The following is a 56807-nucleotide window of genomic DNA, read 5'->3' on the forward strand; positions in this document are numbered from 1 at the left end:
TGTTGATCTCGGTGCTGTGGCGTCGTAGGCGAAGTCGGCGTACATGCGCTCGGTGAGGTCCATCGCCACGTCGAAGGCGGGGCGGCCGGGCACGAAGCTGGCGCGCGCGTAGGCCACGAAGTCGTCGTGGCGCGGCACGTAGGGCGAGGGAAAGACGAACTCGGAGGCCGCGTCGAAGGTGGCGTCCTTGCGGAAGCGGAAGCGCTCGCGCACGGCCTCCCAGGGCAGCTCGCGCGCCACGGCGGGCGAGAGCACGGGCTGCGAGGTCTCGACCACGCTCTCGGCCGTGACCACCAGCCGGTCGTGCGTGGCCTCGAGCGCGAAGAAGGCGCGCGTGTTGCCGTACAGGTCGGCCTGCTCGCTGCGCTGCGCGGGAGACGGCTCGATGGAGAGCTTGTGGCTCACGAGCTTCTGCGAGGCGGTGGCCAGCGGCTTCAGGTGCGCGAGATGCTGCGCCGTCTCGACCGGCGGCGAGTACTCGTAGCGCGTTTCGTGGGTGACGTGGAGCAGCATGATGGCCGGCGCCGGTCGTGTGGATTGCCTGAGAAAGAACCTGCTTACTTCGACTCGGAGCCGAAGTACGAGGCGTAGATCTTCGCGTAGGTGCCGTCGGCGCGGATCGCCTCGAGGCCCTGGTTGATCCTGGCGAGCAGCTCGGCGTTGCCCTTCTTCACCGCGATGCCGTACTTCTCGACCGGGAAGCTGGTGTCGCTCACCGTCTTGAAGCCGCCGGCGGTGTTGTTTGCGAGGTAGTGCACCACCACGCCGTTGTCGGCCACCACGGCCTGCACGCCGCCGGCCTCCAGTTCCTTGAGTGCCAGCGGCGTCGACTCGAAGCGCTTGATGGCGGTGTTCGACTTGCCCAGCAGCTTGCCCACCACCTCGTCGCCGGTGGTGCCGTTCTGCACGCCGACCTTCAGCGTCTTGATGTCCTCGAACTTCGCGATGGGCGCGTCGTTGCGCACGGCGATGAGCTGGCGCGCATCGAAGTAGGGCTGCGAGAAGTCCATGGTCTGGCGGCGCTCGTCGGTGATGGTGATGGCCGACACCAGCAGGTCGCGGTCGCCCTGGTCCAGCGAGTTGAAGATGCCTTCCCACGGCGTGTTGACGAACTTCACCTCGAAGCCGGCCTTCTGCGCGACCGCCTTCACCACCTCGATGTCGAAGCCCACGATCTCGCCCCGGTCGTTCTGCGACTCGAAGGGCGTGTAGGCGGCGTCGGTGCCCACCACCAGCACGCGCGCTGGGGCTGGTGCCGCCGGTGCGCCGGCGGCGGACGGCGCGGATGCCGGCTCCTGCTTGCCACAGCCGGCAATGGCGAGCGCCGCGAAGACGCTCGCGGCGGTGAGTGCGAAGCGGCGGTTGATGGTGATGTGGCGGGGCATGGCGGTGGTTCTCCTTGAACTTGTTGTGGAACGCCGCGGAACCGGGCTTTGCCGGGCCGCAGGCGTTGCCCCCGGCGATGGGGGGTGCGTAGCGACACGAAGTGCGCGAAGCATGGGGGAGTACCTGTTCAGGCGCCCACTGAACGCAGCGACTCGGAGGTCAGCGTGAAGTAGCGCGTGCCGATGGCGTCGGACACATGGTAGGCCGCCGTCTCGCAGCTGGCGAGCAGCTTCATGAGCTCCGGATAGTCGGCGTCGGGCCCTGTAGCGCAAAGGTGTTCGAGCGTCCAGCTGGCCGGATCGGGCAGCTCGTACGACAGGGCGGTCAGCTTGCCCGGCGCGCTGCCGGCGAGCCGTGCGATGCGCCCGCGCAGGGTCTGCGTGACCCAGGCCAGCGAGCGCGGGTTCTCGGTGTCGAGCACCAGCAGGTCGACCATGGTGGCGACGTCCCGGCGCTGCTGGTAGCGTGCGTGGAAGGTGATGGTGCTGTCGAATAGGGCCACCATGGCCTCGAAGCCGCTCACCTCGTGCACCGCGCCGTTGTCGAAACCAACTTCCAGCGCATTGGCCAGGAAGCCCAGCCGCTCGATGTGGCGGCCGATGGACAGGAGCCGCCATGCGTCGTCGCGCGTCATGCGGTCGGTCTGCGCGCCGGTCATGGCGGCGAGCGCGGTGCTGGCGGACTCGAGGGCGCGCAGCGCGGCGCTGGCAGCGAAGCTGCCTTCGTCGGCCTGTTCAGCCGCGCGGCGCAGGAAGTCGGCCTCGGCGCGCACGATCTGGTTCCAGTTGTCCTGCGAGAGGCGCTCGCGCACAGCGGCCGCGGACTGCCGGATGCAGCGCAGGCTGAAGCCCACGCTGCCCCCGCGTGCCACGTCGCCCAGCTCGGCGATGAGCGCGCGCTCGAACACGCGGCGCGACTGCGGCGCGCTCGGCACTTCGGCCGGTACCAGCGCGTTGCGCAGCGCCATGCGGTGCAGCCATTCGAGCAGCGGGCGCGAGGACTGGTCTTCGCCGCCCAGCAGGCTGAGCGTAAGCCGCGCGAGGCGCACGGCGTTCTCGGCGCGTTCGGTGTAGCGGCCCAGCCAGAACATGTTCTCGGCCGCGCGGCTGGTGACTGGCGCACGGTGCCGAGCGAGCGAGGCCGGCGTGCTGTGTGGCTGCAGCAGCGTGGTGCGGTCGACCTCGCCGTGCGTCTGCACCCACACGTCGGCGCTGCTGCCGCCGCGCTGCATCGAGGCGAACTGCGCGTCGGGCTCGGTGAGCCGGGCCAGCCCGCCGGGCAGCACGCGCCACGACTGCGCGCCGTCGCTCACCGCGAACACGCGCAGCATCACGGCGCGCGGTGCGATGTGGCCCGGGCCCATGTCGTTGGCCCAGGTGGGCATCTGCGACAGCGGCATGTAGCCCTGCACGGTGTGGACGTCGCCCTCGCGCACGATGCGGCCGGCCCATTCGTCGAGCTCGCGCCGCCCGAGCTGGCTGCCGAGTACGGCCTCGAAGCTCGTGCGGCCGTCGAAACCGGGATACGTGGGCTTGATGGCGCTGTCGCCCAGCTGCGGCAGCACCGATTCGAGTGCCGCGCGCTCGCCGCACCACCAGGTGGGCAGGGCGGGCAGCATGAGCTTCTCGTCGATCAGCCGGCGCGCCAGCCCCGGCAGAAAGCCGAGCAGCGCGGGCGATTCGAGAAATGCCGAGCCCGGCATGTTGGCCACCAGCACGTTGCCGGCGCGGATCGCCTGCAGCAGGCCGGGCACGCCGAGCGTGGAGTCGGGGCGCAGCTCCAGCGGGTCGAGGAACTGGTCGTCCAGCCGTTTGATGAGCCCGTGCACCGGGCGCAGGCCCTGCAGCGTCTTCAGGTAGAGCCGCTGGTCGCGCACCGTGAGGTCGCTGCCTTCGACCAGGGTGATGCCGAGGTAGCGCGCGAGATATGCGTGCTCGAAGTAGGTTTCGTTGTACGGGCCCGGCGTGAGCAGCGCGATGTGCGGCGGCACGCCCGCCGGGCACATGCGCTGCAGGCCTTCCATCATGGCGCTGTAGGTGGCCGCCAGGCGCTGCACGTGCAGCGCCTCGAAGGCCTGCGGAAACTGCCGCGTGATGGCGAGGCGGTTTTCGAGCAGGTAGCCCAGGCCCGAGGGCGCCTGGGTACGCTGCGAGACCACCCACCAGTTGCCGTCGGGGCCGCGCGCGAGGTCGAAGGCGGCGATGTGCAGCCAGGTGTCGCCCGGCGGCTTCACGCCGTGCAGCGCGCGCAGGTAGCCGGGGTGGCCGCGCACCAGCGCCGGGGGAATGAGGCCCTCGGCCAGCAACTGCTGCGGACCGTAGGCGTCGGCCATCACGCGGTCGAGCACGCGCACGCGCTGCAGCACGCCTGCCTCGATCTGGCTCCAGCTCTCGGGCGAGACGATCAGCGGGAACAGGTCGAGCGACCACGGCCGCTGCGGGCCGTTGGCGTCGGCGTACACGTTGTAGGTGACGCCGTTGTCGCGGATCTGCCGCTCCAGGCTGGCCGCGCGCCGGGGCAGGTCGTTGAAGCCGCCCGGGCCGAGCTGCTCGAAGAAGGCGTTCCAGGCGGGGGTGAGCGGGGGCTGTTCGCTGGCCGGGGCCTGCTGCGTCTGCGTCTGCGTCTGGGATTGCGACTGGGACTGTGTTTGAGACTGCGACTGGCCGGGCGCTGCCGGCCGTTCGGCGGCGGTGTCGTAGAGCTGCGGGGCGGCCGCCGGGGGCGGGGCAGCCCCGGGAGCCGGCCGGACGGGCGCCACCGGCGTGGCCAGCCCGCGCAGTTCGTCGAAGTGGCCGGGCAGGGCCGGCGGGGCGAGCGCCGACGCCAGGGCCGCCGGAAACTCCAGTGCCTGGGCGTCGAACAGGGATTCGTTCAAAGGTTCCACAGGGGGTGGATTGTCACACTGCCGTCACGGGGTGGCCGTTCGGGCAGTGTGAGGAATGTCCCGTCAACGCCGCAGATCGAGCGTGAACGGGAATTCGCGGCTGCCCGGCAGCTCGATCGTCGCGGGGGGCGTGCGCAGCAGGCCGGGGGTGTGGCCGGTGCGCGTGAAGCGCGAATGGCGGCGGCTTTCGGCCTCGTAGGCGTTGACAGGGAAGGTGTCGTAGTTGCGCCCGCCGGGGTGGGCCACGAAGTACTGGCAGCCGCCCAGCGAGCGCTTCATCCAGGTGTCGACCAGGTCGAAGGTCAGCGGCGCATGGGCCTTGATGCTGGGGTGCAGCGACGAAGGCGGGTTCCAGGCCTTGTAGCGCACGCCAGCCACGAACTCGCCGGCAACGCCGGTGGGCTGCAGCGGCAGCACCTTGCCGTTGACGGTGATGACGTGGCGGCTTTCGTTCAGGCCGGTCACGCGCACCTCGATGCGCTCCAGCGAGGAATCGACATAGCGCACCGTGCCGCCGGCCGATCCCTCCTCGCCCATCACGTGCCACGGCTCGAGCGCGTTGCGCAGCGAGAGCTCGACGCCCATCGCCTGCATCTGGCCCACCAGCGGGAAGCGGAACTCGAAGTGCGGCGCGAACCAGTCGGCATCGAAGGCGAAGCCGGCCTGGCGCATCTCGCTGATGACGTCGTCGAAATCCATCTTCACGAAAGTCGGCAGCAGGAAGCGGTCGTGCAGCTCGGTGCCCCAGCGGGTGACGGGCGCCTTGTAGGGCTCGTCCCAGAAGCGGGCCACCAGCGCGCGAATTAGCAGCTGCTGCGCGATGCTCATTCGCGCGTGCGGCGGCATCTCGAAGGCGCGCAGCTCCAGCAGGCCGAGGCGGCCGGTGTTCGAGTCGGGCGAGTAGAGCTTGTCGATGCAGAACTCGCTGCGGTGCGTGTTGCCGGTGACGTCGACCAGGATGTTGCGCAGCGTGCGGTCGACCAGCCACGCGGGCATGTTCTGGCCGTAGATCTCGCGGTTCTTCGCGATTTCCTTCAGTGCGATTTCCAGCTCGTAGACCTGGTCGTTGCGGGCCTCGTCCACGCGCGGCGCCTGGCTCGTCGGGCCGATGAACATGCCCGAGAACAGGTAGCTCAGCGACGGATGGTTGTGCCAGTACAGCAGCAGGCTGGCCAGCAGCTCGGGCCGGCGCAGGAAGGGGCTGTCGGCCGGCGTGGCGCCGCCCATCACGAAGTGGTTGCCGCCGCCGGTGCCGGTGTGGCGGCCGTCGGTCATGAACTTCTCGGCCGACAGGCGGGTTTCGAAGGCTGCGTTGTAGAGGAACTCGGTGTGGTCGACCAGTTCCTTCCAGTTGTGCGCGGGATGGATGTTGACTTCGATCACGCCGGGGTCGGGCGTGACCTGCAGCATCTTCAGGCGCGGATCGCGCGGCGGCGGATAGCCTTCCATCACGATGCGCACGCCCAGGTCGCGCGCGGTGGCCTCGACGGCGGCCACGAGGTCGAGATAGTCCTCCAGCCGGGCCAGCGGCGGCATGAACACATAGAGCACGCCCGAGGCGCTGCCTTTTTTCTCGGCGGCGGGGCCGTTGGCGCGGCGCGGGTCGCGCACTTCGACGCACAGCGCGGTGCGGGTGATCCAGTGGGCCGATTCGCCGCGCAGGGGCTGGCGGGTGGTGGCGTCGGTGGCGTCATTGTCAGCCTCGCCCTCGCCTTCACCGTCGTTCGCGGCGCCCGGCGTCTGCATGCGCAGCGACGAGGGCACCAGGGGCGGCGTGCCGAAGGCGTAGGGCACGGTGCCGAGGTCCGCGCCTGCGCTGCCGATTTCGCCGGGTCCGCTGGCCGCCGTGGCGTAGCGGGCGCGGTAGTCGGCCGAACTCGGCAGTGCGCCGCGCGGCGCGGTGGGGTCGCGTTCGATCAGGTACGGGTAGTCGCCCTTGCTGGCCCATGGCTGCGAGTCGAGCGGCAGGCGGTAGCCCATGGGCGAATCGCCCGGGATGAGATAGAGCCGGTCGTCGCGCAGGAACCAGGGGCCGGTCTTCCAGGCCGGGCCTGCCAGCGCAGGGGCGTCGCCGTTCGCATTGCCGGGCTCGATGGGCAGCATGTAGCCGATCACCGCGTCGAGCTTCTGGGTGAACACGCGGCGCAGGCGCACGCGCTCCAGTTCGTCGTCGAGCTTCGAGTCGAAGGGATCGACGTTGACGGGCAGGCGGCGTTCACGCCAGAGGTAGTAGTAGATGTCCTCGTAGCCCGGCTGGATGTAGCGCTCGGTGATGCCCAGCTTGTGCGCGAGCAGGTTGGTGAAGCGGCGCGCGTCCTCGCTGGTGTAGTGCGTCGGAAAGCGCTCGTCGGCGAAGAGCGCGGGGTCGTGCCACAGCGGCTGGCCGTCGGCGCGCCAGAAGATCGACAGCGCCCAGCGCGGCAGCTGCTCGCCCGGATACCACTTGCCCTGGCCGAAGTGCAGGAAGCCGCCCTGGCCGTACTCGGCGCGCAGCCTGTGCACGAGCTCGGTGGCGTAGCCGCGCTTGGTGGGGCCGAGCGCGTCGGTGTTCCACTCGGGCGCGTCGCGGTCGGTGGTGGCCACGTAGGTCGGCTCGCCACCCATGGTCAGGCGCACGTCGCCGGCCTTCAGGCGCGCGTCGACGGCGTCGCCCAGGGCCAGCACGTCGGCCCATTGGTCTTCGGTGTAGGGCTTGGTGACGCGCGGCGATTCGTAGATGCGCGTGACCTTCATGTCGTGGCCGAACTCGACCTCGGATTCGTCAACGCCGCCCTCGATGGGCGCGGCGCTCGAAGGCGTGGGCGTGCAGGCCAGCGGAATGTGGCCTTCGCCGGCCAGCAGGCCCGAGGTGGCGTCGAGGCCGATCCAGCCCGCGCCGGGCAGGAACACTTCGCACCAGGCATGCAGGTCGGTGAAGTCGACCGTGGTGCCGCTCGGGCCGTCGAGCGCCTTCACGTCGGGCGTGAGCTGGATCAGGTAGCCCGAGACGAAGCGCGCCGCCAGGCCGCAGTGGCGCAGCAGCTGCACCAGCAGCCAGCCCGAGTCGCGGCAGGAGCCGCTGCCGTTGGTGAGCGTTTCTTCCGGCGTCTGCACGCCGGGCTCCATGCGGATCAGGTAGTTGACGTCTTTCTGGACCTGCTGGTTGATGCCGACCAGGAAGTCGATGGTGCGCTGCTCCTTGCGGTCGATCTTGTCGAGATAGGCCTGCAGCAGCGGCGTGGGCGTTTCGGTGACGAGGTAGGGAGCCAGTTCTTCGGCCTGCGACGCCGTGTACTTGAAAGGGAAGTTCTCGGCCTGCGGTTCGAGGAAGAAGTCGAAGGGGTTGTAGACCGCCATCTCGACCACGAGGTCGACCGTGACCTTGAACTCGCGCGTCTTCTCGGGAAACACGAGCCGCGCCTGGTAGTTGGCGAACGGGTCCTGCATCCAGTTGACGAAGTGCTCGGCCGGCTCGACCCGCAGCGAGTACGAGATGACGTTGCTGCGGCAATGCGGCGCGGGCCGCAAGCGCACGACCTGGGGGCCCAGCTGCACCAGCCGGTCGTACTTGTAGTGGGTGACGTGGTGGAGAGCGGCGTGAATGGACATGCGTTTTTGTGTGCAGTGCTGGCAGATTGCATCGGGAGATGATGTCTCTGGTGAGACGCATACTAGCCGAGATACCAAAGCAATTAACGCGCCACTGAGCGTGATTTGGGGAGGGTTTGCATCATGGATTCGGGAGTTGTCCGATGACGCGGTTTCGTGCGTCAGGCCGGGCTGCGGGGGGCTTCGGCGCATTCGCGGCACTGGGCGGTTCGCTGCTGGGATCGGCCTTGCAGCTGCAGCAACCGGTGCTGTGGCCGGCATGGGGTTATGCCGGTTTGCTATGTGTCGGCGTGGCCGGAATGTGGTGGCGGCGACTGCCGGGCAGAGGGCTCTTGTTGATCGCCGTGGCGTGCGCAGCGATGGCCGGCTCGGGGCTCGCAGGATTGCGCGCCGTCGCCTACGCGAAAGGCGCGCTCGGCCCGGCGCTCGAAGGGCGCGACCTGCGCGTCGCAGGCGTCGTATCGGAGATGCCCCAGCGCAACGAGGCTGGTACGCGATTCGTCTTGGATGTCGAAGCCGCGCAGTGGGCGGACCCCTCCATGACAGGCCTGCCAGCCGTGCCCGACCGCATCGCGCTCGGCTGGTATGCGGAAGGCTCCAGCCTCTGGAGCCGTGCCTCGCCAGCCAGCACCGCCGTCGCTTCCCCGCATGCCGGCGAACGCTGGAGCCTGACGGTGCGCCTGAAAGCCCCGCACGGCAACCGCAACCCCCACGGCTTCGACGGCGAACTCTGGATGTGGGCGCAGGGCCTGCACGCCAGCGGCCATGTGCGAGCCGGCGCGCGCGACGCGGCGCCGGTGCTGGTCGGCTCCACCTGGCGGCACCCCATCGAACGCGCCCGTGAAGCGGTGCGCGACGCCATCTTCGAGCGCGTGCCCGACCGCGCGCGGGCCGGCGTGATCGCGGCTCTCGTCACCGGCGACCAGAACGCCATCGACCGCGCCGGCTGGGATGTGTTCCGTGCCACGGGCGTGGCGCACCTGATGTCGATCTCGGGCCTGCACGTCACGATGTTCGCGTGGCTCGCCGCGCACGCCGTTGGCCTGCTCTGGCGGCGCAGCACGTGGCTGATGCTGAGGCTGCCCGCGCAGCAGGCCGCGTTGATCGGCGGCGTGCTGCTGGCCACGCTCTACGCGCTCTTCAGCGGCTGGGGCGTGCCGTCGCAGCGCACGGTCTGGATGCTGGCGACGGTCGCGCTGCTGCGCCTGACCGGGCGGCGCTGGCCCTGGCCGAACGTGTGGCTGCTGACTGCCGCGGTGGTGGTCGCGCTCGACCCGTGGGCATTGATGCAGGCGGGCTTCTGGCTGAGCTTCGTGGCGGTGGGCGTGCTCTTCGCGACGGACGCCGGAGTGCGGGGCGAGCAGCAGGCCGGCGCGGCCGCCCGACTGCTGCGCTTCTTTCGCGAGCAATGGACCATCACGCTGGCGATCACGCCGCTGAGCCTGCTGCTGTTCCAGCAGGTGTCGCTGATCGGACTGCTGGCCAACGCGGTGGCGATTCCGTGGGTCACGCTCGTGATCACGCCGCTGGCGATGCTCGGCGTGGCGGTGCCGCCGCTGTGGGACCTTGCGGCCATGGCCGTGCAGGCGCTGGCGCTGCTGCTGCAATGGCTGGCGGAGTTGCCGCACGCCACGCTGTCGATGGCCGCGCCGCCCTTGTGGCTGGCCGCCTGCGGCGTCGGTGGCGGTGCGCTGCTGGCCATGCGGCTGCCATGGTCGCTGCGCGGCCTCGGCATTCCGCTGCTCCTGCCGGTGCTGCTGTGGCAGGCGCCCAGGCCGGCCGCTGGCGAGTTCGAGCTGCTCGCCGCCGACATCGGCCAGGGCAACGCGGTGCTCGTGCGCACCGCCACGCACAGCCTGCTCTACGACGCCGGCCCGCGCTACAGCCTCGAAAGCGATGCCGGCCATCGCGTACTGGTGCCGCTGCTGCGCGCGTACGGCGAGCGGCTGGACACGCTGGTGGTGAGCCATCGTGACGCCGACCACATCGGCGGCGCGCCCGCCGTGCTCGCGATGCAGCCCGAGGCGGCGCTACTGAGCTCCATCGAGGCCACGCACCCGCTGCAAGCGATGCGCGCGGCAAGGCGCTGCGAGGCGGGGCAGTCGTGGAGCTGGGACGGCGTGCGCTTCGAGGTGCTGCATCCCTTCGAGAGCGACTACCGCAGCTTCGGCAAGCCGAATGCCGTGTCGTGCGTGCTGCGCATCGACAACGGCCGCGCGGTGGCGCTGCTGGCGGGCGACATCGAGCGGCTGCAGGAAACGGCGCTGGTCGTGCGCACGCCGCAACTGCTGCGTGCCGACGTGCTGCTGGCGCCGCATCACGGGAGCAAGACTTCGTCGGGGGCGGCGTTTCTCGATGCGGTGCAGCCGCGCATCGCGCTCGTCCAGGCGGGGTACCGCAATCGTTTCGGTCATCCGGCGCAGGAAGTGGTGGCGCGCTACCGTGAACGCGGCGTGCGGCTGGTCGAGAACACCCGCTGCGGCGCCGCGCACTGGAGCAGCGCGAGGCCCGCCGAGGTGGGCTGCGAGCGCGAACGCCGGGCGCGCTACTGGCAGCACCGGCAGCCGGAGGAGGCTGGCCGTCCGGAGCCTTGAAATCGTGAACTAATTGTCAAAAGTAGCCCGAAAGACCTCGTGTAAAGGAATCCACGGCAGCGTTCCATGCGTTGTATCGTTTGGCTACAACTCAGAACAAGGGGGCAGCATGGACAAGCACAACCGTCGGATTTCTCGCTGGGGCCCGTCTTCCGGGCGCGCCTCATGACGACCGGCGTTCCGGCCATCACCAGCGCGAGCCTCGCCGGCGGCTCCGGCGCGCGGCTCAAGATGCACCGCGAGGGCCCGGTGCTGATCCTGACGCTGAGCAATCCCGAGGCGCGCAACGCAATCAATCCCTCGGTCTACCGAACAGCCGCCAAGGCGATACGCGCCACCGCGGGTTTTCGCACGGTGCGCGCCATCGTGCTGCGGGGGGAGGGCGATCACTTCAGCGGCGGCGGCGACCTGCGGCGCCTGGCCCGGCAACGCAAGCTGCCGGCCGCCGAGCAGCATGGCCACATCGACGCGCTGCACGAATGGCTCATGGCGATCGAGGAGGCGCCCCAGCCCGTGATCGCCGCGGTCGAGGGCGCCGCGATGGGCGGCGGCTTTTCGCTGTGCCTGGCCTGCGACCTGATCGTGGCCGCCGAAGACGCGAAGTTCGCGATGTCGTACATCAACGTCGGCCTGTCGCCCGACGGAGGCGGCACCGATTCGCTGGCCCGCTCGCTTCCGCCGCAGGCAGCGCTCGAAATGCTGCTCGACGGCACGCCCTGCACCGCGAAGCGGCTGCACGAATTGGGCGTGGTCAACAAGGTGGTGCCGCACGGGGAAGCCGAAGCCACCGCGCTCGCCTGGGCGCAGCAACTCGCGCGCGGCCCGTTCGAGGTTCAGGCGCGCATCAAGCAGCTGGTGTATGCGGCGCGCGGACGCAGCCGGCGCGAGCAGCTGGAGGCCGAGCGCGAGTCTTTCCTGGCCAGCCTCTACAGCGACGAGAGCGGGGAGCGCATCAAGGGATTTCTCTCGCCCCGCAAGAAGCCGGAAACGAGCGAGGAGGGCCCCGAGCCCTGAGCGCGGAAAGATCATCCGACCCGCCTTGAGCCTTGGCATCAGGGGTTCTACTGGCCCTGAACTTGCTAAGCTATGTGCTCAAGGAGATTGGTCGTTCCATGCACAAATTTGACGAGATGTACGAGCAGCTTCCCTACGCTGGAGCTGCGATTCGACAGCACTACAAGCGCTACGACCAATGGCTCGCGAAGCAACCCGGTGAGGTGATGCGTTCGCGACGCGAAGAGGCGGAAATGATCTTCCGCCGGGTCGGCATCACCTTCGCGGTGTACGGCGCCAAGGACGAGGACGGCTCCGGCACCGAGCGGCTCATACCGTTCGACCTGCTGCCCCGCATCATTCCCGCCCACGAGTGGGAAAGCATGGAAAAAGGGCTGGTGCAGCGCGTGACGGCGCTCAACCGCTTCCTGCATGACGTCTACCACGACCAGGAAATCATCAAGGCCGGCATCATCCCGGCCGAGCAGATCCTGAACAACGCGCAGTTCCGCCCCGAGATGATGGGCGTCAACGTGCCGCACAACGTCTACTCGAACATCTCGGGCATCGACATCGTCCGCGCCCCCGACGCCGAGGGCAACGGCGAGTACTACGTGCTCGAAGACAACCTGCGCGTGCCCAGCGGCGTGAGCTACATGCTCGAGAACCGCAAGATGATGATGCGGCTCTTCCCCGAGCTCTTCAACCAGAACCGCATCGCGCCGGTCGCGCACTACCCCGACCTGCTGCTGGAAACGCTTCGCGCCAGCGCGCCGCCGGCCACGGCCGAGCCCACGGTGGTGGTGCTCACGCCCGGCATGTACAACAGCGCCTACTTCGAGCACGCCTTCCTCGCGCAGCAGATGGGCGTGGAGCTGGTCGAGGGGCAGGACCTGTTCGTCAAGGACAACTTCGTCTACATGCGCACCACGCGCGGGCCGAGGCGCGTGGACGTCATCTACCGCCGCGTGGACGACGACTTCCTCGACCCCGAGGTGTTCCGCCCCACGTCGACGCTGGGCTGCGCCGGCCTGATGCGCGCCTACCGCGAAGGCAACGTCGTCATCTGCAATGCGGTGGGCACCGGCGTGGCCGACGACAAGTCGATCTACCCCTACGTGCCGAAGATGGTCGAGTTCTACCTCGGCGAGAAGCCGATTTTGAAGAACGTGCCCACCTACATGTGCCGCAACAAGGACGAGCTGCAGTACACGCTCGACAACATGAAGGACCTGGTCGTCAAGGAAGTGCACGGCGCCGGCGGCTACGGCATGCTGATCGGCCCCGCCGCCACGCAGGCCGAGATCGAGGACTTCAAGAAGGCCGTGATCGCCAAGCCCGACGGCTACATCGCCCAGCCCACGCTGAGCCTGTCGACCTCGCCCACCTTCGTAGACGCCGGCATCGCGCCGCGCCACATCGACCTGCGCCCCTTCGTGCTCTCGGGCAGCGAAGTGCAGATGGTGCCCGGCGGCCTCACGCGCGTGGCGCTCAAGGAAGGCTCGCTGGTGGTGAACTCGTCGCAGGGCGGCGGCACCAAGGACACCTGGATTCTCGAAGCCGACCGTGTGCCCAAGGCCAAGGCTCCCGCACAGTCGCAAAGCCAATCGCAGTAGGAGCACGAACGATGCTGTCCCGCACCGCAGACCACCTCTATTGGATGTCCCGCTACACCGAGCGCGCCGAGAACACGGCGCGCATGCTGGACGTCAACTACCAGACCTCGCTCCTGCCCCAGTCCGCCGAAGTCGCCAAGTACGGCTGGCAGGGCGTGCTCTCCATCAGCGAGCTCTTGCCCTGGTACAACCAGAAGTACGACCAGATCGCGCCCAAGGAGGTGATGGAGTTCATGGTCAAGGACGAGAGCAATGCCTCGTCCATCGTCTCCTGCCTCAAGGCCGCACGCGAGAACGCGCGCGCCGTGCGCGGCGCCCTCACCACCGAAGCCTGGGAAACGCAGAACACCACCTGGCTCGAAGTCAACCGCATGCTGCGCTCGGGCGACTTCGAGCGCGACCCCGGCCAGTTCTTCGAATGGGTCAAGTTCCGCTCGCACCTGTCGCGCGGCGTCACGCTGGGCACCATGCTGCAGGACGAGGCCTTCTACTTCTCGCGCCTGGGCACCTTCCTCGAACGCGCCGACAACACCGCGCGCCTGGTCGACGTGAAGTTCCACGCGCTCAACAGCGAGTTCTTCGGCGCCGCCACCGAGGAAGATCAGGAATACGACTTCTATCACTGGAGCGCCATCCTGCGCAGCGTCTCGGCCTTCGAGGTCTACCGCAAGGTGTACCGCGACGTGATCAAGCCCGAGCGCGTGGCCGAACTGCTCATTCTTCGCGCCGACATGCCGCGCTCGCTGCATGCGAGCCTGGTCGAGGTGGTCAACAACCTGGCGAAAGTTCAGAACGAGCAGAGCGCCGAAACCCAGCGCCGTGCCGGGAAGCTCCTGGCCGATCTGCAATATGCGCGCGTCGACGAAATCCTGGCGACGGGGCTGCATGCGTATCTCACGCAATTCCTCGATCGGGTGAATGAGCTGGGGGTTCGAATCAGCCAGGATTTTCTGGTTCCGGCGCATTGATCTTCTAGCGAAATGAGGAAGCATCGCCCTCTTGGCAAAGGCGATGCGTCGCCTGTTTCGCATCAATTTTTGACAATTGTTGACGTTGTGAAATATCAACAATATTTAATCCAAAAGAATTAATATTTCTGATTAGGCTCACCTAAGTCGTTGAAAAGCATGTATTAATTCCTTGAACGCAAGCGCCGCTCTTTCATAATCGCGCCCCGTAGCTTTCATTTCGTCACAGATTTGAATGTGACGTGACAACTATCAGGGAGCGTCAGAACAATGAATCGGCACTTGCACCGCGTGGTCTTCAACGCGGCCAGAGGGATGCGCATGGTGGTCCAGGAAACGGCCGCCAGCACTGGAAAGGGCGCTAGCAGGGCAACGACCGCCGCAGGTGCTACCGCCCTCGCGGGTGTGCTGATCGCAGGGGCCGCACAGGGCCAGATCGTCGGTGCTCCCTACGTCCCTGGCAATCTTCGCCCGACTGTGCTGACAGCCCCCAATGGCGTGCCGCTGGTCAACATTCAGACGCCTTCCGCCGCGGGCGTCTCGCGCAACGTCTACAACCAGTTCAGCGTCGGTTCGAGCGGCGCCATCCTGAACAACAGCCGGGTGAACGTGCAGACCCAACTGGGTGGGTTCGTTCAGGGCAACCCCAATCTGGCCACGGGCCCGGCGCGCATCATCCTCAACGAGGTCAACGGCGGAACGCCCAGCCAGCTTCGCGGCTACATCGAAGTGGGCGGCCAGCGCGCGGAAGTGATCATCGCCAACCCCGCAGGCATCAGCGTCGATGGCGGCGGCTTCATCAATGCCAGCCGCGCCACGCTCACCACCGGCACGCCGCAGTTCAACGCCGTCGGCGGTCTCGACAGTTTCCTGGTTCGTGGCGGAACCATCACCATCGACGGCGCGGGCCTCGATGCCAGCAAGACCGACTACGCGGCCATTCTTGCGCGTGCTGTGCAGGCCAATGCGAGCATCTGGGCCAGCGAGCTCAAGGTGGTGACCGGTGCGAATCAGGTCAGTGCCGACCATACGCAGATCACCCCCACGACAGGAACGGGCGCAGCACCGACCTTCACTCTCGATGTGGCGGCCCTCGGCGGCATGTATGCAGGAAAAATCACGCTTGTGGGCAATGAGGCCGGGCTGGGCGTACGCAATGCCGGCAACATCGGCGCGAGCAACGGCAATCTCATCGTCACAGCAGCGGGGCGTCTTGAAAATACTGGCACCCTCGAAGGCACACGCGTCGAGATCTCCAGTGTCAGCGACATCGACAACCGGGGCGGTACGATCCGCCAGACCAGCAGCGTAGGCCTCGGCATCACTGCACCGGTTCTCTCGAACACCAACAGCGGAGTCATCGGTATCGAGCCGGCACCAACGCCGACCACTGGCACGGGAGGTAGCACGAGCACCGGGGGCGGTACCGGCACAGGTGGCAGCACCAGCCCAGGCGTTTCCACCACGGGAACCAGCTCCGGAACGGGTTCAGGCTCCAGTGATGCCGCCTCGCCGGCACCGGCACCGTTTGTCCCCACATCGCCTGGCACCATCACCGCGGCGGGAACGATTCTGAACGACGGTGGCCGCATCTACGCTGGTGGTCCGATCGCGCTGCAAACACCACAGATCAACAACGCGGGTGGCACGTTGTCAGCCGCCAGCATGGCGGTCGTCGGCCCCAACTTTTCGAATGCTGGTGGCACTCTGAACGTCAGCCAGAGCTTCGGCGCAAACGTCGGCTCGTTCGACAACACGGGTGGCAAGCTCAATGCGGGCAGTCTGAACATTGCCACCAGCGGCGACCTGATCAACACCGACGGCGTGCTGACAAGCGCTTCTGATGCCGACCTTATGGTGGGGGGGAAGGCGGAGAACACTCGCGGCACGCTCTCGGCCACGGGTGTACTGACCGCGAACGTTGTTGGCGCCACCACCAACAACAGCGGCACGCTGGCTTCAAATCAGACGCTGAGACTGAACACCGGCTCGCTGGAGAATACTGGCGGGAGCGTTCAGTCTGCACAAGCCGGTGTACAGCTCGGCGTAGCCAACGCACTGACCAACGGCGGTGGTGGCAATATCAGCGCGACCACCGATCTCGGTATCCAGGCCGGTTCGCTCACCAACGGTGGCAGCCTGCGCGGGAGCAACGATGCCAACATTGCGGTTGGTGGCGCATTGACCAACGACGGCAGTGTCACGGCGGGCCGCAGCACCACGATCGCTGCCGGCAGCATGCGCAGCGGTACGTCCAGTGTGCTCGGGGCTGGTGCTCAGGGCGACGGCAAGCTTGGCAGTGTGGGTGACCTGCGTGTGACCTCCACGGGCGCCCTGGTCGCCAACGGCACCAACATCGCGGCGGGCAATGCCATGCTGCAAGGGGCGAGCATCGATCTGTCGACCGGCCAGACCAGTGCGACCAACATCGCGGTCACGGCCACTCAGGGCAATGTGACCACCAGCAATGCCACGGTCGTCACGCCAGGCACTTTGAGCATCACGGCCAATAGCAACGCGACGCAGACCCTCGTGAATGACGCTGGCACGCTCAATGCCGGTCAGTTGCAAATCAACGCCTCGAACCTCGCCAATACGAACGCGGGCGAGATCGTGCAGACCGGCACGGGCGCGACGACCATTGTGACCAGCGGCACCTTGAACAACGACGGTGGTCGCATCGCCAGCAATGGGCAAGACCTCACGCTGCAGGGCACGGCCATCACCAGCAACGTGGGCAAGATCGAGCACGCGGGTCCCGGAACTCTGATCGTCACAGGGGGCAGCTTCAACGGTGCCGACGGTCAGATCACAGCGAACAACGCTTTGGTGGTCGCCGTGTCGGGGGCATTCAACCAGGACGGCGGTAAGGCGACAACCAGCGCCAAGCAAATCTCCATCGACGCAGGCTCGCTGAGCAATCGTGGTGGTCAGATTGTGCAGACTGGCTCTGACGCCACCCGTATCACTGTCGTGGGAGCGATCGACAATACATCCGGCACCATTGCGAGCAACGGCAACACGACCATCGCAGCCGGCAGCCTGACCAACCAAGGCGGCTCCGTTCGTGCCGCAGAAACTTCCAGCCTCGGTCTGACCGTTGGCGGCCTGCTCGACAACAGCAACAAGGGATCGATTGGCGCGGGTGGCAACACCACCGCCACGGCGGGCAGTCTCAACAACGATGCCGGCAGTGTGACGGCAGTGGGCGACTTGAGCGCCACCATCGGTGGAGCTGCAACGAACGTCGGCGGGACATTGGCTGCCAATGGCAGCACGACCCTTCTTGTAGACGGAACGCTGGACAACAGCGGTGGGACTGCCGCTGCGGTCAAGGGGAGTTTGAGCGTCACCACATCCGGAGCGACTACCAACACCGGAGGAATGCTGCAAGCAGGCGCCAACGTGGCCTTGACGAACGGGGGCTTGATCAACAGGGGCGGCACCGTCTTTGGCGAAAGCCTGAGCGTGGATACCCGCAAGAATGCTCTGGACAACAGCAAGCAGGGAACATTGGCGGCGGCTACCACCGTCGACATCAAGTCGGGCGCCCTCAACAACGACACCGGCCTGATTCAGTCCAATGGCGGTGCAATGACCATTGATACCGATGGCCAGAAACTCACCAATTCCAACGCCGCGAGCTACTCCACCAAACAGGGCGGCATCACCAGCGCTGATACGTTGACCCTCAAGAATGTCGGCGACGTGGACAATGCGGCGGGCTTCATCGGCGCGAAGAATGCGCTCAACGCCGACACCCAGTTGTTCACGAACACAGGCAATGGCCAAGTGATCGGGCAGTCTGCGGTTGTAATCAACACCAACGGTGCGCGCTACGACAACGGCGGCGGTCAGACGCTGGCTGTGGGCAACTTGGATATCAATGCCGGCAGCATCGCCAATACGAGCGGTTTGGTCCGCTCGGCAGCGACAACAACGCTCAACGCCGGCAGCATTGTCAACAAAGACACGCTCGGCACCAACCAAGGCATTGAAGGAAAGTCCGTTGCCATCGGCACTGGCGAGCTGGACAACACCTCTGGTGCCATCCGTGCCGATGTCGATACGACCATCACCAGCAGTGGCACCGTCAGCAACACCAATGGCCTGCTTTCGGCCGGCAACGAGCTGAGCATTCGCGACCCCAATCGCGCGAATCCCGGTGCCAAGACGCTGAACCTGGTCAATACCAACGGCACGCAGGTAGCAGACAAGAGCCTCAAGATCGACGCAGCGACGTTCAGCGGTGACGGCAAGGCTGTTTCGGGGCAGGACCTGAGCCTCGCGCTCACACAGAACGTCACCAACAACGGCGAGGTGGCCGCCAACGGGAACCTGAGTTACACCACCACTGGCAACTTCACGAATAACGGCAAGCTGCTGGCGGGCCAGACGCTCACGGTCGGTGGCAACAACGTTGAAAACTCGGCCAATGCGGAGATGTCGGGCACGAACACTACGATCAACACCAGCGGCACGTTGACCAACCGTGGCCTGATCGACAGCAAGAACGACACGCGGATCAATGCAGGAACAGGGCCTCTGAAAAATATCGGCACGGGTCGCATCTACGGCAATGCGATCTCCATTGCCACCGGTACGCTCGAGAATGACGCGGAGACTGTCGCCGGCGTGACCAAGGCAGGGACCATTGCCGCGCGCAGCACCCTCAACATTGGTGCGACCACCATCACCAACCGCGAGCATGCATTGATCTTCAGCGGCGGAATGGGCGCGGATGCGATGAGCATTGGCGGCTCGCTTGACGCCAACCGCAAGGCCATAGGGCAGGGCTCTGTGCTCAACAACCTAAGCGCAGACATCGAGTCGCTGGGTGACATGTCCATTTCGATGGCGAACGTCAACAACCGCGACGTGCACATTCAGAGAGGGCCCCAAACGGTCACATCCGGCCTTCAGGTTGGTATTGCGCCCAACACTCCCCTAGGAAGCGGGATCGGCAGGACCACTACCTACCGCTTGGACGAAGTCACCCTCGACGCCGCCAATGGCCTGGTCTTCCTCCAGAAGACTGGTGAACTCGTCGGCATGGGAGGCTACGGCGTCTGGAACAACCTCATCACGACCACGGAAGATACTGCAATCAACATCGATCCTGCCCATCTTGTTGCGGGCGGAAGCATGAGCGTCAACGGTCGGCTGTACAACGAGAACAGCCAGGTGCTGGCAGGCGGGACTATCACTTCCACTGAGTATGTGTCCTCCCAGTTGTCGGGTACGCGAACGGTCACAGGGTCGGCAACAGTGGTCAATAACGAAGGGCAGTCGCAGACACCCATTCCGATACCGATCATCACTGCGCCGGAGACGATCACACTGGGCGCCTACAAGTATCAGGAGAACATCAACGCCACCAATGGCTACGATGCAGGATCTGCACCGGTCGGTAGCGCGGCGGGGAGCGCGGGCGCTGCCGGTGGGACGAATGGCGGTAACCGCCCGGACACCATCGTGCAAGTAGCGGCCAATGTCGGTGCCGTCATCAAAACTTCGGGAAGTGCCGCAGGTTCAGCCGATGCTGCCGCTGGCGCCGGAGACACCGATGCGAGCCAGACTGTACCGATGGTCGTGCGTACCAGTGGCCCGAATACGCGCATCCCCACCGCCAGCCTGTTCAGCATCCGTGCGGGCGGCGGTTACCTGATCGAGACCGATCCGCGCTTTGCCAACTACCGCAACTGGCTCAGCAGCGACTACCTGCTGAACAGCCTCGGCCTGGACCCCAACAACATCCTCAAGCGTCTGGGCGACGGCTTCTACGAGCAGAAGCTCATTCGTGAGCAGGTCGCTCAGCTCACGGGATATCGCTATCTGGATGGGTACAACAACGACGACGATCAGTACGCCGCGCTGATGGATGCGGGGGTGACCTTCGCGAAGCAGTACGGCTTGCGCCCCGGCGTGGCCCTGACGGCAGCGCAGATGGCCCAACTGACCAGTGACATCGTCTGGTTGGTCGAGCGGACGGTCACCTTGCCGGATGGCTCCACTCAGAAGGTACTCGTTCCGCAGGTGTATGTGCGCGTTCGTCCGGGTGACATCGATGGCTCTGGGGCACTTCTGAGTGCCGATGCCACGGTCATCAAGAGCTCGGGGGATGTGGTCAATACCGGCACCATTGCTGGCCGCTCCCTGGTGTCGATCACAGCCGAAAACGTCAATAACCTTGACGGCGGGCGGATTGCGGGTGGCAACGTCAGGATCGATGCGCGCAACAACATCAACAACATCGGTGCGAGCATCACGGCCAGGGATGCCGCTGTTCTGACGGCCGGCGGGGATATCAACATAGAAACCACCACCCGATCCCGTGGCACGAGCACTGCCATCGACCGCGTGGCGGGGATTTACGTCACCAATCCGGGCGGCGTGTTGATCGCGTCCGCGGGCCATGACGTGAATCTGATCGGCGCGGCTTTGGTCAGCGCAGGCTCAGTGGGGGTCGGTGCCGGACATGATGTCAAGCTGGGCACGGTGACCGAGGGCTACACCATCTCGTTCGCCAACAAGAACGCGGCGGGCATCTCATCCAAGAGTCAGGAGGTTGGCTCCGTCATCCAGGGACAGGGCAATGTGCGGCTTGCGGCAGGCAATGACCTGAATATCCGTGCGGGTGCGATCGCCAGCATGGACGGTGCGTTGGTAGCCACGGCCAAGAACGACATCAACATCACGGCGGGTCAAGCCACAAGCAGCGTGGCTGCGGCCACGCAGAGTTCCTCCAAGAGTTTGTTCAGGAAGAGCAGTTCCAGCACCTTGGACAGCTCCAGCACCGTGGACGTGGTCTCCAGCAGTCTGAGCGGCAAGACCATGGCCCTGGTCGCGGGCAACGACCTCAATGCCCAGGCCGCGCAACTGAGTTCGCAGGATGCCATGAGCCTGTCGGCCGGGCGCGACATCAACCTCACCACCGCCAACCGGACCGCCCAGGAACTGCACGTGAGCCAGCAGCGCAGCAGCTCCACGGCATTGTCGAGAGCTTGGGCCGTCGCCTCCGATGCCGGCGGGCCGGTGGGCGGCTACGGCAACCGCAACAGTTCGGGCAGCGGCACCAGCGCCGACATCCAGACCCAGGCCGTGGGCACCACCATCTCTGCGGGCAGCCTGCAAACGGTGAGCGGCCGTGACACGATCTTGCAAGCCGCTACTGTGATGGCCGACAAGGACATCACCATGGTGGCAGGGCACAACCTCACCCTCGAGAGCGCCCAGAACACCCGGATCAGCAGCAGTTCGGCGGCCAACAGCAAGAGCGGGTTCATCGGTTCCTGGTCCGCACCTGGGCTGGGGCACGTCAAGAACTTTGAAGCGCAGGCCAGTATCGGCACCACCCAGCAATCCAGTCAGGTCGCTAGCCTGGGGGGCAATGTGACCCTCGTGGCAGGCAACGAATACCGGCAAACCGCCAGCAGCGTTCTGGCCGCCGGGCAGGCGGGTTCGTTGGCAGGCGGGGACGTGAGCATCCTGGCGAAGAACGTCACCATCAACGAGGCGTACAACACCGAACAGACCACGAGCTTGCAGCGCAGTTCCAGCTCCCAGTTGGGCGGCAGCGCCAGCGTAGGGGCCTTCGGCGTAAGCGTGAGCACCACTGACCTGCACAGAGGTGGAGGCGGGACCCTGGGCCAGCTTCGCAATTCCGTCTCGGCCATGAGCGAGACCAACAGCACTCGCGCTCAGGCCCTGGGCGCACTGAATGTCGCGATGACGGGCAAGCAGGTCTATGACAGTGTCAGCAACTTCGCGGGCGGCGCCAGCTCCCCGCTGACCTACGGCGTGAGCGTGAGCCTGAGCCGTAACACCAGCCAGGGCATCAGCACCACGACCACCAGCACGGCCGTGGGCTCCAGTGTCATGGGAGCCAACAACGTCAACATCGTCGCCACGGGTGCAGGGGCTGCCTCCAACATCAATGTCTTGGGCTCCACCATCGCGGCGGGCAACACCGCCAACCTAGCGGCGGACAACGACATCACCCTGGCGGCCAGCAAGAACACCAGCGTGACGGTGGGCCAGAACTCCAGCCACGGCGCCAGTGTCGGGGTGACCCTCGGCGCGGGGGCCCAGACCGGTCTCAGCTTCCAGATCGGCGTGCAAAACGGCAAGGGCAGCGACAACCAGAACGCGACCACCTACAATGCCACCCAGGTCTCAGGCGGCAAGGCGGTGAACGTCTCCAGTGGACGCAACCTGACGCTCAACGGGGCGACCATCGAAGCCAATCGGGTGGCGGCGGACGTGGGAGGCGACCTGAACATCACGACCTTGCAGGATGTGAGCATCGGCCAGAGTCGTCAGTCCAACAGCGGATTCGGCTTGAGCATCTGTGTTCCACCGATCTGCGGCGGGGCCATCGTGCTGCCCTCGGCCAGCGTAGGTGGCGGTTCGGCCAACGGCTACTACATCAGTCCGAACACCCAGTCCGGCATCATGGCTGGTGCTGGCGGCTTCAACGTCAATGTGCAAGGCAACACGACCCTCACAGGCGCTGTGATCGAGAGCACCCAGGCGGCCATCGACAACAACCGCAACAGCTTCCACACGGGCGGAACGCTGACGATGACGGACCTGAACAACGTCAATCGCTCCGACGGGCAGGCGTATGCGGTCGGTGCCAGTGCCCCCCTTGGCTACGGCACCAGGCCGACGGACGCGACTGAGAACACGCCCGAGCAGTCATCCAGTTGGTCCTGGACTCCGCCCAAGGATGCGAATGGCAATAGCGTCGCAAGCACTCGCCCGGCTGGTGGCGCCGGCGTGGGCAGCTACGGTAGCAGCCAAACCAGCGTGACAACGAGCGGCATCTCTGGCATCGCGGGCAATACGAATGTCAGGACCGGCGACCCTAGCAGCGCCGGGACGTTGGTCAAAGACTGGAACACACAGGCCATCCTCAAGGACGTTCAGGCACAAGCCCAGATCACGCAGCAGTTCGGGCAAAACGCGACAAGAGCCTGGGCCGACGTCGCGAATCAGCGACTGCAAGAGGCAAAGGACAAAGGAGACCAGGAGGGCATCAGTTGCTGGTCTGCAGATGGCAGTTGTCGCGCTGCGGGACATGCGGTCATCGGCGGGTTGACGGCAGGCGCCGCAGGAGCCACAGGTGCGGTGCTCAGCACCCAGGTTGCGCCCGTGATTGAGCGGGTAGTTGGCGGCCTGGGTGTGGACGAGGCGACCCGAAACATTCTGGTGGCCAGTCTGACCACCGCCGTGGGCGCGGCGGTGGGCGGTACGCCGGGTGCTGTGGGGGCCTTCAACGAGGTAACCAACAATTTCCTCACCGGCAAGCAGGTCGCCCGGAAGGAAAAGGAGCTGGCCGACTGCCAGAAGGTCGGCAACTGCAAGGCAGTGATCGACAAATGGGACCGGATCGACCTGGAACAGCAGGATCTGCTGGACAAGCTTCATCGGGCAGAGCTGGCTGTGCTGAAAGAGCCTTCGGAGGAGAACAGCAAAGGGCTGGCCGATGCGAAGAAAGCCTGGGCCGATCTCTACGAGCAGTTCAGATCGGAGGGCGATACGGGGGGCATGAAGTTCGTCAAGGATGTCTACTTCACCGCCAACCTGAACTACCAGTTGGCGTGCGCGAACACCTCCTCGTGCGTGATTCCCACGAGGAGCGAGATTATGACCTCGCTGGCCATGAACATCGACATCGCGATGGCGACGGAAGGAGCCTTGGCAGGAGTAGCTCGGAACGTGACACGGAATCTGAGCGGAGCGATGGAGGACGTAGCAGTGGCTAGGCAGGCCGCCATCGAAAAGAATGCGTCGCGCGTTGACAACAATGCAAATCGGGATGCGGCGTCAGTCAATCCGCTGCCGCCCCAAGGGCGAATCAATGAACTAGTGGCGGAGCACTCCAAGCGCAATGATCTACCGCTTAGCCAAGCAGGCGCGGAGTCGATTTTCGCGCAAGTCTACAAGCCCGGAACTACTCCGAAGGTGGCCGGAGACAATGTAGAGGGGCCGGATGTTTTGCTCCTCAACAACAAGACAGGAATGACTGACACAACAGTGCAAGTGAAGGCGGTTGCGGGAGCGAATGGGTTTGAGAAACAAGTGAGGAGAGATCTTGATATGGAGCTTGGAAAGGGAGGAAGCGACATCATTGCGGTTCAGGTACCTTACAACTCCAACAAAGCACAACTCGCGGGAAAAATTGCAAACTTCAGCGACTCGAAGATTGTCGGACGCAGCATCGTTGTGGTCGATCAGTTCGGCACCGTGCTTATTCCTCTACAGCCGATGAGCAACTTCAGGAGATAACCGTGAGCAATAGCTATCTTTACTGTGGTCACGACACGCTCACTGACATCTGGGTGGGTGAGGGGCGTAGCGCTTGGGCATGCTGGGGGCTGTCGGATCATATAGGCCCCTTCTTTCGCCTTGACTATTTGGGTTACCCCACAAGCCGTCATGCGTACTTGCCTCCGGATTTGCTTGAGTTGTTATACGAGCGTTTCCGGCAAGCCAACCCAAGCGGTGTAACGTTAAGCGCGAACGATCTGTTCGAGGTTTGGTTGAGGGGCCAAGGCCGATATACCGAACGAGAGATGGACGATATGTACGACCGGCGCGAGGCTCTGTTTAGCATCAATGTGGAGAAGGCGGAGGAGGGCTACCCCTACGTCCGTCCGTATCTGCCCGAATTGTTCGAGCCAGCGACGGTCCAGCGCTTGGCCTCGGATCCCTGGCTTGATATGTCTTTGCTGCGCCGAGCCGAACTTCTAGGGCCTGATCGTGATGGCATTCCGCACGACCTGTGGATTAACCGCAGCGCCCGGTGGTCGCCCGAATGGCGAGTGTTTTGCGACGAGCTTACTTCGCTCGATTGGTCCCCGATGAACAGCTGGGAAGAATCGGCGTTGCATCCTGAGTCAAAGTTCTATCAATATAGAAATGAGAGAACACCCTATTGGGCAATGTCTTGAGAAGGCCGTTTCCTTCCTCATCGTGCTGTACGTTGATCAAGAACGCATACGTCACAGAGGTGGGCTCTGAGAATCAAGAAAAAATCATTCCTGAGAAAAGAAAATGAAGCTGTCACACCCCCTTGCGCATGTTGCGACTTTCTTTGCAGCAACCGCCTGCGTGATCTTGACAGGTTGCGCCACCAAGCTTGCTCCGCCCATTACCGGCTACACCTGCTGCAACCTGCGCCCCGACTACGGTTGGGTCTCCAGCGCCAACATGCTGGGCGGCGCCATCGTGCCGGCCGGCGAGTCTGCCGTGATCGACACCGTGAAGCGTGACAAGTACGCATACGGAATGATTGGCGGCGATTACGTCTCTCTGCGCGACGACACGGCCCACAGCAAGGAGGACATGCAGCGCTGGATGCGCCAAATCGTCGTTCCGACAGACCCAAAGCTGACGCTCGCCACTTGGAGCCCCGACGTGCAGAAGGCCGTGTACTCAGCAAAGGTCGTCCTCGGCATGACGCGGCCTCAGGTGCTGATGTCGCTCAGCTATCCATCGCGCAACGACACCAAGGACCTGAGCGGCAACACATGGCGATACTGGACGACTCAGGAGGATGAGCCGGTGGACATCCTCTTTGGCGCCGATGGCACCGTGAGCGGCTTTTCAGGTAAACCATCAGCGGTCCGTGCGGTCGAGTTCAGGCGCTGATCATGGTTTGTTCCGTTGGCGTGCATCGGCGCACGCGCATGGCCGTGGCCACAGTCCTTGCCGCTTCACCACTGGGGGCCTGGGCCCAGCAGTCCTCTACCACGCCACAACCCTTTGTCGAGCAGCAGCGTCAGCAAGAGCGCGAACGTGCCCTGCGTGAGCAGAACGAGCGCACGGTCGAACAGCGCCCGCAGGCCGCTCCACCACCGCCGACTCAGCGCATTCCCGAGTCTGAGTCCCCATGCTTTCGCATCGACCGAGTTCTGCTGGCCGGCGAGCAGTCGGCCTCCTTCCAATGGGCCGTCGCCGATCTGTCGGGGCCTGATGGCACTGATTCACCCACCGGCCGGTGCCTCGGCACGGCTGGCGTCAACGTGGTCCTCGCACGAGCGCAGCAAACCGTCATCGCGCGCGGCTTTGTCACCACCCGAGTCCTCGCCGCGCCACAGGACTTGTCGACTGGCACGCTGACACTCTCGCTGGTGCCTGGCCGCATCGCAGCCATTCGGACAACGCCCGATTCTTCCTCCAAGCTGCTCGGCAGCTCCACCTTGCTGGCCACGGCCATTCCCGCGCGTGCCGGCGACCTTCTGAATCTGCGCGACATCGAGCAAAGCCTGGAAAACCTCAAGCGCACCCCGACAGCCGAAGCCGACATCCAGATCGAGCCCTCCACCGCCCCCGACGCCAAGCCCGGCGACAGCGACCTCGTCGTCAAGTACGTCCAATCCAAGAAATGGCGCGTCACCCTGAGCCTGGACGACAGCGGCACCGAAGCCACTGGCCGATACCAGGCCGGTGCGACCTTGTCCCTCGACAACCCCTTCGGCCTGAACGACCTGTTCTACGTCAGCGCCAACCACAACATCAACAACCACGTCTTCGGCGACCCGGCCAAGGGCACCGAAGGCCAGACCGTCCACTACTCGCTGCCATATGGCTACTGGCTGCTGGGCCTCACGGCCTCCAACAGCCAGTACCACCAGAGCGTGGCCGGCCTGAACCAGGACTACGTCTACGCCGGCAAGTCCAACAACGCCGAGGTCAAGCTCTCGCGCCTCGTCTACCGCGATCAGAGCCGCAAGACGACGGTGGCGATCAAGGGCTGGCGACGCGAGTCGCGCAACTTCGTCGATGACACTGAGGTCGAGGTGCAGCACCGTGTGGTCGGCGGCTGGGAGCTCAGCCTCAATCACAAGGAGTACATCGGCGAGGCGACGCTCGAAGGCACGCTGGCCTACAAGCGTGGCACCGGCGGCCTCGGTTCGCGCACCGCGCCGGAAGATGAGTTCGGCGAAGGCACGTCGCGGCTGAAGCTCTATACAGCCGACATCAGTCTCAACGCACCGTTCAAGCTCGGCGAACAAAAGCTGCGCTACTCCGGCCTGATCCGCGCCCAGTGGAACCGTACGCCGCTGACGCCGCAGGACCGCTTCGCCATCGGCGGTCGTTACACGGTGCGCGGCTTCGATGGAGAGACGAGCCTGATGGGCGAGCGCGGTTGGCTCATCCGCAACGACATCGGATGGGCCGTGGGGCAGAGCGGGGCTGAGCTGTACGTCGGTGCCGACTATGGCCACGTCGGCGGCCGCTCGACGGTCGACCTGCTCGGTCGCAGCCTGGCCGGTGCCGTCATCGGCGTGCGCGGCCAGTGGACCAAGCTGAGCTACGACTTCTTCGTTGGCGCGCCGATCAGCAAGCCGGAGGGCTACCGCACCGCGAAGGTCACGCTGGGATTCAATCTCAATGCAAGCTTCTGAACCACGCCGCAACAGATCGACTGCTCAGTACTCGGGGAGAAAACTCATGTTCACGAAGATGGTTGCAACGCTGGTTGCAGCAGTTGCATTGGCTGCCTGTGTCGCTCCGACGCAATACCGGGAGGCCGGGGCGGGCGGAAACAACTTCGGCTATACAAGCAGCAAGCTGTCCGACCAGTTGTACCGCGTGCGCTTCACGGGCTCGTCGCGCACGCCGTTGCGATGGGCCGATGCGTTCGTGCTCTATCGCACTGCACAGATCGCCAAGGAGGCTGGCGCGCCGGCGTTCAAGATCGTCGAAGGCTTGGTCGACACCACGGTTCTTGCAGGCGACGATGTCTTTGGGCAGATGAGCCCGTTGGCTGATGTGGAAGTCAGTCAGGTAGCGCTGCATCCACAGCACGAAGGCGACCAGATCGTTGCGGCCCATGACCCCCACATGCAGCGAACCGCAGGCGCCGTGCCTGTGTTCCGGGCGCCGCCGACGATGGTGAAGAGCCAGGCACCCTTGTTTATCTACATCCCGTCCAGTGGCCCGGGGCCTGCGCAGCCGGTGCGCTCGATACTCGTCGAGTTGAGATCCGATCTCAAGGATATGGACGAGAAGACGTTCGCTACCGACGATGTCCTTTCCCGGCTAGAGCCGCGCATCAAGCGGGCACCAACAACCGCAGACGCGCTGCGCCCTGCAGCCAAGACCTGATTCGGGCGTCCTCCGCACCAACCCATGAGACCCTTCTCGCTTCCGACAGCAAATGACTGACTGGATCGAGCGAATTCATGCTGTGGCGGAATGCAGGGGGCGGTGACGGGTTCGCAACAACGCAAGAGAAGTGAGGAAGAAAGTGATTGTTGGAATTGACTTGGGCACGACCAACAGCCTCGTCAGCGTGTTTCGCAACGGACAGACCGAACTCATCCCGAATTCGCTGGGCCATTTCCTGACGCCGTCCGCGGTGAGCCTGCTGGACGACGGCAGCATGTTGGTGGGTCTTCCCGCGCGCGAGCGGATGGCCACGGCGCCACAACACACGGCCACGATGTTCAAACGCTGGATGGGCACGGATCACCGGGTTCAACTTGGGCATCGCAGTCTGCGTGCCGAAGAACTGAGTGCCCTGGTCCTCGGCGCGCTCAAGTCAGATGCCGAGGCCTGGCTCGGCCAGCCAGTCACTGAAGCCGTCATCACGGTCCCGGCCTACTTCAACGATGTGCAGCGCAAGGCCACGCAGGCCGCCGGCCAGATTGCCGGCCTCAAGGTGGAACGGCTGCTGAATGAACCCACCGCCGCAGGACTTGCCTACGGCCTGCAGGAGCGTGCCGACCATTCGACATTTCTCGTCTTTGACTTGGGCGGCGGCACCTTCGACGTCTCGGTGCTGGAGTATTTCGAGGGCGTTGTGGAAGTGCGCGCCAGCGCAGGCGATACCCGGTTGGGAGGCGAAGACTTCGTGCAGGTGCTCGTCGACTGGTTCCTGGAGAAGACGCCGGGCCTGACTCGCGCGGACAGGGATGCCATCGAGGTCGATCGCGCGCTCTGGCACGCTGCCGAGCAAGCCAAGCGAGATATGAGCGACAACGAGACCGCCAACCTGGTCCTGCAACGCGATGACCGTCGACATGTGTTGGAGGTCACTCGTACGGAGTACGAGAGCCGTTGCGCTGGTCTTCTTCAGCGATTGCGCCGCCCGCTGGAGCGTGCCCTGATGGATGCCAAACTCGACCCTGGCGCGCTCAGCGAGGTGGTGCTCGTCGGCGGTGCCAGCCGCATGCCGATGATTCGGCAACTCGTCACCCGGTTGTTCTCGCGACTGCCGTTGCGCACCATCAACCCGGACGAAACCATTGCCCGCGGCGCGGCAATCCAGGCGGCGCTCAAGACCCGCGACGCGGCACTCGATGAGGTGGTCCTGACCGATGTGATGCCCTATTCGCTAGGTATCGTCACGACCGAGGAAGTCGATGGCCGTCGCTACAACGACCGCTTTCATCCCATCATCGAACGAAACAGTCCTGTGCCCCTGTCCCGAGTCCACCCGTTCTCGACAGTGCAGGACCGGCAGACCACCATCAGGCTCGATGTTCGTCAGGGCGAGTCGCCCCGCGGCTTGGACAACTTGCAGTTGGGGACGCTCGATGTCGCCGTTCCGCCCCGGCCGCGCGGTGAAGTCACCGTGAACGTGCGTTTCACCTACGACGTCAACGGACTGCTGGAAGTCGAAGCGCATGTGCCTGCCACTGGCGTTACGGTCCAGAGTGTGATCCAGCGCAATACCGATGTGATGACAAGCGACCAGATCAAGGTCGCACTCGAAAAGCTCCGGGTGCTCAAGGTCCATCCGCGCGACAAGCAGGAGAACGCATACCTGGTCGAGCGCGCCAAGCGCTTGTACGAGGACCGCCTTGGGAATGCTCGTCAGGACATCGCACGAGTACTCGGCCAATTTGAAGCCGTGCTCGACTCCCAGGACGAACATGTCATCAAGCAGGTACGCGGCGAATTCAGGACCTACCTTGACAGCATCGACAAGGGTTTCGTGCTGTGAGCATCTGGCGAACGCTGGGTATTGAGGCGACCGACGATCTCATCTCGATCAAGAAAGCCTATGCCACGCGGCTCAAGGTCACGCGACCCGATGATGATGCTGCAGCCTATCAGGCCCTGCGCAGCGCCTACGAGGGGGCGCAGAGCTATGCCAAGTCGGGCCTGCATACGAAGACAGCAGCGACGACGCCCGTCACGTACCCGGCGCACAGTGAGCAGGGCTATGCAGGCGGCATTCAGATCCAGGTCGTGAAATGGGCCGAGTTCAAGAAGCACGGAGCTGAGCCCGACGCTCTTGAGAACGACCCGGGCGCTATCCGGGGCGGATCGATGCCGGATGCCATCGAGAGGCAAGACGAGACCGCATCCAGCCAACGCGTCCCTGTCGCCGATGAGGTACGACAGCAGGAGGAGGTGCCCACGGAGAGCCTCGATAAGGGATGGAGCGCGCACAAGACTCGGAGTGAATCCACCAGCGAGGAGGCCAGTTCCAAAGAAAGCGATCCACCACATGCTGAACCCCGACATGCTCAAGATCCAGCCGATTTGCCGGTGCATCCGCAAGATCTGGTGCAGCGAGTCGCGCAGATGATCCGCGACAACGGCGAACAAGCATGCATGGAGGCTTGGCCGTCACTGCAACGAGAACTCGATGCATTGCCGTTGTCGCAACGCCCTGAGGCAAGTCGATTGTTCGCGCAACTGGTCATCAGCACGGAGGAAATGCCAATTCTCCTGATGGAGGCGATGGACCGCTACTTCGAATGGGGCAACGATTTCCGCGCTTCGCAGTTGCTGGGGCGACAAGGGGCCATCGCCCTGGAAGAGCGGCTGAGCCGCTCGGAACTCTATTTCGCGCGACGGAATGTGATCCAACAGCGCTACGCACAGGTGGTGGAACTTGGACAGCTGGCTCAGCAACTGAGCACTGTCCAGCTTTGGGCTTTCGCACTCTTTGCGCAGAGCGGGCTGAGTCGTCTGTGGTCCGAATTGACATCGAGCCAGCGCCGTGCGCTTGGAGTTCCCGGTATTCAGGACAGTCGATGCAGCGTCGCGCTTCACGCCGCAGGTTGGGCGCGCGGTGGACTTGTGTTCTTGTTGTGCTTCATTGGCGAGCAACTGGGCGGGTACGTCGTGTCCTCCTGGATGCGTGAGCTTCTGGCCGTTGGGTTTATTGGCATGGGCGCTTCCGCGCTGGTTTGCGCGGTGGTTAAGTTGAAAGCCAGCTCGATCGTCGACTACCCATCTTCTCCGGCGAACATATGGGACTGGCTTCTGCCGATTGGCATGCTATGCACAACGTGCATCTGCTTGCTGCTGGAGACGATGAGGCTCCCGACGATACCAAGCGACGGAACGATGCAGATGCTGGTTCTGGCGGCCAGCCTCCTCCTCTTGATCTGCCTTCGGCCACTCGTCTCCTCTCTTTACCGCAAGCGGAGGACCAAGCGTCCCAGCACAGGTGCTACTGGAGCAATGCCTGCGATATTGATCCTGTGTATCGCAGGCACCTTTTCGCTGCCTGTTTTTGCTGATCTGCCGTGGACGGCCGCAAGTGCAGGCGCAACTTGGTTTTTCGCGGCCCGCGCGGCATATGTTGCCTATGGGCAGAACATCGAAAGATATTGGCAAGTCATGCAGGAGACCGCGCAACGGCGCCGTCTTCTCGGCAACGGCATTGGCTGGTTGGCTATAGCCACGGAACTGACGCGCGTACTGCGCTTCACCGTTGGCTTCCCCTACCTCTTCATGCAGCTCGCATCGAAGCATTCAGCCTCGCTGATCATTGGGGCCGCTGCGGTCGCGCTCGTTGCATTGCCCGTGCAATACCAGGAGTGGCGAATTCTGTTCTCGGTATGGGTGGTGGGGCTCTTCCTTCTGGTCGACACTTTTTATGGAAGAGCAGTATTCGCGATCTTCGGGTCTTGGCGAGCGCCAGCCTGGAGGGGGTGGGGCAAGATTTCCTTCATGACGTTGTGGATAGCGTGGGTAGCGGCCTATTGGAGGGCCGCGCCACAGATCCTCCAGATGTTCCAGTTGAGGCCCCCTTCGAGTGCGACGGAGCAGCTGATGGTCGGGTCGGCGCTGCTCGTCGTCGCGCCGTTGTTGCTCGTTGGTCTGGGAAGCCGCTTGGAGCGGCTCTTTAAAAGCGCCAGAAACTAACAGTGCTTTTTTGGCCTTTCGAAGCAGGCTTTTTTGGGGGGCGGACTCTATCGATCCGGCCGCAGCCCGCACGTATTGCTTTCAAAGACTACCGTTCGAACGACTCCACCTTCACCGGAATCCCCGGCGGCTCCCACCGATAGGAGTCCGCCAGCACATCCCGTTCGGACTGTTGCCCGTTCCATCGGATGCCCAGCAGCTCCATCAAGGTCCACCCTGCCCAGTCCGCGCGAAACGGCTGCAGCGCTGCATCCTGCGGTAGCGGCTCCCGATTGCGCCACACGACGGCCGGAATTCGGTAGCCCGAAGCAGTCGATGGACTGTGTCCCGCACGGTCGCTCACATGTCCGACCTCCTGCCCATGGTCCGACAGGTACATCCAGGCTCGGTACTCACCCGGCTTGCCGGGGGCGCGCGTCTGCTGCAGCAGCTCCGACACCACGAAGTCGTGATACAGCAGCGCGGCGTCGTACTCCTGCCGAAAGCGCCGCACCCAGGCCGAACGGCCATCCTTGACCAGCCCGTTCTCCACCGCATCGACGTTGTCGTCAAAAGGATTGGCGTTCTCGGGAAAGCGCAGGCTGTAGTGCGGGTGCGCGCCCATCAGGTGGACCACGATCAGCTTGCGGTCGGTGCTGGTGTCGGCCAGTGCTTCCTGCACGCAGTCTAGGATCTCGCCGTCGAGCGAGGCGCTCGCGCGGCCGGGGGTGCGGTTCACCATGTCGACGACGTCTGCGAGGCGTGCGTGCTGCTGCTCGATGGCGAGGTCGTCGTGGTTGCTGATCCACCAGACCTTGTAGCCGGCGGCGCGCGCCAGTGCCAGCACGTGGGGCGGGTTCTCCGCGTCGGGCAGGCCGAAGTGGAACATGTTGCGCAGGGCGGGCAGGGTGCTGGCGTCCACCGACCACGCGTTCTTCAGCACCGCCATCTGGTCGCCGGTCTGCGCCTTGTGCGCGAGCAGGCGCGGCGAGGTCGGGCGGCCATAGCCATAGAGAGCCATGTTGTCGCGGTTGATGCTGTCGGTGATGACAAGCACCACGGTGGAGGGGCCGGACTGCGTCGTGACGGGCGCGATGGTCCTGGCCTGCGCCATCAGGCGGTCGCGCTGGTTGTGCTGGTCGGCCCAGGCGGAGCGCAGCGCGTGGAGGGAGTCGACCCAATGGGTCCAGAAGATCGCCGGATGCAGCCTGCGCCAGGGCTTGCTGGCATAGGCCAGGCACGAGAGCAAAAGCAGCAGCGCGACGAGCGCCACCATCCATCGCGAAGGCCGGGCTGACGGTGCCGCGCCCGCCGCGGCACCGCGCCGCGCGAACATGCCCACGAGCACGCCCGCCATCACCAGCACGGTGGCCCATACCACGGCCGAGCGCCAGTGCATCCACAGGTATTCGGCGCCTTCGCGTGCGTTGGTGTTGGCCGCGGCGCCGAGCACCATCGCGCCGTCGGGCGCGGCCTGGTAGGTGTCGAGCAGATACGCGCGCACCGCGCCGTCGAGCGCAAAGCCCATCGCCCAGAGCCACACGAGCAGGGTGCGAACGCGCCGCATGCGCGCGCTGCGCAGCGGCCACGCGAGCCATAGCACCATCGGCATTGCGAGCACCGCGAGCTGCGCGACGCGGCGGCCGTCGTGGCCCAATGCGATCAGCGCCAGCAGCGTCGCGCCGACCGCGCCGCAGGCAAGCAGCGCGTTGCGCGATGGAGAGGCTTGTGGGGGCAGGGCGGTCAAGCAGGCGGCGCGGCGGGGCGAGTCGGGGAGGGCGCGCGCATTCTGCCCCGGGCCCTGCGCTGCGGCCTCCAGAGCCCCGATGCCGGGGAGGTTCTTTGGCCAGCCGGTGCACTCAGGGATATCCCCACGGAACTTATCGGGAATCAGGTGCCCAGACGGGCTTTTCCATCAGTCCTCAGAAAGGAATTTCCGCTCCATGATCAGATTCAGCCGGCTCCCCGCGCTCGTGCTCGCTTTCGTTCTTCCGCTGGTGGCGGCGCTGCCGTCCGCGAATGCCGCCCAGACACAGATGGTGAGCGCCGCCGTCAAGACGCTGAACATGCGCACGGGCCCCGGCAAGCGCTACGAGACGCACTGGACGGTCACCAGGGGCTATCCGTTCCGCGTGATCGGCAGGAAGGGCGGCTGGTTGCACGTCAGCGACTTCGAGGGCGACAAGGCCTGGGTCTTCCGCTCGATGACCAGCAAGACGCCGCACTACGTGGTGAAGTCCAGGTCGGCCAACCTGCGACGCGCGCCGGGCGTGCGCAGCCCGGTGGTGAAGCGGGCGGGCTATGGCGACGTGCTGCGCACCATCGAGCGGCGCGGCAACTGGGTCAAGGTGCGGCACGAAGGTGGCGCCACCGGGTGGGTGCAGCGCAGCCTCGTCTGGGGCTGGTAGGCGTCTGCCGCCAGTGCGTCAGGTCGCGGTGGCCTGCCGCACGGCGCGCTCCCAGCGCGCCATCGATTCCTCGGCCTGTGCGCGGCCCATCGTCGGCATGAAGCGCCGTTCGATCTTCCACAGCTTCGACAGCTGCCGCGCGTCGGTGTAGACACCGGTCGAAAGGCCCGCGAGGTAGGCGGCGCCCAGCGCGGTGGTCTCGATGACTTCGGGCCGCACCACCGGAATGCCCAGCAGGTCGGCCTGGAACTGCATCAGCAGGTCGTTCACGCTGGCGCCGCCGTCCACGCGCAGCTCGGCCACGGGCTTGCCGCCGGCGGCCACCGCGTCGCGGCTCATGGCCTGCAGCAGCGCGGCGCTCTGGTAGGCGATGCTCTCCAGCGCGGCGCGCGCGATGTGCGCCACCGTGGTCCCACGCGTGAGGCCGGTGATCGTGCCGCGCGCGTCGGCGTCCCAATAGGGCGCGCCGAGGCCGGTGAAGGCCGGCACCATCATCACGCCGCCCGCGTCGGGCACGCTCTCGGCGAGCGACTGCACCTCTGCGCTGCCCTTGATGGCCTTGAGCCCGTCGCGCAGCCACTGCACCACGGCGCCGCCGACGAACACGCTGCCTTCCATCGCATACTGCGGCTTCGCATCGGTCTGCGCGGCGCTGGTCACGAGCAGGCCGTTGTGCGAGGGCTGGAACTCGCCGCCGGTGTGCATCAGCAGGAAGCAGCCGGTGCCGTAGGTGTTCTTGGCCATGCCGGCCTCGAAGCAGGCCTGGCCGAAGAGGGCGCTCTGCTGGTCGCCGGCCACGCCGCCGATGGGCAGCGCGTGGCCCAGCAGCGCCGCGTCGGTGTCCGCGAAGTGCGAGCTCGAGGGCTGCACCTTCGGCATCAGCGAGGCGGGAATGTCGAGCGCCTTCAGCAGCTCGGCGTCCCACTCGTTGCGGTGCACGTTGAAGAGCATGGTGCGCGAGGCGTTGCTCACGTCGGTCACGTGCACCTTGCCGCCGGTGAGCTGCCACATGAGCCAGCTGTCGACGGTGCCGAAGGCGAGCTCGCCGCGCTCGGCCTGCTCGCGGGCGCCGGGCACGTTGTCGAGCAGCCAGCGCAGCTTGGTGCCGGAGAAGTAGGCGTCGATGACGAGGCCGGTCTTCTCGCGGATGGTGTCGGTCATGCCCTCGTCGCGCAACTGCGCGCACAGCGGTTCGGCGCGGCGGTCCTGCCAGACGATGGCGTGGTGCACCGGTTGGCCTGTGGTGCGGTTCCACAGCACGGTGGTCTCGCGCTGGTTGGTGATGCCGATGGCGTGGATGTCGGTGGGCTTGAGCTTCGCCTTGGCGAGCACCTCGCGGGCGGTGGCGAGCTGGCTGCGCCAGATTTCCATCGGGTCGTGCTCGACCCAGCCGGGCTGCGGGTAGATCTGCGTCAGTTCCTTCTGCGCGATGGCGACGATGTGGCCTTCGCGGTCGAACACGATGCTGCGCGAACTGGAGGTGCCCTGGTCCAGGGCGAGCAGGTAGGTGGTCGTCATTCGTTCTTGTTCCTTCTGTTCGTCTTCAGTTCTCGCGCGCGATCTCCAGGCGCACCTGGGCGGCGTTCAGCAGGTCGCTGAAGGGCGCGGGCGGCTCGGCGTCGGTGAAGAGCCGGTCGATCTGCGAGAGCGTGCCCAGCTGGATCATCGCAGGCCGGTTGAACTTGCTCGCGTCGGCCGCCAGCCACACCTCGCGTGCCTGCGCGATGATGGTCTGAGCCACCTTCACCTCGCGCAGGTCGAAGTCGCGCAGCGAGCCGTCGGCCTCGATGCTGGACACGCCGATGAGCGCGATGTCGACCTTGAACTGGCGGATGAAGTCGATGGTGGCCTCGCCCACGATGGCGCGGTCGCGCGGGCGCACCGAGCCGCCCGCCACGATCACCTCGCACGAGCTGTTGCCGCTGAGGATGGTGGCCACGTTCAGGTTGTTGGTGATCACGCGCAGGCCGGTGTGGCGCAGCAGCGCCTTGGCGATGGCCTCGGTAGTGGTGCCGATGTTCAGGATCAGCGAGCAGTCGTTGGGCACCAGCTGCGCCACGCGGCGGGCGATGCGCGCCTTGCCTTCGGCGTGCAGCGTCTCGCGCTGCTGGTAGCCGATGTTTTCCGTGGTCGAGCTGGGCACGCGCACGCCGCCGTGGAACCGGGTGAGCAGCCCCTCGTCGGCCAGCCGCTGCACGTCGCGCCGCACGGTCTGCAGGGTCACGCCGAGCATGTCGGCCAGTTGCTCGACGGTGACGGAACCGCGCGCGCGCACGGTGTCCAGGAGGTTGATCTGTCGGGGGTTGGAGTTCACGGAGGCGTCGTGGAATGCGGGAAGACTGAGGCCAAGAGTACTCGGCGCGTCACTTTAAAGCGAACAAAAACGAATCGACCTAAGGGAAAACTCGGAGGAAAATCGCGCCAAAAGGAATCCAAATGAAAAAACTCGAAAATACAATGGCCCCCGTCAGTGACGAAAGTCACGCATCAACGGACCCCATTCCTGTGAGCGCTTCTCCTTCCGCTTCGCCCGCGCCTGCCACCGACTGCGACGTGCTGATCGTCGGCGGCGGCATCAATGGCTGCGGCATCGCGCGCGATCTCGCGGGCCGCGGCTGGCGCGTGGTGCTGTGCGAGAAGGACGATCTCGCCTCGCACACATCGTCTTCCTCCACCAAGCTGATCCACGGCGGGCTGCGCTACCTCGAGTACTACGAGTTCTCGCTGGTGCGCAAGGCGCTGCAGGAGCGCGAGGTGCTGCTCAAGAGCGCGCCGCACATCATGTGGCCGCTGCGCTTCGTGATGCCGCACGACCCGTCGATGCGACCGGCCTGGATGATCCGCATCGGCCTGTTCATGTACGACCACCTCGCCCGCCGCGAGGTGCTGCCGGGCTCGCGCAGCGTCGACCTGCGCGCGCACGCGGCCGGCAAGCCGCTGAAGTCGCAGTACAAGCGTGGCTTCATCTATTCCGACGGCTGGGTCGACGACGCTCGACTGGTGGTGCTCAACGCCCTCGACGCCAAGGCGCGCGGCGCCGAAGTGCTCACGCGCACCCGCTGCGTGAACGCCCAGCGCGACGCCGACGGCTGGACCGCGTCCCTGCTAGGTGCCGACGGCACCAAGCGCACGCTGCGTGCCCGCGCAGTGGTCAACGCCGCGGGGCCGTGGGCCGAATCCTTCCTGCGCGGCGTGGCCCGGTCGGCCAAGGGCGAGGCCCTGGCCACCAAGAGCCTGCGACTGGTGAAAGGCAGCCACATCGTCGTGCCGCGCCTGTTCGAGCACGACCACGCCTACATCTTCCAGAACCCCGACAAGCGGATCATCTTCGCCATTCCCTACCAGGACGAGTTCACGCTGATCGGCACCACCGACATCGAACTCACCGGCGACGACCCCGGCGCCGCGCGCATCGCGCAGGAAGAAGTCGACTACCTCTGCACCCAGGCCAGCCGCTATTTCGAGAAGCCCATCGCGCCTTCGGACGTGGTGTGGACCTACTCCGGCGTGCGCCCGCTGCTGGACGACGACTCGGGCGACCCCTCGGCCGTCACGCGCGACTACATGCTGGAATCGAACACCACGGCCGCGCCTCTGCTGTCGGTGTGGGGCGGCAAGATCACCACTTTCCGCAAGCTGGCCGAGGACGCGGCCGACGAGGTCGGCAGGATGCTGGGCCAGTCCGCCGGGCAGCGCCCGGCCTGGACTGACGGCGCCTTCCTCGCGGGCGGCGACCTGTCGGGCTGGATCGGCGCCGCCAAGCGGCCCGACGACGACTTCGAGCGCTTCGTCGAGGCCGTGCAGGCCCGGTATCCGTGGCTCGGCAGCCAACTGGCTCGCCGCCTTGCGCGTGCCTATGGCGCGCGCATCGCCGACCTGGTGGGCGATGCCAAGGCCATGGCCGACCTGGGCCTGGAAGTCGCTCCCGGCCTGCACGAGCGCGAGCTGCGCTTCCTGCAGGACCACGAATGGGCCGTGAGCGCGGAAGACGTGCTCTGGCGGCGCTCCAAGCTGGGGCTGCACTACACGCCCGGGCAGCGCGAACAGGTCGCACGCTGGCTGCAACAGCAGCAGCAGCAGCGGCAACAGCAACAACCCGCCACCAGCGACAACTAGACAGACCGGACACAAGGGAAGAGCGCCAATGCAATTGACACTCGAGCGCGTCACCAAGAAGGTGGGAGCGCAGACATGGCTCTACGAGCAGAGCATCGCGCCGAAGAGCGGCGCGGTGACCGTGCTGCTGGGCGCCACGCAGGCCGGCAAGACCAGCCTGATGCGGCTGATGGCGGGGCTGGACACGCCCACCACCGGCAAGGTGCTGGTCGACGGCAAGGACGTGACCGGCATGCCGGTGCGCGAGCGCAATGTCGCGATGGTCTACCAGCAGTTCATCAACTACCCGTCGATGAAGGTGGCGGACAACATCGCCTCGCCGCTCGAGCTGCGCGGCGAGACGAATATCGATGCGCGGGTGAAGGCGCTGGCCGACAAGCTGCACATCGGCATGTTCCTCGACCGCTATCCGCAGGAGCTCTCGGGCGGCCAGCAGCAGCGCGTGGCGCTGGCGCGCGCGCTCGCCAAGAATGCGCCGCTGATGCTGCTCGACGAGCCGCTGGTCAACCTCGACTACAAGCTGCGCGAAGGCCTGCGCGAGGAACTCACCCAGCTCTTCGCCACCGGCGATTCGACCGTGATCTACGCGACCACCGAGCCGGGCGAAGCCCTGCTGCTGGGCGGCTACACCGCCGTGATGGATGCCGGCGAGCTGCTGCAGTACGGCCCCACGGCCGAGGTGTTCCATGCGCCGCAGTCGCTGCGCGTGGCGCGCGCCTTCAGCGATCCGCCGATGAACCTGCTCGCCGGCACGGCAACCGCCGGCCGCGTACAGCTGCCCGGCGGCCCGGTGCTGGCGCTGCCCTTGCCCGAGAGCGCCTCGGGCGCCGTCACCGTCGGCCTGCGCGCGAGCGCGTTGAACGTCGACGCGGGGGAGGGCGACATCGCGCTGCCCGGCAAGGTGGAACTGGCCGAGATCTCGGGCTCCGACACCTTCGTGCACGTGGAAACCGCGGTCGGCGAACTGGTGGCGCAGCTCACCGGCGTGCACCGCTTCGAGCTGGGCGCCTCGCTCACGCTGTACTTCAGCGCGTCGCAAGCCTATGTGTTCGATGCCAGTGAAAAGCTGGCACTCGCGCCTGCGTGGCGCAAAGGGAACTAGCCATGGCACGCATCGACCTCGACCTGGCCCACGCCTACCGTCCCAACCCCACGCAGGACAGCGACTACGCGCTGCTCCCGCTGAAGATGAGCTTCCGCGACGGCGGCGCCTATGCCTTGCTCGGCCCCTCGGGCTGCGGCAAGACGACCATGCTGAACATCATCTCGGGCCTGCTGGTGCCATCGCAGGGCACCGTGACCTTCGACGGCCGCGACATGACGCGCGCCACGCCGCAGGAGCGCAACATCGCGCAGGTGTTCCAGTTTCCGGTGATCTACGACACCATGACCGTGGCCGAGAACCTCGCGTTCCCGCTGCGCAACCGCAAGATGCCGGCCGACCAGATCAAAAAGCGCGTCGGCGAGATCGCCGAGATGCTCGACATGAGCGGCCAGCTCAACCAGCGCGCCGCGGGCCTCGCGGCCGACGCCAAGCAGAAGATATCGCTCGGGCGCGGACTGGTGCGCAGCGACGTGTCGGCGGTGCTCTTCGACGAGCCGCTCACCGTGATCGATCCGCACCTGAAGTGGCAGCTGCGCCGCAAGCTCAAGCAGATCCACCGCGAGCTGAAGCTCACGCTGATCTACGTGACGCACGACCAGGTCGAGGCGCTCACCTTCGCGGAAGAGGTGGTGGTCATGACGCGCGGCAAGGCTGTGCAGGTGGGCAGCGCGGACGCGCTGTTCGAGCGGCCGGCCCACACCTTCGTCGGGCACTTCATCGGTTCGCCGGGCATGAACTTCCTGTCGGCGCAAAGCGGCAACGGCACCATCGAAGTGGCGGGAACGCCGCTGGTGCCCACGCGCGAACTGCCGCAGGGGCCGCTGAAGATCGGCATCCGCCCCGAGTACCTGCGCCTGTCGAATGCGGGCGCGGCCGGTGCGGTACCTGCGGTGGTGAAGCAGGTGCAGGACGTGGGCACGCACGTGATGCTGAGCGTGGAAGCCGGCGGCAGCCTGCTGAAGGTGCGGCTGCACCCGGACGATCCGATGCCGGCGGTGGGAGACGCGGTATGGGCGCGGGTGCTCGACACGCATACCTGCTATTACAAGGATGAGGAACTGGTCGCATGAACGCTACCAACAAGCCGATCAATCAAAAGGCCTGGTGGCTCGTGCTGCCGGTGCTGATCTGCGTGGCCTTCTCGGCCATCGTGCCGCTCATGACGGTGGTGAACTACTCGGTGCAGGACATCATCTCGCCCGAGCGCCGCGTGTTCGTGGGCACCGAATGGTTCGCCGCGGTGATGCGCGACGACGAACTGCTCGAGGCGCTCGGCCGGCAGCTGGGCTTCTCGTTGTCGGTGCTGCTGGTCGAAATCCCGCTGGGCATCGCGCTCGCCCTGTCGATGCCGGCCAAGGGCTGGAAGTCGTCGGCCGTGCTGGTGGTGGTGGCGCTGTCGCTGCTGATCCCCTGGAACGTGGTCGGCACCATCTGGCAGATCTACGGGCGTACCGACATCGGCCTCTTCGGACACGCGCTGGCGAGCATGGGCATCGAATACAACTACACCGGCAGCGCGACCGACGCATGGCTCACCGTGCTGGTAATGGACGTGTGGCACTGGACGCCGCTGGTGGCGCTGCTGTGCTTCGCGGGCCTGCGCTCCATTCCAGATGCCTACTACCAGGCCGCGCGCATCGACGGGGCGAGCAAGTTCGCGGTGTTCCGCTACATCCAGCTGCCCAAGATGCGCGGCGTGCTCATGATCGCGGTGCTGCTGCGCTTCATGGACAGCTTCATGATCTACACGGAGCCCTTCGTGCTGACGGGCGGCGGCCCGGGAAATGCCACCACCTTCCTGAGCCAGTACCTCACGCAGAAGGCCGTGGGCCAGTTCGACCTGGGGCCGGCGGCGGCGTTCTCCCTGATCTATTTCCTCATCATCCTGCTGTTCTGCTTCGTGCTCTACAACTGGATGCAGCGCGTGGGTACGCAACAGGTCGAGGTCGAGCAATGAACGAAAAGCGGTTCCACAAGCGCAGCATCTTCCTGGTGCTGTACATCCTGTTCGCGCTGCTGCCCATCTACTGGATGGTCAACATGAGCTTCAAGACGAACGAGGAGATCCTCTCGCACTTCTCGTTCTTCCCGCAGCAGCTCACCTGGGCGAACTACGCGCGCATCTTCACCGACGAGTCGTGGTACTCGGGCTACATCAACAGCCTGATCTACGTGGCGATCAACACGGTCATTTCGCTCACCGTGGCGCTGCCGGCGGCCTACGCGTTCTCGCGCTATTCGTTCCTGGGCGACAAGCATGTGTTCTTCTGGCTGCTGACCAACCGCATGACGCCGCCCGCGGTGTTCCTGCTGCCTTTCTTCCAGCTCTACAGCACGGTCGGCCTGATGGACACCCACCTGGGCGTTGCGCTGGCGCACCTGCTGTTCAACGTGCCGCTGGCGGTGTGGATCCTGGAAGGCTTCATGAGCGGCATCCCGCGCGAGATCGACGAGACGGCGTACATCGACGGCTACTCGTTCCCGCGCTTCTTCGTGACGATCTTCCTGCCGCTCATCAAGGCGGGCGTGGGCGTGGCGGCGTTCTTCTGCTTCATGTTCAGCTGGGTCGAGCTGCTGCTGGCGCGCACGCTCACCAGCGTGAACGCCAAGCCCATCGTGGCGACCATGACGCGCACCGTGAGCGCGTCGGGCATGGACTGGGCGACCCTCGCGGCGGCAGGCGTGCTCACCATCGTGCCGGGCGCCATCGTCATCTGGTTCGTGCGTCACTACATCGCGAAGGGTTTCGCGATGGGACGCGTCTGAGGGAGCTACGCATGTTCAACTGGATGGTCTGGACGACCCCCGTCGCCGTGTTCTTCTCCTGCATCGCGCTGATGCTGGTGGTCATGACCGTGTGGGAGCTCAAGTCGCCCACCACGCTGCGGCGGGGCTGGCTGCCGATGGAAACGACGCGCGGCGACCGCCTCTTCATCGGCCTTCTGTCGGCCGCCTACGTCAACCTGGCTTTCGTCGGCCTGGCCGGCAAGCTGCAGGAGTGGATGAGCCTCGAGGCCGAGCCCTCGATCTGGATCAGCTTCGTGATTTCGATGGCCCTGCTCGCGCTGATCATGCGCAAGGGCTGAAGGCATGCGCGGCCCCGCGGCGGCCGCGACGGCAGTTTTTCGACAGGCATCCGGCTCTCCGCCTCCCCGGAGCCGCGATCAGACACACCGGGGGGGCACCAACCGAGGAGACACAGTCATGAAGATGCGCTACACGGCACTGGCAATGGCGGCGGCGATGTTCGCCACGCACGGCGCTTGGGCTGGCGAGGCCGAAGCCAAGAAATGGATCGACAGCGAGTTCCAGCCATCGACCTTGTCGAAAGACAAGCAGATGGAGGAAATGAAGTGGTTCATCGATGCGGCCAAGAAGCTGCAGGCCAAGGGGGTGAAGGAAATCTCGGTCGTCTCCGAGACGCTGACCGTGCACGAGTACGAGTCGAAGACGCTGGCCAAGGCATTCGAGGAAATCACCGGCATCAAGGTCAAGCACGACATCATCCAGGAAGGCGATGTGGTCGAGAAGCTGCAGACCTCGATGCAGTCGGGCAAGTCGATCTACGACGGCTGGATCAACGACTCCGACCACATCGGCACCCACTACCGCTATGGCACCGCACTGGCGCTGACCGACCAGATGAACGGCGCGTGGAAGGAATACACCAACCCCGGCCTCGACCTCAAGGACTTCATCGGCACCAGCTTCACGACGGCGCCCGACAAGAAGATGTACCAGCTGCCCGACCAGCAGTTCGCCAACCTGTACTGGTTCCGCGCCGACCTGTTCGCACGCAAGGACCTGCAGGACAAGTTCAAGGCCAAGTACGGCTATGACCTGGGCGTGCCGATCAACTGGTCGGCCTACGAGGACATCGCGGCCTTCTTCAGCGAAGACGTGAAGACCATCGACGGCAAGCCGATCTACGGCCACATGGACTACGGCAAGAAAGACCCGTCGCTGGGCTGGCGTTTCACCGACGCCTGGCTGTCGATGGCCGGCGCTGCCGACAAGGGCATTCCGAACGGCCTGCCGATCGACGAATGGGGCATCCGCGTGGCCGACGACAAGTGCACGCCGGTGGGCGCCTCGGTGGCGCGCGGCGGTGCGACCAACTCGCCGGCGGCCGTCTATGCGCTCACGAAGTACATCGACTGGATGAAGAAGTACGCACCCAAGGAAGCCATGGGCATGACCTTCGGCGAGTCGGGCCCGGTGCCCGCGCAGGGGCAGATCGCGCAGCAGGTGTTCTGGTACACCGCCTTCACGGCGGACATGATCAAGCAGGGCCTGCCGGTGGTGAATGCCGACGGCACGCCGAAGTGGCGCATGGCGCCCGGCCCGCATGGTCCGTACTGGAAGGACGGCATGCAGAACGGCTACCAGGACGTGGGCTCCTGGACTTTCCTGAAGTCGAACGATCCTGATCGCGCGGCGGCCGCATGGCTCTATGCGCAGTTCGTGACCGCCAAGACGACCTCGCTGAAGAAGTCGATCGTCGGCCTAACCTTCATCCGCGACAGCGACATCCGCTCCGACTACTTCACCAAGAACGCTGCCAAGTACGGCGGCCTGATCGAGTTCTACCGCAGCCCTGCCCGCGTGGCCTGGACGCCGACCGGCAACAACGTGCCCGACTATCCCAAGCTCGCGCAGCTCTGGTGGAAGAACGTGGCCGTGGCCGTGACCGGCGAGAAGACACCCCAGGCCGCCATGGACAACCTGGCCAACGAGATGGACGACGTGATGGGCCGCCTGCAGCGCGCGGGCATGGCCAACTGTGCGCCCAAGCTCAACCCCAAGGGCGACCCGAACAAGTGGCTGAGCAGCGACCACGCACCGTGGAAGAAGCTTGCCAACGAGAAGCCCAAGGGTGAGACCGTGGCCTACGACAAGCTGCTCGCAGCCTGGAAGGAAGGCCGCGTCAGGTAAAGGCAGTCTTGCTCCCTCCCCCATGGGGAGGGCTGGGAGAGGGGCACGGCGGCATCCGGCGGATGCGTTGCATTGAATGCGGGCCGTCCCCATCCCGATCTTCCCCCGCAGGGGGAAGGAGCAAAGACAATGGATCGCCATGAACATCCGATTCCGCTGCGATCCCGCCCTGTTCGACCTGCTGCCGCGCCCGGTGCCGGCCAAGGCCGCGCTGCCTGACTGGCTGCGGCGGATGGCGCCGAGGGCGCCTTCGCCGGTGCACCAGCGCAGCATCCGCACGGTCAAGCAGTGCCCGCCGTTCGTCGATGCGATGACGCACGGCTTCATGATGCTTCTGCCCTGCGACGTGAGCGTGGAAGCAGGGCGCTTCAGCTGGGACTGGCCGTTGCCCGCGCTCTCTGTGCAGGGGTATCCGCGTGCGCCGCTGAGTTTTCATGTGCCGCAGCAGATCGCGGGCTCGCCGCTCGAGCGCGGCCGGCAATCGGCCATCAAGTTCAACAGTTTCTGGACCGTGGAGGTCGACGAAGGGTGGTCGCTGATGGCGGTGCATCCCGTGAATCGCGACGACCTGCCGTTCAGGCTCGTCACGGGGCTGGTCGATGCAGACCGCTTCAACGAGGTCGGCATCAACTTTCCGGCGATCTGGACCGACCCCGGCTTCAGCGGCGTGCTGCCGCGCGTCACGCCGGTGGCGCAGTGCTATCCGGTGCCGCGCGTGCCGCTCGAGCTTTCCTGCGAGCCCATGTCCGGGGCCCGGGCAAAGGGCTACGAGCAACTGGCCGAAAAGATCATGGCGGGGCCGGGCGTCTATCGCAAGGCGTTTCGCAGCAAGCGCGGCGCGGGCTGAGCGCTGTCGCGAACCCTGTCGTTCAGGCCGGTGCGGCAAGCAGCGCCGCGCGCAGTTCGTCCAGGTCGAGCCAGAGGCGCCCGGTGGGCGCGGTGGCCAGCGCATGCGCGATGCGCCCGAAGGTGTCGGCATTCAACCGGCAGGCGCGGCCGTAGGCCTGCATTGCTTCCTCCATCCGGCCCGCCTCCTGCAGCACGATGCCGAGGTTGACCTCGACTTCGGCCCGCGGCGGGGAAACGCGCAGCACCTGCCGCAGGGCTTCGGCGGCGCCGTCGAAGTCGCGCAGGTCCTGCAGCACCAGGGCCAGTTCGAACCAGATGCCTCCATGTGCCGGAGCGAGCGCGGCGGCCCGCCGAAGCGCCCGTGCCGCTTCGGCTTCGCGGCCGGCCGCCTTGAGCGTCAGGCCCAGCGAGTTCAGTGCCTGCTCGCGCCCTGGCAGGAGTTCCACGGCGCGCTCGTGGCGGGCCAGGGCCAGCGCGACGTCGCCGTTGGCACGCGCTATGTCGCCCCCCAGGAGCAAAGAAGGGCCATGGTCGGGGCGCAGCGCGAGGCTTTCGGCTATGGAGGCGTCGGCCTCCACMGGCGCGCCGGCCTCCAGCTGCAGGCGCGCCAGCAGCTGAAGTACTGCCGGATGTGGCGGATGCTGCAGGCGGGCGTGCTCGCAAAGCTGTCGCGCCCGGGACGCCTGCCCCGCGTTGACGAGGCGGATCGCAAGTTCGAGCAGCTGTTCGACGGAAGCAGGTGGGCTGGACATGGAGTGGGCGGCGGGGCTTCGAATGTAGCGTCTCGCAGCGGTACAAATGGGCATTGATCGTCTGATTGACGCGACGCCATGACCAATGGCAGATGCGTTCGCGGGGTGCTTCGCTTACATTCGACGGCCCCCGAAATGCCCGAGCCAGTGAATTCCAGCCTTTCCAGCCCTTTCCGTGCGCCTTCGAGCGTCAAGCGCGTCCTCGTCCTGCGCTATTCGCAGTCTGGCCAGCTCGACGAGGTCGCCGACCGGATCGTCGCGCCGCTGAAGGCGGACCCGGCCATCCAGGTGCACGAGGAAGTGCTGCGTCCGCTGCAGCCGTACCCCTTTCCCTGGCCCTTCATCAGCTTCTTCGACGCTTTCCCCGAGTCGGCCCACATGAAGCCGCAGCCGCTGGCGCCGCTCACGCTCACGGGCGATGAAGACTTCGACCTCGTCGTGCTGCCGTACCAGGTGTGGTTCCTGGCGCCCTCGCAGCCGGTGGCGGCCTTCCTCAAGCACCCGGTGGCGGCGCGGCTGCTCAAGGGCAAACCGGTGGTCACGGTCATCGCCTGCCGCAACATGTGGCTGCTGGCGCAGGAAAAGCTCAAGGGCATGCTCGACGACGTGGGCGCGCGGCTGATCGACAACGTGGTGCTCACCGACCCAGGGCCCACGCTCGCCACCTTCTTCACCACCCCGGCCTGGCTGATCTGGGGCCGCAAGCGCGGCTTCTGGGGCATGCCTGATGCAGGCCTCAGTGCCGACCAGATCGCGGGTACGGCCCGCTTCGGCCGGGCCCTGCGCGACGCACTGCACCAGGATCTGGAGCGCGGCACGCAGCCGCTGCTGGCCGGCCTCGGGGCGGTGCAGGCCAACGCCAGGCTGCTCATCAGCGAGAAGGCCGGCACGCGCAGCTTCTACCTCTGGGGCAAGCTCATCATGGCCGCCGGCGGCCCGGGCGCATGGCAGCGCAAGCCGCTCCTGCTGCTGTACGTGCTGTTTCTGCTGGTACTGATCATTACGGTGGTACCAGTGAGCCTGAGCCTGCAGGCGCTCCTGCGGCCTCTGTTCAGAGGGTGGCTGACTAGAATGACGGCCCAATTCGAGTGCCCGTCGGGCTCGGCCACCGACCGCACCCCTCTCTATGACGACTGATGTCTTTCTGACCCGCACTGCCGCTTTCCTGCCCTTTTCCCCGGTCAGCAATGAAGATATCGAAGACGTCCTCGGTCGCATCGGCGGCAAGGCGTCCCGTGCGCGGCGGCTGATCCTTCGCAGCAACGGCATCCAGTCGCGCCACTACGCCATCGACCGCGCCACCGGCGAGCTGGCGATGACCAACGCCCAGCTCACCGCCAGCGCGATCCGCGCGCTGGGCGACGTTGGGCGGGTCGACTGCCTCGTCACCGGCACCTCGCTGCCCGACCAGCTCATGCCCAACCACGCGGTGATGGTGCACGGCGAGCTCGGCTGGCCACGGCTCGAAGTGGTGGCCTGCGCGGGCATCTGCCTGGCCGGCGCCGCTGCGCTGAAGCATGCGTGGCTCTCGGTGCGCGCGGGCGATGCGCGGCGCGCGGTCGCCACCGGCTCCGAACTGGCCTCGGCCGTGATGCGCGGCTCGCGCTTCGAGGCCGAGTTCGAGCACGAGATCGAGGCGCTCGAGGCGCGGCCCGAACTGGCCTTCGAGAAGGACTTCCTGCGCTGGATGCTTTCCGACGGCGCGGGTGCCGTGCTGCTGGAGAACGCGCCGCGCGGGCCGCTGTCGCTGCGCATCGACTGGATCGATCTTTCCTCGGCCGCGCATGAGCTGCCGGCCTGCATGTACGCCGGCGCCGGGAAGAACGCCGAAGGCGGCCTCGACGGCTGGGCCCGCAAGTCGCCCGACGAGTGGCGCGGCGAATCCACCTTCGCCGTGAAGCAGGACGTGCGCCTGCTCAACGACAACATCGTGCGCGCCGCGCTGGCCGAGCCGCTGGCCGATGTCATCGAGCGGCGCGGGCTGAAGGCGGCCGACGTCGACTGGTTCCTGCCGCACCTCTCGTCGCAGTACTTCGTGGAGCCCGTGAGCCATGCCCTCGAGGCGCTGGGTTTTCCGATCCCGCGGGAGCGCTGGTTCAGCAACCTCGCGACCAAGGGCAACACGGGCTCGGCCTCGCCGTACATCATGCTCGACGAGCTTTTCCGCTCGGGCCGAATCAAGCCCGGCCACAAGCTGCTGATGTTCGTGCCCGAGAGCGGCCGTTTTTCGAGCGGCTTCATCCACATGGAGGCGGTGGCATGAGGTACTCCCCCAGGCTTGCCCACTTCGTGTGGCCGCCCACCCCCTCGCCGGGGGCAACACCAGCGGCCCGGCAAAGCCGGTTCCGCGGTGTTCCTGGACCAAAACCACTGTTGACGGACGCGGGAGAGTGAGATGGATCTGGATGCAGTACCGCAGGAGGGCAACGCGACCCTCGACGGCCATTCCAAGCTGATGTACGCGCGCGACGCGCAGGGCCGCGTGGTCACCACCACCTCGCGCGGCTGGGAGGCGGAGGAGATCGTCACCAGCCACGCGGTCGAAGTGCTCATCGAGCAGGCGCAGGCCGCGAAGGCGCGCGTGAAGGCCGGGCTGGCCTCGCCGCTCGAATACTGGATGTACGAGCGCCGCATGGACGTGGCGCTGCTCTCGCAGACCAGCGGCTTCTGGCAATGGCGCGTGCGTCGCCACCTGCAGCCGCGCCATTTCGCCGCGCTGTCGACCGCACAGCTCGCGCGCTACGGCGAGGCGCTGGGCCTGCCCGTTTCCACCTTGCGGGAGCTGCCGTGATGGACTTCAAGCACCAACAGGCGGCGCACTGCGAAAGCGGCGTCATCTCCAGCCTCATGCGCCACCACGGCGCGCCGATGAGCGAGAGCATGGCGCTGGGGCTTTCGTCCGCGCTTTCGTTCGCGTACCTGCCCTTCATCAAGCTGTCGGGCCTGCCGCTCATTTCGTACCGCATGCCGCCCAAGGCCATCATCAAGGGCCTGCTGGCGCCGATGGCCGCGCGCTTCCGCTTCGAGACCTTCGGCAGCGCCGAGGCTGGCCAGCGCCGGCTCGACGCGCTGCTGGCCGACGGCAAGCTGGTGGGGCTGCAGACCTCGGTGTACTGGCTGCCGTACTTCCCGCCGAACATGCGCTTCCACTTCAACGCGCACAACCTGCTGGTGTACGGCAAGGACGGTGACGACTACCTCATCAGCGACCCTGTGTTCGAGGAGCCCGTGCGCTGCCCGAGCAGCGACCTCGCGCGCGCCCGCTTCGCCAAGGGCGTGCTGGCGCCGAAGGGCCTCATGTACTACCCGCAGGCCATCGAGCGCAAGGCGGTGGACGCGGCCTCGGTGGTCAAGGCCATCCGCAAGACGGTGCGCACCATGCTTGCGCCCATTCCCATCGTCGGCGTACGCGGCATGCGCACGCTGGCCGCGCGCATGCAGAAGCTGTCGCCGACCGATCCGCGCAGCGTGGACTTCATCGGCCACCTGGTGCGCATGCAGGAAGAAATCGGCACGGGCGGGGCGGGCTTCCGGTTCATCTACGCGGGCTTCCTGCAGGAGGCCGCGCAGCTGCTCGACAAGCCGCAGTTGCAGCAGATGTCGGAGCGGCTCATCGCCATTGGCGACGGCTGGCGCGCCTTCGCGCTGAAGGCCGCGCGCATGGTGAAGGGGCGCGAGGCGGTCGACCCGGCTGCGCTGGCGGCCAGGCTGCGCGAACAGGCGCAGCAAGAGGAAAGCTTCTTCCGCGACCTCAAGGCCGCCGTCGCCTGATATGGGAGCTTCCGGGCTTGCCGCCGTGTCAGCTGCGCCACCCTTGAAGGGGGAGGCCCGGCGCGCGTTGGGGCAGCCCGGCGGCGGTCCGATGCTGGAGCTGCGCCAGCTCGGCTACCGCTACCCCCACGCCGACGCGCCCGCGCTGGCCGGGGTGTCGCTTGCGGTGCCACGCGGCAATGTGCTGGGCCTGCTGGGGCCGAATGGCGCCGGAAAGACCACGCTGCTCTCGCACCTGTCGGGCGCGCTGGCCGTGCAGTCGGGCGAGATCCGCATCGACGGCCAGCCGCTGAACGAGGTGCGCGCCAAGGCGCCCACGCGCATCGCCGTCGCGCCGCAGGAGCACGCCTTCTATCCGATGCTGACCGTGGCCGAGAACCTTGCCGTGTTCGCGGCGGCCGGTGGCCTTTCGGGCGAGCGCAGGAAGCAGCGCATCGAGACCTGCACGCAGTTCGCGCAGCTGGAGCAGTTCGCCGCCGTGCGCGCCGAGCGGCTCTCGGGCGGGCTCAAGCGCCGGCTCAACCTGGCCATCGCACTGCTGCCCGAGCCCGAGTTGATGCTGTTCGACGAACCCACGGTGGGCGTCGATCCGCAGTCGCGCGCCTTCATCCTCGACGCCATCAAGAGCCTTGCGCAGCAGGGCGCGGCGGTGATCTACGCATCGCACTACATGGAAGAGATCGAGGCGATCGCCGACCGCGTCGCGATCCTCGATCGCGGCCATGTGCTGCGCGAAGGCTCGCTCGACGAACTGCTCTCGAAGAGCGCGATGCTGCTCACGCTGGCGGCCGACGGGCTCGACGCCGGCATGCTCTCGCGCTTCGGCACGGTGGAGCAGGTGGGCGTGCAATGGCGTATCCACCTGAACCCCGGCAGCGGCCCTGCGCCTGTGCTGGCCGCACTGGAGGCCGAGGGCATCGAGGTGCGCCATGCCGAGTTCGGCCGGCACGACCTGGAGCAGCTCTTCATGGCGCTCACCCACCGTTCGCTGCGCGACTGAACAGACCCAAGTCATGCTGCTCGCGCTCATCAGGAAGGAACTGCTCGCCCTCACGCGCGACATGCACGGCCTTGCCGCGCTGTTCCTCATGCCGATGGTCTTCATCGTGCTGATGTCGCTCACGCTGAAGGACATCTACCGCCCGCCGCTGGCCGAGCTGAGCTACGCGATCGAGATGCGCGATGACGCGACGCCGGCACAGTGGCTCAGGCAGCTCTGGCAGCGCGGCCATGGTGCGCCGCAGGCTCTTGGCAGCGACTGGCGGGAGCGGCTGCGCAACGGCTCGCTCAAATACGTGATCGTGATGGAGCCCGGCCTTTCCGAAGAGCTGGAGTCGGCCGCGCTCTCGACCGAGGCGCGCATCCGGCTGCTGGCGGAGCCGGGCATCGACGCCAACCTGTTCAATGCGCTGCGCGCCGAGCTGATCGGGGCGTCGGGCGAACTGAAGGCGCGCCTTGCGCTGGCGGTGCCCGGCACGGCAGGGCCGGCGCCGGATGCGTCGATCCAGGCGATGGTGCATGCCGAGCGTTTCTCCACCACCGGGCCCCGGCCCACCTCGGTGCAGCAGAACGTGCCGGCGTGGCTGGTGTTCGGCATGTTCTTCGTGGTGGCTTCGCTTTCCAGCCTGTTCGTGCAGGAGCGCAGCTCGGGTGCGCTCGGCCGGCTGCAGAGCCTGGGCGTTTCGCGCGGCATGCTGCTGGCGTCGAAGGCGCTGCCGTATCTGGGCGTGAACGCGCTGCAGGCGGTGCTGATGCTGGCCGCCGGCATCTGGTTCATGCCGCTGATCGGCGGCGATGCGCTCTCGCTCACGGGCATCCACTGGGGGGCCTTGCTGCTGTCGCTGGCGGCGGTGAGCCTGGCGGCCGTGAGCCTCTCGCTCGCGCTGGCCTGCCTGGTGCGCAGCCATGCGCAGGCCGCGACCATCGGGCCGATGGTCAACGTGCTGATGGCGGCGGCGGGCGGCATCATGGTGCCCAAGTTCGTCATGCCGGGCTTCATGCAGCGGCTGGTCGAGATCTCTCCGATGAACTGGGGGCTGGAGGCCTTGCTCACCGTGCTGCTGCGCGGCGGCGGCGTGGCCGATGCCCTGCCGCAGATCGGCCGGCTGGTCGCGTTCGCGGCGCTGATGTTCGTCTTGGCCGTTTTTCTTTTCCGCAGGCGCGCATCGTGAGCAACATCACCGTCACCCCCGAATTCATCGCCAGCCTCAAGGCCATGGTGCTCGAAGCCGTCGAGAAGGGCGAGCCGTCCGGTGGCCTTGGCGACGACGAGCCGCTCTTCGGCCCCGAGGCCCGGCTCGACCTCGATTCGCTCGATGCCCTGCAGGTGTCGATGACGATCCAGCAGCGCTTCGGCGTGCGCATGCCTGACAGCAAGGAAACGCGCCGGGCGCTGACTTCCATCGCCCACCTCGCGGAGCACCTCGCGCAAGCGGGCAAGGCATGAGCGGCGTCTATCTGGCCGGCATGGGGCTGGCCTGTGCGCTGGGCGATGACATGCGCTCGGCGCTGGCGTCGCTGAAGCGCGGCGCGGTGCCGGCCAAGCCGGTGACCGTGGCCGACGGCATCCAGTGGCCCGTGCATACGCTGGCTCCGAGGCCGGGAGACTGGACGCAGCGTTTGCGCGACACGGTGCGCGACGTGGTCGCGCAGACCGGCGACTGGGGCGCGCGCACCGCGCCGCTCTTCGTGGCCTCGTCGTCGCTCGACATCGGCTTCATGGAGCACGAGAAGCAGGACCTGCGCCTCGGCGGCGACCTGCAGGACTTCGCCGGCATCGTGGCCGAGTCGCTTGGCTGGCAGGGGGCGGTGTTCACCGTGTCCACCGCCTGCACCTCGGCGCTGAACGCGCTGCTGGCTGCCGCCGGCCTGCTCCGCACCGGCGAAGCCGACGAGGCGCTGGTGATCGGCGCCGAGATGGGCAACCGCTTCACGGTGGCCGGCTTCGGCGCGATGCAACTGCTGTCGCCCGACAGCGCCCGGCCCTTCGGCGAAGGGCGCAACGGGCTGGTGCTCGGCGAGGCGGTGGCGGCGCTGCGGCTGGGCTCGCGCCCGGCACGCTGGCAGGTCGCGGGCGGCGCCAACGTTGTCGATGGGCGCAATCCCTCCGGCACCGAGGCCAGCGCCGTGCATGCGATGTGCCGCGGCGCGCTGGCGCAGAGCGGGCTGCAGCCTGCGGACATCGATCTCATCAAGGTGCAGGCCGCCGGCAGTCCCGTCAACGACGCGATCGAGGCCGAGGCGCTGAAGCAGGTGTTCGAGCCGCTGCCGCCGCTGGTGTCGCTCAAGCCGGCGCTGGGGCACACGCTGGGCGCTTCGGGCGCGGCTGAATTGGCGCTGCTGATCGGCTGCATCGAAGGCGGCGCTTGGCCGTCGGTCGACTATCCGCTCGATGCCTCGCTCGGCATTGCGCCGAGCACGCAGACGCCGCAAAAGCTGCGCAACATCCTGCTGAACTTCGCAGGCTTCGGCGGCGGGCATGCCTCGCTGGTATTGAAGGACACGGGCCCATGACCGCCTGGCGCACGGTGGCCCACTTCGTCGCACATCCGCCGCCCGAAGGATGGCGTGACGATCTTGCCGGCCGCATAGGTCGCCGGCCGCGCCGCGTGGGCGTGTGGACCGAGCTGGCGATGTATGGCGCGCGCTGTTGCCTCGACGCCGCGGGCGAGCCGGCGCTGCCGGCCGGTGCGCGCATCCGCGTCTCCAGCCAGCGCGGCGCGTGGGGCGCAACGAACGCGGGGCTGGCCCAGCTCGATGCCGGGCTGCCGATGCCTTTCACATTCATGCAGAGCCAGCCGGCGCTGATGCTGGCCGAGATTGGCCGATGCCTGGATTGGCAAGGCGATGCGAGCTTTGCGCTGTGCCGCGATCCAGCGCGCGTGCTGCAGCTCGCGAAGCTGGGTGCCTCGCGAGACGGGCTGCTGTTCGGAATCGTGGAGGAAGAGCGCGACGCAGAGCCGGCGCGCTCGGAGTGGTGGCGGCTGGCGCCGGCCTGAAGCCTCAGCCTGCGATGGAGCGCCGCAGGTTGTCGCGTGCCCGGGCTTCGAGCTGCGCGTGCATGCGCGGCGTGGCGTAGATGGCGTCGCGGTCCAGGAAGCGCTGCAGGATCGCGCGGCGGCGCGGCAGGCGCACCTCGTCGGGAACGAAGGCGTACTCGGCCTGCACCTGGCGCTCGTATTCGTCGAAGCGCGCGCGTTCGGCGCCGAGGATCGACAGGTCGATGTCGATCAGCAGTTCTGCGTCGCGGCCCTGGGGCACGGCGTCGTGGCGCGTTGCCATCACGAGCGCATGCACTCGCTCGGCCGCATCCGCCGCGGCACCGGCTTCGAGCAGCGCCTGCCTTGCCCAGTCGGCGCTGCGCGCTTCGTTGTCGTGCGCATGCACGTCGTAGATCGCGTCGTGGAACCACAGCGCGAGCGCCACTTCGCCGGGGCGCTCGGCCAGCGCCTTCTCGCGCTCGAACCAGCCCAGGCATTCGTCCAGGTGCTGCATCGTGTGGTAATGCCGCTGCGGCTCGGCATAGCGGCGCTGGAGTTCGTCGCACAGCGCGTCGTCGGGCGAAGCGACGCCCAAGGCATGCCACGCGGCAATCCAGTTCGCGCGCAGCGCTTCGGGCGTCATCTGGCGGCCTGTTGCTGCTGCTCCATCGCCTCCTTGACCTCCTGCCCCAGGTCGAGCACGGACATGGCGTAGTAGCTGCTCCAGTTGTAGCGCGTGATCACGTAGAAGTTGCGCGTGCCGGCCACGTAGGTCGGCGGCATGTCCAGGCCGTTCTGCAGCTCGACCAGCGCGAACAGCCCCTTGTGGTTGATGCCGTCGCCCTCCGGCACCGCACCGGCGGCCACGAAGCTGTCGGCGCTGAAGGTGGGCAGGATGTCGGGCGCGAGCAGCAGCGCCTTCTGCAGCCGCGCCTCCTCGAAGTGCACGGGGTAGATGGCCGGCACGCCCGGCTTCCAGCCGAAGGCCTTGAAGTAGTTGGCGACCGAGCCGATCACGTCGGCCGGGTTGTTGACGAGGTCGATGCGGCCGTCGCCGTCGAAGTCGACCGCGTACTTGGCGATGCTGCTGGGCATGAACTGCGGCATGCCCATGGCGCCGGCATAGCTGCCCACGGGCACGAGCGGGTCTTCGGCTGTGCGGCTCTCGGTGCTCAGGAAGCTTTCGAGTTCGCCGCGGAAGAAGGCCCGGCGATCGGCCGCGCGCGGATGGCCGTCGGGGAAGTCGAAGGAGAGCGTGGCCAGCGCATCGATCACGCGGAAGCTGCCCATGTTGCGGCCGTAGATGGTCTCCACGCCGATGATGCCGACGATGATTTCCGGCGGCACGCCGTACACCTGCTCGGCGCGCGCCAGCGTGTCGGCATTGGCGCGCCAGAAGCGCACGCCGGCGGCGATGCGCACCGGGTCGATGAAGCGGCTGCGGTAGGTCTGCCAGTTCTTCACCGTGCCCACCGGGCCCGGCAGCATCAGCCGCGGCACGTTGGGCAGGAAGCGCGCGCTGCCGATGGTGGCGCGCACCCATTCACGGTCGAGGCCCCGGCGCTGGGCGACCTCGTCGGCGAACTGCATCGCGTCGTCGCGCGTGGCATAGGGCGTACTGCCGCGAACCGTGCTCGTGGCCCCGCTGCGGCCGTTCGCGGACTTCTGGGCCAGGGCCCCCGTGGACCACGCGAAACCGCAGGCGGCGAGAAGGACCGCGGCCGCCATGGCGGTGCGCGAAGGCTTGGGAAGAAGGAATCGCATGGACCGATTGTGCCGTCCGCCCGCTCGGCCCTTCTTCAGCGACACATGTGGTTTCAGCCCCTTGCCGGATTGGTGCTGGGCCATGCGATCCGGCGGAACTCGCCGCGCAGTGCCGAAAGCGACTGCGGCGAGGCCGGCGCATAGCGCTGCGCCTCGAGCTTGAGCAGCCAGTCGCGCACCGATTGCGCGGCGGGGCCGAAGCGCGCGTCGGCCTCCTGCGCCATCTGGCGGGGCGGCGTGGTCTCGGGCAGCTTCAGGCCGGCCTTGGCGAGCCGCGCGCGGGCCTGGCCCAGCAGGCGCAGCCACGGGTCGTGGCGGCTGCGCTCCCACAGCGTCCAGCCGGCGCCGGCCAGGCTGGCGGCCACCAGCAGATACAGCAGCACGTAGCCCAGGTCCTCGATGCTCGGCGCCTCGAAGCCGATGTTCTTCAGCAGGTTGAGCTGGCGGCTCTGGGTGTAGTTGAGCACCCATTGGTTCCAGCCGTTGTTCACGGCCTCCCACACGGCGCGCAGGTTCTGCGCGAGCGTGGGGCTCATCGAGCCGATGGCGCCGGCGAACAGGCCGGGCTGCGGGCTCAGGCGCTGGAACTGGCCGATGCGCCCCGGCGCGACGGAGCCGGTGGGGTCCACGCGCGTCCAGCCGGTGCCTTCCTGCCAGACCTCGGCCCAGGCGTGGGCGTCGCTCTGGCGCACGATCCAGAAGTTGTCGACGCTGTTGAGTTCGCCGCCCTGGTAGCCGGTGACGATGCGCGACGGAATGCCCAGGTTGCGCATCAGCACCACGAAGGCCGAGAGCGTGGCCACGTGGAACTGGATGTCGGGCGTGGCCGCCACCGGCCGGCCGTCCGCGTCTTTCAGCGCGCGCATGAAGCAGCCGCCCTGGTTGATGCCCACCGCCAGCGGGCCCGTGCGGTGCAGCAGCCATTCGAGGCCCATGCCCATCTGTCCGAACCAGGAGTTGAGCTGGTCGTTGGTGGTGATCGGCTTGGTGCAC

Annotated in this window: 40 protein-coding genes; 29 read left to right on the top strand and 11 right to left on the bottom strand. The window is 66.3% G+C overall.

The genetic code is table 11. The features are described 5' to 3' along the window. From QMO14_RS20645 to QMO14_RS20660, 4 genes are all read right to left on the bottom strand, one after another. On the bottom strand, nucleotides 1–513 hold a 513-nt coding region (locus QMO14_RS20645; RefSeq protein WP_301509381.1), incomplete at its 3' end, for a transglutaminase N-terminal domain-containing protein. Nucleotides 514–557: 44 nt separating this feature from the next. Then, the gene (locus tag QMO14_RS20650; protein WP_301509382.1) at nucleotides 558–1385 is read right to left on the bottom strand and encodes a basic amino acid ABC transporter substrate-binding protein; all 828 of its coding nucleotides are present in this window, start codon (nucleotides 1383–1385) and stop codon (nucleotides 558–560) included. 128 nt (nucleotides 1386–1513) lie between these two features. Beyond that, a complete protein-coding gene (locus QMO14_RS20655) occupies nucleotides 1514–4270 on the bottom strand; it encodes a circularly permuted type 2 ATP-grasp protein (protein ID WP_301509383.1) in 2757 nt (918 codons plus the stop codon). A gap of 63 nt (nucleotides 4271–4333) precedes the next feature. After that, on the bottom strand, nucleotides 4334–7858 hold the full coding sequence (locus QMO14_RS20660) for a DUF2126 domain-containing protein (RefSeq protein ID WP_301509385.1): 3525 nt from the start codon (nucleotides 7856–7858) through the stop codon (nucleotides 4334–4336). 143 nt (nucleotides 7859–8001) lie between these two features. Here QMO14_RS20660 and QMO14_RS20665 point away from each other — a divergent pair, with 143 nt between their 5' ends. The 11 genes from QMO14_RS20665 to QMO14_RS20715 all read left to right on the top strand — a co-directional run bounded on the left by QMO14_RS20665 (nucleotide 8002) and on the right by QMO14_RS20715 (nucleotide 32155). Then, nucleotides 8002–10452, top strand: a complete 2451-nt coding sequence (locus QMO14_RS20665) for a DNA internalization-related competence protein ComEC/Rec2 (protein WP_301509386.1) — start codon at nucleotides 8002–8004, stop codon at nucleotides 10450–10452. Between the two features lie 165 nt (nucleotides 10453–10617). After that, nucleotides 10618–11466, top strand: coding sequence for an oxepin-CoA hydrolase, alternative type (locus tag QMO14_RS20670; protein WP_301509387.1), 849 nt, complete (start codon nucleotides 10618–10620; stop codon nucleotides 11464–11466). A gap of 98 nt (nucleotides 11467–11564) precedes the next feature. Further along, nucleotides 11565–13061 carry a circularly permuted type 2 ATP-grasp protein gene (locus tag QMO14_RS20675; RefSeq protein ID WP_301509388.1) on the top strand — a complete coding sequence of 499 codons (1497 nt, stop codon included), beginning with the start codon at nucleotides 11565–11567 and terminating at the stop codon, nucleotides 13059–13061. Between the two features lie 11 nt (nucleotides 13062–13072). Then, the gene (locus tag QMO14_RS20680; protein ID WP_019656032.1) at nucleotides 13073–14029 is read left to right on the top strand and encodes an alpha-E domain-containing protein; all 957 of its coding nucleotides are present in this window, start codon (nucleotides 13073–13075) and stop codon (nucleotides 14027–14029) included. 282 nt (nucleotides 14030–14311) lie between these two features. After that, nucleotides 14312–24322, top strand: a complete 10011-nt coding sequence (locus QMO14_RS20685; protein WP_301509390.1) for a hemagglutinin repeat-containing protein — start codon at nucleotides 14312–14314, stop codon at nucleotides 24320–24322. A gap of 2 nt (nucleotides 24323–24324) precedes the next feature. Next, complete coding sequence (locus tag QMO14_RS20690) at nucleotides 24325–24987, top strand: hypothetical protein (protein ID WP_301509392.1); 663 nt, start codon at nucleotides 24325–24327, stop codon at nucleotides 24985–24987. A gap of 103 nt (nucleotides 24988–25090) precedes the next feature. Further along, on the top strand, nucleotides 25091–25687 hold the full coding sequence (locus QMO14_RS20695; protein ID WP_301509394.1) for a hypothetical protein: 597 nt from the start codon (nucleotides 25091–25093) through the stop codon (nucleotides 25685–25687). Nucleotides 25688–25725: 38 nt separating this feature from the next. Further along, nucleotides 25726–27447, top strand: coding sequence for a ShlB/FhaC/HecB family hemolysin secretion/activation protein (locus QMO14_RS20700; RefSeq protein WP_301509442.1), 1722 nt, complete (start codon nucleotides 25726–25728; stop codon nucleotides 27445–27447). Nucleotides 27448–27493: 46 nt separating this feature from the next. Further along, on the top strand, nucleotides 27494–28150 hold the full coding sequence (locus QMO14_RS20705; protein WP_301509395.1) for a hypothetical protein: 657 nt from the start codon (nucleotides 27494–27496) through the stop codon (nucleotides 28148–28150). A gap of 142 nt (nucleotides 28151–28292) precedes the next feature. Next, nucleotides 28293–29993, top strand: a complete 1701-nt coding sequence (locus QMO14_RS20710) for an Hsp70 family protein (protein WP_301509444.1) — start codon at nucleotides 28293–28295, stop codon at nucleotides 29991–29993. Beyond that, nucleotides 29990–32155 (top strand): hypothetical protein, encoded by a 2166-nt coding sequence (locus tag QMO14_RS20715; protein WP_301509397.1) that lies wholly within the window; start codon nucleotides 29990–29992, stop codon nucleotides 32153–32155. The genes QMO14_RS20710 and QMO14_RS20715 overlap by 4 nt, the downstream gene beginning before the upstream one ends. Before the next feature lie 88 nt (nucleotides 32156–32243). On the opposite strand, the gene QMO14_RS20720 is transcribed toward QMO14_RS20715, so the two are convergent. Continuing rightward, nucleotides 32244–33881: a phosphoethanolamine transferase gene (locus QMO14_RS20720; RefSeq protein WP_301509399.1), complete on the bottom strand. Its 1638-nt coding sequence runs from the start codon at nucleotides 33879–33881 to the stop codon at nucleotides 32244–32246. Between the two features lie 196 nt (nucleotides 33882–34077). Here QMO14_RS20720 and QMO14_RS20725 point away from each other — a divergent pair, with 196 nt between their 5' ends. Continuing rightward, complete coding sequence (locus QMO14_RS20725; protein WP_301509400.1) at nucleotides 34078–34542, top strand: SH3 domain-containing protein; 465 nt, start codon at nucleotides 34078–34080, stop codon at nucleotides 34540–34542. A gap of 18 nt (nucleotides 34543–34560) precedes the next feature. Here the strand turns inward: QMO14_RS20725 and glpK are convergent, their stop codons facing one another. Next, nucleotides 34561–36060 carry a glycerol kinase GlpK gene (gene glpK / locus QMO14_RS20730; protein ID WP_301509402.1) on the bottom strand — a complete coding sequence of 500 codons (1500 nt, stop codon included), beginning with the start codon at nucleotides 36058–36060 and terminating at the stop codon, nucleotides 34561–34563. Nucleotides 36061–36085: 25 nt separating this feature from the next. Next, complete coding sequence (locus QMO14_RS20735) at nucleotides 36086–36856, bottom strand: DeoR/GlpR family DNA-binding transcription regulator (protein WP_301509404.1); 771 nt, start codon at nucleotides 36854–36856, stop codon at nucleotides 36086–36088. 122 nt (nucleotides 36857–36978) lie between these two features. Here QMO14_RS20735 and glpD point away from each other — a divergent pair, with 122 nt between their 5' ends. The 8 genes from glpD to QMO14_RS20775 all read left to right on the top strand — a co-directional run bounded on the left by glpD (nucleotide 36979) and on the right by QMO14_RS20775 (nucleotide 45545). Continuing rightward, nucleotides 36979–38658 carry a glycerol-3-phosphate dehydrogenase gene (glpD, locus tag QMO14_RS20740; protein WP_301509406.1) on the top strand — a complete coding sequence of 560 codons (1680 nt, stop codon included), beginning with the start codon at nucleotides 36979–36981 and terminating at the stop codon, nucleotides 38656–38658. A 28-nt stretch (nucleotides 38659–38686) separates the two neighbouring features. After that, nucleotides 38687–39760 carry an ABC transporter ATP-binding protein gene (locus tag QMO14_RS20745; RefSeq protein WP_301509407.1) on the top strand — a complete coding sequence of 358 codons (1074 nt, stop codon included), beginning with the start codon at nucleotides 38687–38689 and terminating at the stop codon, nucleotides 39758–39760. Nucleotides 39761–39762: 2 nt separating this feature from the next. Continuing rightward, complete coding sequence (locus QMO14_RS20750; protein ID WP_301509409.1) at nucleotides 39763–40833, top strand: ABC transporter ATP-binding protein; 1071 nt, start codon at nucleotides 39763–39765, stop codon at nucleotides 40831–40833. Further along, entirely contained in the window at nucleotides 40830–41720 is an 891-nt protein-coding gene (locus QMO14_RS20755) for a carbohydrate ABC transporter permease (protein WP_301509411.1), read from the top strand. Before QMO14_RS20750 ends, QMO14_RS20755 begins: the two co-directional genes overlap by 4 nt. Then, a complete protein-coding gene (locus tag QMO14_RS20760) occupies nucleotides 41717–42529 on the top strand; it encodes a carbohydrate ABC transporter permease (protein ID WP_301509413.1) in 813 nt (270 codons plus the stop codon). Before QMO14_RS20755 ends, QMO14_RS20760 begins: the two co-directional genes overlap by 4 nt. An 11-nt stretch (nucleotides 42530–42540) precedes the next feature. Continuing rightward, nucleotides 42541–42849: a DUF2160 domain-containing protein gene (locus tag QMO14_RS20765; RefSeq protein WP_301509415.1), complete on the top strand. Its 309-nt coding sequence runs from the start codon at nucleotides 42541–42543 to the stop codon at nucleotides 42847–42849. A 118-nt stretch (nucleotides 42850–42967) separates the two neighbouring features. Further along, nucleotides 42968–44698 (top strand): ABC transporter substrate-binding protein, encoded by a 1731-nt coding sequence (locus QMO14_RS20770; RefSeq protein WP_301509417.1) that lies wholly within the window; start codon nucleotides 42968–42970, stop codon nucleotides 44696–44698. A gap of 139 nt (nucleotides 44699–44837) precedes the next feature. Continuing rightward, entirely contained in the window at nucleotides 44838–45545 is a 708-nt protein-coding gene (locus tag QMO14_RS20775) for a hypothetical protein (protein ID WP_301509419.1), read from the top strand. Nucleotides 45546–45567: 22 nt separating this feature from the next. On the opposite strand, the gene QMO14_RS20780 is transcribed toward QMO14_RS20775, so the two are convergent. Further along, the gene (locus tag QMO14_RS20780; RefSeq protein ID WP_301509420.1) at nucleotides 45568–46299 is read right to left on the bottom strand and encodes a tetratricopeptide repeat protein; all 732 of its coding nucleotides are present in this window, start codon (nucleotides 46297–46299) and stop codon (nucleotides 45568–45570) included. Between the two features lie 135 nt (nucleotides 46300–46434). On the opposite strand from QMO14_RS20780, the gene QMO14_RS20785 reads away from it, so the two are divergent. The 9 genes from QMO14_RS20785 (at nucleotide 46435) to QMO14_RS20825 (ending at nucleotide 54068) form a co-directional block, all read left to right on the top strand. Then, the gene (locus QMO14_RS20785) at nucleotides 46435–47436 is read left to right on the top strand and encodes a dialkylrecorsinol condensing enzyme (protein WP_301509422.1); all 1002 of its coding nucleotides are present in this window, start codon (nucleotides 46435–46437) and stop codon (nucleotides 47434–47436) included. Next, a complete protein-coding gene (locus QMO14_RS20790; RefSeq protein ID WP_301509423.1) occupies nucleotides 47426–48562 on the top strand; it encodes a beta-ketoacyl-ACP synthase III in 1137 nt (378 codons plus the stop codon). Before QMO14_RS20785 ends, QMO14_RS20790 begins: the two co-directional genes overlap by 11 nt. Nucleotides 48563–48694: 132 nt before the next feature. Next, nucleotides 48695–49090 (top strand): hypothetical protein, encoded by a 396-nt coding sequence (locus QMO14_RS20795; protein ID WP_301509424.1) that lies wholly within the window; start codon nucleotides 48695–48697, stop codon nucleotides 49088–49090. Further along, the gene (locus QMO14_RS20800; RefSeq protein WP_301509426.1) at nucleotides 49090–50070 is read left to right on the top strand and encodes a BtrH N-terminal domain-containing protein; all 981 of its coding nucleotides are present in this window, start codon (nucleotides 49090–49092) and stop codon (nucleotides 50068–50070) included. The genes QMO14_RS20795 and QMO14_RS20800 overlap by 1 nt, the downstream gene beginning before the upstream one ends. Before the next feature lie 91 nt (nucleotides 50071–50161). Continuing rightward, nucleotides 50162–51070, top strand: coding sequence for an ABC transporter ATP-binding protein (locus QMO14_RS20805; RefSeq protein WP_301509428.1), 909 nt, complete (start codon nucleotides 50162–50164; stop codon nucleotides 51068–51070). A 13-nt stretch (nucleotides 51071–51083) separates the two neighbouring features. Then, a complete protein-coding gene (locus QMO14_RS20810) occupies nucleotides 51084–52241 on the top strand; it encodes an ABC transporter permease (RefSeq protein ID WP_301509429.1) in 1158 nt (385 codons plus the stop codon). 44 nt (nucleotides 52242–52285) lie between these two features. Continuing rightward, nucleotides 52286–52516, top strand: a complete 231-nt coding sequence (locus tag QMO14_RS20815) for an acyl carrier protein (protein WP_367618162.1) — start codon at nucleotides 52286–52288, stop codon at nucleotides 52514–52516. After that, nucleotides 52513–53583 carry a beta-ketoacyl synthase N-terminal-like domain-containing protein gene (locus QMO14_RS20820; RefSeq protein WP_301509432.1) on the top strand — a complete coding sequence of 357 codons (1071 nt, stop codon included), beginning with the start codon at nucleotides 52513–52515 and terminating at the stop codon, nucleotides 53581–53583. The genes QMO14_RS20815 and QMO14_RS20820 overlap by 4 nt, the downstream gene beginning before the upstream one ends. Continuing rightward, entirely contained in the window at nucleotides 53580–54068 is a 489-nt protein-coding gene (locus QMO14_RS20825; RefSeq protein WP_301509434.1) for a hypothetical protein, read from the top strand. The genes QMO14_RS20820 and QMO14_RS20825 overlap by 4 nt, the downstream gene beginning before the upstream one ends. A gap of 4 nt (nucleotides 54069–54072) precedes the next feature. Here the strand turns inward: QMO14_RS20825 and QMO14_RS20830 are convergent, their stop codons facing one another. The 3 genes from QMO14_RS20830 to QMO14_RS20840 all read right to left on the bottom strand — a co-directional run. Further along, nucleotides 54073–54693 carry an N-methyl-D-aspartate receptor NMDAR2C subunit gene (locus tag QMO14_RS20830; protein ID WP_301509436.1) on the bottom strand — a complete coding sequence of 207 codons (621 nt, stop codon included), beginning with the start codon at nucleotides 54691–54693 and terminating at the stop codon, nucleotides 54073–54075. Further along, nucleotides 54690–55814 carry a lytic murein transglycosylase B gene (mltB, locus tag QMO14_RS20835; protein ID WP_301509438.1) on the bottom strand — a complete coding sequence of 375 codons (1125 nt, stop codon included), beginning with the start codon at nucleotides 55812–55814 and terminating at the stop codon, nucleotides 54690–54692. The genes QMO14_RS20830 and mltB overlap by 4 nt, the downstream gene beginning before the upstream one ends. 53 nt (nucleotides 55815–55867) lie before the next feature. Continuing rightward, nucleotides 55868–56807, bottom strand: a 940-nt coding sequence (locus QMO14_RS20840) for a transglutaminase family protein (protein ID WP_301509440.1), incomplete at its 5' end; no start/stop codon positions are given.

The organism is Variovorax sp. CAN15 (genome assembly GCF_030462475.1).
Classification (GTDB): Bacteria; Pseudomonadota; Gammaproteobacteria; order Burkholderiales; family Burkholderiaceae_C; genus Variovorax.

Bases quoted from the DNA above. Each gene is read 5' to 3' on its own strand.
- QMO14_RS20745 (WP_301509407.1), top strand. From the start codon at position 38,687: ATGCAATTGACACTCGAGCGCGTCACCAAGAAGGTGGGAGCGCAGACA.
- QMO14_RS20805 (WP_301509428.1), top strand. From the start codon at position 50,162: ATGCTGGAGCTGCGCCAGCTCGGCTACCGCTACCCCCACGCCGACGCG.
- QMO14_RS20810 (WP_301509429.1), top strand. From the start codon at position 51,084: ATGCTGCTCGCGCTCATCAGGAAGGAACTGCTCGCCCTCACGCGCGAC.
- QMO14_RS20790 (WP_301509423.1), top strand. From the start codon at position 47,426: ATGACGACTGATGTCTTTCTGACCCGCACTGCCGCTTTCCTGCCCTTT.
- QMO14_RS20650 (WP_301509382.1), bottom strand. From the start codon at position 1,385: ATGCCCCGCCACATCACCATCAACCGCCGCTTCGCACTCACCGCCGCG.
- QMO14_RS20795 (WP_301509424.1), top strand. From the start codon at position 48,695: ATGGATCTGGATGCAGTACCGCAGGAGGGCAACGCGACCCTCGACGGC.
- QMO14_RS20785 (WP_301509422.1), top strand. From the start codon at position 46,435: ATGCCCGAGCCAGTGAATTCCAGCCTTTCCAGCCCTTTCCGTGCGCCT.
- QMO14_RS20670 (WP_301509387.1), top strand. From the start codon at position 10,618: ATGACGACCGGCGTTCCGGCCATCACCAGCGCGAGCCTCGCCGGCGGC.
- QMO14_RS20725 (WP_301509400.1), top strand. From the start codon at position 34,078: ATGATCAGATTCAGCCGGCTCCCCGCGCTCGTGCTCGCTTTCGTTCTT.
- QMO14_RS20700 (WP_301509442.1), top strand. From the start codon at position 25,726: ATGGCCGTGGCCACAGTCCTTGCCGCTTCACCACTGGGGGCCTGGGCC.
- mltB (WP_301509438.1), bottom strand. From the start codon at position 55,814: ATGCGATTCCTTCTTCCCAAGCCTTCGCGCACCGCCATGGCGGCCGCG.
- glpK (WP_301509402.1), bottom strand. From the start codon at position 36,060: ATGACGACCACCTACCTGCTCGCCCTGGACCAGGGCACCTCCAGTTCG.
- QMO14_RS20680 (WP_019656032.1), top strand. From the start codon at position 13,073: ATGCTGTCCCGCACCGCAGACCACCTCTATTGGATGTCCCGCTACACC.
- QMO14_RS20660 (WP_301509385.1), bottom strand. From the start codon at position 7,858: ATGTCCATTCACGCCGCTCTCCACCACGTCACCCACTACAAGTACGAC.
- QMO14_RS20705 (WP_301509395.1), top strand. From the start codon at position 27,494: ATGTTCACGAAGATGGTTGCAACGCTGGTTGCAGCAGTTGCATTGGCT.
- QMO14_RS20775 (WP_301509419.1), top strand. From the start codon at position 44,838: ATGAACATCCGATTCCGCTGCGATCCCGCCCTGTTCGACCTGCTGCCG.
- QMO14_RS20825 (WP_301509434.1), top strand. From the start codon at position 53,580: ATGACCGCCTGGCGCACGGTGGCCCACTTCGTCGCACATCCGCCGCCC.
- QMO14_RS20800 (WP_301509426.1), top strand. From the start codon at position 49,090: ATGGACTTCAAGCACCAACAGGCGGCGCACTGCGAAAGCGGCGTCATC.
- QMO14_RS20755 (WP_301509411.1), top strand. From the start codon at position 40,830: ATGAACGCTACCAACAAGCCGATCAATCAAAAGGCCTGGTGGCTCGTG.
- QMO14_RS20770 (WP_301509417.1), top strand. From the start codon at position 42,968: ATGAAGATGCGCTACACGGCACTGGCAATGGCGGCGGCGATGTTCGCC.
- QMO14_RS20815 (WP_367618162.1), top strand. From the start codon at position 52,286: ATGGTGCTCGAAGCCGTCGAGAAGGGCGAGCCGTCCGGTGGCCTTGGC.
- QMO14_RS20695 (WP_301509394.1), top strand. From the start codon at position 25,091: ATGAAGCTGTCACACCCCCTTGCGCATGTTGCGACTTTCTTTGCAGCA.
- QMO14_RS20765 (WP_301509415.1), top strand. From the start codon at position 42,541: ATGTTCAACTGGATGGTCTGGACGACCCCCGTCGCCGTGTTCTTCTCC.
- QMO14_RS20665 (WP_301509386.1), top strand. From the start codon at position 8,002: ATGACGCGGTTTCGTGCGTCAGGCCGGGCTGCGGGGGGCTTCGGCGCA.
- QMO14_RS20820 (WP_301509432.1), top strand. From the start codon at position 52,513: ATGAGCGGCGTCTATCTGGCCGGCATGGGGCTGGCCTGTGCGCTGGGC.
- glpD (WP_301509406.1), top strand. From the start codon at position 36,979: ATGAAAAAACTCGAAAATACAATGGCCCCCGTCAGTGACGAAAGTCAC.
- QMO14_RS20760 (WP_301509413.1), top strand. From the start codon at position 41,717: ATGAACGAAAAGCGGTTCCACAAGCGCAGCATCTTCCTGGTGCTGTAC.
- QMO14_RS20750 (WP_301509409.1), top strand. From the start codon at position 39,763: ATGGCACGCATCGACCTCGACCTGGCCCACGCCTACCGTCCCAACCCC.
- QMO14_RS20675 (WP_301509388.1), top strand. From the start codon at position 11,565: ATGCACAAATTTGACGAGATGTACGAGCAGCTTCCCTACGCTGGAGCT.
- QMO14_RS20830 (WP_301509436.1), bottom strand. From the start codon at position 54,693: ATGACGCCCGAAGCGCTGCGCGCGAACTGGATTGCCGCGTGGCATGCC.